A 57671-nucleotide genomic window follows, 5' to 3' on the forward strand; every position below is an offset into this window, starting at 1 on the left:
ACCAGCCTGACTGCAGCCATCACAGGAGCCACACAGGTTACGCTTAGCTGGGTTGATGCCTCCAACAATGAAACCAGCTTTGGCGTGTGGCGTTCAGTAAACGGCGCGGCTGCGACACAGATCGCAACAGTCACCCGTACCGCCACCCAATCCACGGCCACCGGTGGCACGGTGACCTATATCAATACAGGACTCACGGCCGGCACCATCTACTCTTACTATGTAACCGCAATAAACGGGCTGGGTGCATCAGCCGCGTCGAATACGGCTACAGTGAATTTTTCGGGCCCCTCTGCCCCCACGGGACTGACAGCAACACGTTCGCCGGCAACACAGGTTGTTCTGAACTGGACCGACACCTCCGACAACGAGGCCAGCTTCGGTATCCAAAGAGCAACAAATGCAGCCTTTTCAGCGGGACTGACCACCTTTACCGCCGCAGCCAATGCCACGACTTTCACTAACACCGTGCCATCGGCAACCGCCACCTATTACTTCCGGGTGCGGGCGGTCAACCCGGTCGGCAATTCTGCCTGGGTAACGGTGGGTCCAGTCGCACCAGCCCCGCCCGTCACCGTAACTGCAGTGTCACCCGCGATTGACACAACTGCCGGGGGTACCGTGGTGACCCTCACCGGAACTAATTTCGTAACCGGTGCTACGGTCAGCTTTGGCGGAACTGCCGCCACAGCTGTAACCGTGGTCAGCAGCACATCAATAACAGCCACAACGCCAGCCCATGCCATCGGCCTGGTTGCCGTGACCGTCACCAACACCGACACAAGTACCGGTACACTCGCCAATGGATTCACCTACACCGCAACACCGACCGTAACATCGGTTGCTCCGAACAGTGGTTCAACGGCAGGGGGCACAGCTGTGACCATTACCGGCACTAATTTTGTTGCCGGTGCTACGGTCAGCTTTGGCGGAACCGCCGCGACCGCGGTAACAGTAGTCAGCAGCACATCAATAACCGCCACAACTCCGCCCAATGCACTTGGTGCGGTAGCAGTGACCGTGACCAACCCCGGCAATCTAAGCGCAACCCTGGCCAACGGGTTCACCTATGTCACTATAGCCCCCGTCACCTACACCCTTTTCCCGGCCACGGCAGTGCCTGTAGTGGCAGCAGAGCAGGATGCTGCAGCAGTTGAGCTGGGAATGAAATTCACCTCCACTGCAGCGGGACGTGTTACCGGGGTGCGTTTTTACAAGAGCACAGCCAACACCGGCACCCATCTGGGCAGTCTCTGGTCCAGCACAGGTACACTGCTCGCCCAGGTGACTTTTACCGGTGAGTCTCCCTCAGGATGGCAGCAGATGAACTTCACGACACCGGTAGCGATCACACCGAACACCACCTACGTGATCTCCTATCACACCAACACCGGCTTCTATGCCGATGATCTTAACTATTTCACCACGGCCAGAACCAACGGACCATTGACCGCTCCGGCCGAAACGGCAGCCAGTCCGAATGGGGTCTACAGATACAGTGCTACCCCAAGCTTCCCGAATTCGGGCTATCTGAGCAGCAATTATTGGGTTGATGTAGTCCTGACCGTACCCTAGGACCATTACCCGAACGAAAAAAGCGGACGACATTCAATGTCGCCCGCTTTTTCAAAGTATTCCTGAAAAGGGAAGATCAAGGAGGAAAGATGTTATCCGCAAATCTATTCCTGGTTCTTGCAATTTTACAGATGATACTGGTTGGGTGTGTTGGAGATATAGATGTTCCTCAAGAAGAAAAACCAGCAGTGACAAATTTAACAGTTATTGGCCTTGAAAAAGCACAGCCTGTAGAGGTGAGTTATGTTGATATAACTGTAACTGACTCAGTTAGCAAGTACCACTCCTTCCAGTATGCCTTGGATACTGAAAAGACCTACTCTGAAGGTTCCTGGAATATGCCGATAACATTGACCGCCTCCTCTGAAGGGAATCACATCCTGTATTTGAAAGGGGTGTATAGTAATGGGCAGTCCGACGCCGCTATGTCCATAAATTTCACTGTCCGCACCCTGTCTAAAACAGGCAGTGGCAGGTATAGTGGCGATTCTCTGGTGTATTACTCCAATTACAGCAGCATGAAAATCAATTTTGTAACGTACTCAGGAGCAAGGAACAAAGGCAATCTTTCAGGCAAACTCTGGGTTGAAAACGCACGCGAATTCAACATGTCAGGGGTTTCCATTGACAACCAGCAGTGGCCGTCAAGCGTAGAAGCATTGCTGACAGGAACGATTGCTCCTGAATCGATGCGAATATCAGGCGAAGGCTATTACCAATGCCTGAACCTGAAATATCTGGGAACTGACCTGAACAAGGGGAGCACATCAGGGGATATAAGACTGTACCGGGATGACATCAAGAAAACCCTCGTCGCAAGCAGCAACAATATGCACGCTTACAACCAAACCGGGCTGCCAGACCTGCAGTCAGTTCTAACCTTATACACTTTCGACAACCGTTATTTTTACGGCCACATAAGGCTCATCAACCCCTCGTTAAAGAAAGTGCTTTCCTATGACGTCAAGGGTGACGCTGGAGCTAATGGTCTGGTTGGGGATAACAATGGAATCATATTGTCCTTGACCAAACCATTCGGATACATAGCAAAAGCAACGCCTGCCCCTCCACAAGCCGGTACAGGTTTTGTGACAGTTGTATCCGATGCCGGCACATTACGCGTAAACCAGATGAGCCTCAACTTGCCTGGATACGCCATTTATGATTCCATACCTGCGAGTATCAGCATGAGGAAAACTTTTCCGAAGTTATAATTAGAACAAATATATCGTTAGGCAGATGTAATAACCGAAAATGGAGATACAGACAGCAAAAGGGGGCACAGCATAAGCTGTTACCCCTTTTGCTTTTTGAGTCGTAACGATGCCACGAGCAGCAGTTACAGCACATAAATGCATGACAGCATTTGCCGTCGCCGATCCGTCCGCAAGAAGCCAACTAAAATAATTAAAAACAAATAATTATATAAAAACAATAGCTTAGAAACTTGCAATCATTCGATCAGGTGGTTTACTTGAGGCTGGCAGTTAAATTTCGCTTAGCGTGTAGTTGGAAGATATTTGAAAAACTATGCGCGAGAGGAGCAACTACATGAAGAAAATGCTGGTCGGATTTTGCCTGTTACTGTCGATGCCTACCATCGGAACTGCGGCACTTTCACCGGTGGAGGAGCTTGGCAAGAAACTCTTTTTCGACGCGAAGCTCTCCACCCCCGGAGGGCAGTCGTGTGCGGCCTGCCATGCGCCCGAAGTCGGCTGGACCGGTCCTTCATCGAGCATCAATGCAGCCGGTGCCGTTTATCCCGGCGCGGTTCATACCAAATTCGGCAACCGCAAGCCTCCTTCAGCCGCCTATGGCGGCGGAAGCCCTCCCTTTCATTATGATTCGGGCAGTAGGTCGTTCTCTGGAGGGATGTTCTGGGACGGACGTGCAACCGGGGAAGGGACGCAAATGTTGATGCTTGCTCTATTTGGAACCGTTGACGGTGCCCCTCTGGCGGATCAGGCGATGGGCCCATTCCTCAATACACTGGAACAGCACAACCCCAACATGAAAAAGGTGTGCCTGGACGTCCGCAAAGGATATGCACCCCAGTGGAATGCGGCCTTCCCCACCATGCCTATCGACTGCGGAGATGGTTTGGGAACGACGTATCAACTCATTGCCGTGGCGATTGCTGCCTACGAGAAGTCGTCGGAAGTGAATCCCTATACCTCAAAATATGATTACTACCTACGCAACCAGGCACAATTGACCGCCGCAGAGACACGTGGACTGCAACTTTTCGAGGGGAAGGCTAAATGTTCAGCCTGTCATCCGGCACCAGCATTCACAGATTTCACCTACGACAATCTTGGTCTGCCAAAGAATCCACAGAACCCCTTCTACGGCATGCCTCCAAGTATCAACCCGCAACGTGACGCCTGGGTTGACCCCGGCCTCGGCGGTTATCTACAAACCTTGCCGGAAAGCTACTTTACCGGTCTCCAACTGGAAAAAGCGGCTACGGTTGCAGCAAATCTCGGCAAGCACAAGGTTCCGACCCTGCGCAACCTCGACCTGCGACCATCCCCCAGTTTCACGAAAACCTACGGACATAACGGAACGTTCAAGTCGCTGGAACAGATCGTAACATTTTACAACCAGCGCAACGCCATGATCGCCCAGGGCCAGATCGTCCCCGAGGTGCCTGCAAACATTAATGAAACCGAGCTGGGAAATCTGGGGTTGACCGCACAGGAAGAGGCGGACCTGGTGGCGTTTCTACGAACGCTTAATGACGGTTACAAACCATAACCAAAAAACCTAAAACAGCAAAACTGGCACAAGAAAAGCGGACGACCTCTCTATGTCGCCCGCTTTTTCTACTCCCCTTCAAATCCAATATCAGCGCAAATTATCCCAATTTTTGACGAATCGCCTCGACTACACGATAGGCATCATTAATGGCGGTATAGATAAGGTTAGGGTGTTTTTCCTCTGCAATGGATCCTTCATTAATCCTCATGTAAGAAGGAGATATGGCCCCGCCGATGACATAGACTCCCTTGCGGGTCGACTCAAAATCCGAAGTCAACAGCACCAGCCGGTCTCCTTCATTGGCAATCTTGCAGACGCCGGCGGTACAGGCGATGGTCTGGACGCCGAGCTTGTCGAAGATCGGCAACGGTCCCTGTGAACCGATGCATGCAATCACGTTCTGCATGGGAAAACTCATGGCATGGTACAGATCAACCCCATCGGACTGCTGAAAGACATTGATGCGAATGACGAGACGGTCCACCCCCTCCTCATCTACCTCACCGATACGCGGCGTTGCTCCAGGCAGAAGACGTATATTGCCCCCCAGCAGGATTTCCTCGCCCAGACGTTGGGCTGTCTCCTTGTTAACATCAAAGGTTTCTGCCTTGTGCGCCCAGTACACCGGCTGGGTATCGTTCACCTCACGCTTTGCCTTGAGGATGTTGATGATCACATCCGCTGCGGTATTACCCCCTCCGATCACCAGTGTCTTGACACCGATGTATTTGCTGGCGTCCTCGACATTTTTAGCCACCATCTTGGCATCGCCATACACCGACAGTTCCCGGGGAATGTTGCTGCCGAAAGAGAGAATTGCCTTTTTCCCCTTGAAACTTCCTTTCGAAGTAATCACCGAAAGGCCGCCGCGCTCATCCTTTATGTCTTCAAAGACAACATCGGTCTGCACGTTCAGGTTCTCATGCTGGACAAAGTGCTGCACGTATTGCAGGTAACTTTCAACAGTCACCGGCTTGTCGGGCGGTCGCAACTCATCCACCATGAAGGGATCAGGCGCATCCTTTGGTTTGGATGCGTAGACCAGTTTGCCTTCAGGATAGGTATTGGCAATGCCTTGGAAAATGGCTTTGCCCGATTCAAGCACCAGATAAGAAAGGCCATGTTTGTGGCAAAGATAGGCGGCCGAAAGTCCTGCCGGGCCACCTCCTATAATCAGCACATCATACTGTGCGCTCATAGTGTTCCTCTCTTGCAAACGGAATTTAATTCAAGCTGATGTGGTAACTGCGGCAGCGAAGCTGATTGCCGCGCCTCAACCTGGAAGCGCGCTGCAGACCGTGTCGCCATGAATACAGCCTACCTTAATTAGAGGCGACGAGCAACGCCAAATGGGAGAGCAGAGATGGGATGGTACGGTTGATTTTTTCATGGCGTATCACATTTTCGTCTGCTGCAGAGGAAGGTCGTAAACCTCATATACAGCAGGTCAATCATTAGCCAGCGGCCTGCACGAGATGAAGGCGCCTGTTAAATTAGAAATCTTTTCTTTTGATCCAAATGACTATAACTTTGTCTCATAAAAAAAAGGGAGCCCACACACATGAAAAAATCATTGTTCCTTTTATCCGTATTAATAATGGCCTTGGTGCTGAAAGCATGTGGTGGCGGTGGAGGGGGTGGCACGACGGTTACACCGACACCCGCCCCTGCAACTGTTAATCTGGCGGCATTTAAAAATGTTTTTGAGGGCACCGCACCGGCAGGAACACAGTTCAACTTCCCAGCGCTCACGGAAATTAATACCGAAAGTGGGGCTTCCGGCTCATTCACACTAGCGGCGGGCGGTGCAGTTACATTCGAAGCACAGAATGTAACCAATTCCCTCGCAACACTGCAATTGACCGGAGCGACTGCCGTCAGCGACACAACAACCAATTATTTCCAGATGTCAAATGGCACTCCTTACAAATCTGTTTCCTCAACAGGCGGACCATCCTTGCCACCCGCTCTCCCGACAACAGCCAAAGTAGGCGATTCGGCTCCCTCCACCATAGTTACACAAAATGACGGATCGACAGCAACAACATCCTGGTCACTCCATGCTGATCCCGACGGAACTCCAATCCTGCTTATTACCAGGTCTTTTATAACAGGAATAGCAACAACCTTAGAATATGACAGCTACTATCTTGACGCAGCCGGTATTCCAACAAAAATCATGATCAGTGTGACAGCGGGTGGAACCATCCTCACACTCACCGGTAACAGAGTGCCTTCATGACCTCCTCGCCTGCAGACGTGCGCATGTCATCCGCCCATGCAGCCCCCTTCCTTGAATTTTTTCAGATTCAAACACACTGCAATATTGGCCATAACTTCAACAAAGCTAGCTTTCCAAAATTCAGGAGGCCTGATACATCGCATGGGACCTATTCCCGTCTTTCATACATACTGAGGTTCCCAAATCGCCCTCCTGAGATGGCATAACCTCTTGCTGCAATGGCAGCTGAATACGCCTTAGCTACTGAAAATAGAAAATATTGATTTAAAAATAATAGAGGGGACAGTTGTGTGTGGAAAAGCTCTACAAGCGGAATACTCGGTGTGGAGTTACTCGTCATTTTTTTTACTAACTACTATATCTTCAAGTAGCTTCTGGAGCAGGATCTAAAACCGGCGGGGAGGATGTATCTGCAGATAGTTGAAAGGACAGAGGTGCAAACTTATGGCTAACCGTTTCTTACCCACTCAAGAGCATCTTCAAGTGTGCGATACACGGCGTATTCATACGGCAAGGCATTAATATCGGCGATCGCGCTATACATTCTGAACATGCCATAATCGTTGGCATTCGGACATGCATATGCTGTCCGGCCTGTGGTTCTGCCTGCGGGCAGATGTTTAATAACAATAGGCGGCAAGGCTCTGAACTGTTTGGGCGTTACGCCGTCAAGACGACCTTCTGTAAAATCCCAGAAAAGATTTCTAGTCACCAGGGGAAAATAGGTCTGAATTGCTTCTATGATTTCCTCAAATGACAGGTCTCCAAAAACCCGTAATATCACCAGATCATCATGCTGCTCATGGGTAATCCTGGCCATGCACCAACCCTTATCGTTTCTAACCATCTTTTTTAAATGATATATTGTTATAACCGATATGTTCACTGCTAGTCAATACCACTACGTTCATCTGGAACTGCATTGCGCTTTTCACTCATACTTCCAACCAACAACCTTCCACTCTTTTTTCTACTTCAGATAAAAAACATCTGACTTTATCAATAAAAAATGATTCAAGTCCTTGAAAAAAAACCTTTCCACCAAACTTATGTTTGATTTACTCAATATGCAATAAAACATTATGTTTTTATCATTCATATGCTAGTTGACAAGCGGCCACTAAATCAACTATGTGATGACAGAATGAATAAAACTAGAATAAAAAAACGCAGTTATTATTTTTATAAATTAATATTACACAAATTAAGGAGATCTTAGTCAATGGCAACTATTAAATCAAAGATCATCGTCAACATCCTTATCCTACTGCTTACCATCATTGGCATCGTCGGCCTTAATTACAGTTTCCTCCGTACTCTTGCAAATCTGGAAAACCATGAAGGCGCCCAAGCCAAAATTGCGATAGAGACCAAAGAAGCCTCCATGGGGGGCCTTGCTTTGTATCAGATAATAGCCGATGCAGAGATAAATCGTGAATTGGACAAGACAGAAAAAGACTGGGCAGAAAAAAAACGGACTGTATTCAGGGATATCGAGGTGGCGATCAAATCTGCCGACACGCCGGAAGAGAAAAAGATTGCCGAGGAAGTCAAGTCTGCAGCCCAGGGCATTGTCTCGATCTTTGAGGGCAAAATGCTTCCGCTGCTCAAGGCCTCTAACGGAATAACTCCAGAGATACGTGATCTCGACGGCAAGATCGATGCAGAAGTATCCAAGATCGAATCCGGCATGGACAAGATAGTTGCTGCCGTACAAAAGGATATGAAGGAGTCTGATGAGGAATTCGACTCTGACATTAAAAAAGCGATTACCCAGTCTCTGATAATTGGTCTGATCGGTATTCTTCTCCAGGCTGGTCTGGCCGGTTGGCTGCTGAAAACCATCATGAAGCCGCTCGACGCCCTGCGCGCGATGCTGATGGACATTTCCCAGGGAGAAGGCGATCTGACCAAACGCCTGGATGAATCAACCAAAGACGAATTGGCAGATGTCAGCCGCTACTTCAACATATTCATCGACAAGCTCCGAAACATTATCAGCAGCATTTCACAGACATCGAATCAGGTGGCTGCCGCTTCCACGCAACTCCAGGCAACTGCTGAGCATATCGCCACCGGAGCCGAAGAGGTTGCCTCACAGGCCGGTACCGTAGCCACCGCTGGAGAAGAGATGTCAGCCACCTCCGGCGACATTGCGCAAAATTGCCTGCTGGCGGCCGAAGGAGCACAACGCGCTTCACAAACCGCCAGTGACGGTGCCGGCGTTGTAGAAAAAACTGTCATGGTCATGGGAAAAATCGCGGAGCGGGTGCAGGAATCTGCCAAAACAGTAGAAAGCCTCGGAGCCAGAAGTGACCAGATTGGGGCAATCATTGGCACCATTGAAGACATTGCAGACCAGACCAATCTATTGGCATTGAACGCCGCCATCGAAGCCGCTCGCGCAGGTGAACAGGGGCGTGGTTTTGCAGTTGTCGCCGATGAAGTCCGCGCTCTGGCTGAACGCACCACCCGCGCCACCCGTGAAATCAGCGAAATGATCAAAAATATTCAGAAAGAAACCAAGGATGCCGTTGTTGCCATGGAACAAGGTGTTGATCAGGTGAAAACCGGCACAGAAGAAGCTGCCAGATCAGGACAGGCACTTCAGAACATCCTGCAACAGGTCAATGAAGTTGCCATGCAGGTCAATCAAATCGCCACTGCTGCCGAAGAGCAGACCGCCACCACAAGTGAAATATCCAGCAATATGCAGCAGATCACCGAGGTGGTACATCAGACTGCGCAAGGTGCCAACGAATCAGCCACCGCAGCATCGCAACTGAGTGGCAACGCCGAGGAACTGCAGCGCCTTGTACGGCAATTCAAGCTATAGAGAAACCTGGTTAATGGTTATCTTCCGCCATCATAAATCCCTATACAACAGCCCTAACGGACCAGAACATAATCGCGCCCGAAGAGCGAAAAACCGATGTATCCGCGCATTTCCAGACGATCGGGTGATACCATTTTCATCTTGCACTTGTAGGTTTTCCCGGTTTGCGGATCATAGCAGATCCCACCCCCCCACTGATTTTCACCTGCAGGAGTAACCTCGCTCACGACACGCAGTCCAAGAACCGGACGACTTCTCATGGCTGGATCAGGGTTTTTCCTGTCAGTCTTTGCCGTACCTACCGGGCCATCCTTCTCATTCTTGTATTCAGGGTGTTGCAGCCAGACAATTTTGGCGCATATTTTCTCCTCACACTGAAAAAAATCCAACTGGACGTCTCCCTTTTCAGTTTTCCATTTACCGAGAATATCATGCTGCCCAGCGTAAACATCTACCACTACGCACCAGATGATCAGCCCAAGAATCAGCGCTATCCTCATATCCCTTCCCCACCAACCGTTTTTTGATGCACGTAATAGTATAACATCCCTTAAATCAGGTGCTGTCCGGCAGCAGGACAATAGGTGTGCGGCAAGATGATAATGCAGAAAAATAAAAGTGAAGCGCGAAAGATAAGAGCGCATGAGAGCTACAAAACATCTCCCTAAAGAAGTGGAAACTTGCAACGGGTGATGATATTCTTCGTGCCTTTTTACCGCACCCATAAGATCAGCACCTGACTGAGCGCTAACATTGTATAAGACCGGAGGAGCATTATATGAATATGACCAATTTAAAGGACTTTGCCATCATTGTTGGCGGTCTGGTTACGATCTTCGCTTTCGTCAATGGTCTGCTGGAATACCGGCGCCAGGGAGCACAGAAGCGAGTCGAACATTTCACCCTGTTACGCCGTCGTTTGAAAGAAAACCGTACCTTCAAGGAAATCTGTGCCCTGATGCTTGCAAACGATCCGCGACTGGCCGAGATTGATGCCCAGGACAAGCGGGATTTCATCGGCCTTTTGGAAGAGGTGGCCCTGCAGGTCAACTCGGGACTGATCCGGCCGGAACTGGCCCATTACATGTTCGGCTACTACACGGTGAAATGCCTGGAGAACAAGCATTTCTGGGCCAATCTGACCCTGGATGAAAACTACTGGAACCTGTTCCAGGATTTTGCTAAGGAAATGAAGGCAAAAGAACTTTCCCATACTTATAAACGTGAAAAACTGCGTTTTTGAAACGGACTGGCTCTACCCTCTGGTATGGGTATCCGCCTGATTGATTGAAAAAATGGTAAAATTTCTTTTATAATTTTCCACTAAAAATCAAAGGAGGTCTTTAATGAGTGTTCCGGTTAAAAACAATATATCCTGGGTAGGCAAGGTGGATTGGGAGTTGCGCAAGTTCCATGGTGAAGAATATTCCACCCACAAAGGATCATCGTATAATTCTTATCTGGTGCGTGAGGAAAAAATTGCACTCATAGAAACTGTATGGACTCCCTTTGCAGAGGAATTTGTCCAAAACCTGCAAAAAACAATCGATTTGAATAAAATCGATTACATCATTGCAAATCACGGAGAAATCGACCACAGCGGTGCATTACCAGAACTTATGCGCCTTATTCCCGACACTCCCATCTACTGCACTGCCAATGCGGTTAAGTCCCTGAAAGGACAACATCATCAGGAATGGAATTTCAGAGTCGTAAAAAATGGTGATCGACTAAGCCTGGGGACAAAGGAGCTGATCTTTATTGAGGCACCGATGCTGCACTGGCCGGACAGCATGTTCTGTTACCTGACCAACGATAATGTCCTTTTCAGCAGTGATGCATTCGGGCAACACTATGCAACGGAAAAGCTGTTTAACGACCTTGTTGATCAGCCTGAACTGTTTCTGGAATGCATCAAATATTACGCCAACATCCTTACCCCTTTCAGCTCGTTTGTTGACCGGAAAATCAAGGAATTTGTCAGCCTGAACCTGCCACTTGACATGATCTGCACAAGCCATGGAGTTATCTGGCGTGACAATCCTCTGCAGATTGTTACCAAATATCTGGAGTGGTCAGCCAATTATCAGGAAAACCAGATCACCGTTATTTATGATTCCATGTGGGATTCGACGAGGAAAATGGCTGAGACAATTGCCCATGGCATTTCAGAAGAAGATCCCAATGTACTGGTAAAGATTTATAACGCCGGGCGAGCTGACAAAAATGACATCATTACAGAGGTTTTCAAGTCAAAAGCAATAGTGGTCGGCTCGTCAACTATCAACAAAGGTATCCTCACTTCCATTGCCGGTATTCTGGAGGAAATCAGGGGATTGGGATTCAAAAACAAAGCTGCGGCTGCATTCGGTGCCTATGGATGGAGTGGCGAATCCGTAAAGATGATCACGGACAGACTAAAAGAGGGAGGATTTACAATAGCCAATGATGGTTTGAAGCTACTCTGGACCCCGGATGAGGATGGCATTTCAGCTTGTCGCAATTTCGGAAGAGATTTAGTAAAGGCACTTGCCGAGTCATAACCTGCAGATAATGTTCAGCGATGAAAATGATATAAAGTAACAAGAAGGCCACTTCTCTGGAAGTGGCCTTCGTTAATTGTTCACGCAAGGCGAGGTTAGAGCATGAGTGTAGCATGGTCATGGATTACAATCTCAATTCAATTCTTCATATGACAGTTCTGTCAAATATAACGGCACGGCCGGCAGCCCTCCCTCTCACAACTTGTCCCCACATTCATATTCTTAAGCATAAACAACAACTTAAAGCTTGATTACCCCACATTTTCTTTGGCACACCAGTTGCTCTTCTACTGTCAGACCTGTAATGCAAGTCTGATCATTTCATTTTGACAGCAAGAGTTCACTCGTGGATTGACGAAAAACAAACGGTTATCGCATCGCTGGACCAAGCCTGGTGGTCATCGGCGGCCACTTGTAAGGCAATTAACCAGCCGGAGGAAAAGGAGAAAGAGTCATGAAAAAGATGAAAATACTGTTGTTCATAGTCTTGGCCGCATTCCTGTCAGTATCGGTCGGATTTGCCGCTGACAAGAGTTATAAGGTCAAACTTACCGGAAAAGACGAGGTACCCAGTATCAAGACCGACGCAAAGGGCGATTTCAAGTTAAAGCTGAACAAAGAAGGCACTGAACTGAGCTATAAGCTGGAGGTGAAGGACATCCAGAACGCAACAGCGGCACATATTCATCGTGGCATGAAAGGCAAGAGCGGCCCGCCAGTGGCAAATCTGTTCAGCGGGCCAAAAAAGGAAGGTAAATTCAGCGGCGTCTTGTCCGAGGGAATCATTAAATCTGAAAATCTATCGGGCGAGTTAATAGGAAAATCGCTTGCAGATCTGGTACAGCTGATCAAATCTGGTGACGCATATGTCAATGTGCATACCGACGCCAATCCAAATGGAGAGATCCGGGGACAGATCAAATAAATCTCAGATACCCCTGATATAAAAAGCCATTCTTGTAGCGATTCTCAGCAAGAGTGGCTTTTTTATGCTGTCCGAACTGCACCTTGAAAAGACAGGGGCTGTCGGTAACCACAGACGCTACTACAGGAACCGTAGCGGCCGGGACCACGGTTTCACCCCGACCGGCGTCACCAGCATGACCCGTATATATGGGCGCTTGCAACCGGCAGTACCCTTCCCGCAGGCCTCACCGTGAATGCGGCTGGTGTCATTTCAGGGACACCTACCACGGCATGCACGGCCAGCCCCACTTTCACTGTGACGAATGCGGCTGCCGCAACCGCTTCCAAATCACTTTCAATCACCATAAACACTGCCACCATCAATGGAGCGGCCCTCTATGCTACAGACTGCGCCGGTTGCCATGGCCCTCTGGCCACATCCAGCAAAGGGGTAGAACTGCAGCTCAAATTCAGGCAGCAATTAACGGCAACGCCGGAGGTATGAGGTTCCTGAGCGTCCTACATCAGCAGAAGTTCAGGCAATTGCCCACGGCCTTGGTTCCTTAAAATTCAAGGACAGAAGGGATTGAACATTAAGTAAGAAGCATAAAAATAAAAAGGCCACTTCCGAGAAAAGAAGTGGCCTTTTTGTATTTGGCGTCCCCGAGACGATTCGAACGTCCGACCCCTTCCTTAGGAGGGAAGTGCTCTATCCAGCTGAGCTACGGGGACAATATTTTTGGAGCGGATGTTTATAGCAGACTTGCACTGCTGTTTCAACCCATTTTGCCTGGGCTAGAAGGACAGCAGCGAGAAGACCTTGCCTTCGGGCAGTTTTGCACGACCATTGAGGAATTCTAGTTCTGCCATGAAACAGCACTCAACAATTTCGCCTCCCAGATTCTGGACCATATCAACGACAGCGCACATGGTGCCGCCTGTTGCCAGCAGATCATCGGCTATGAGGATCTTTTCGCCTGGCTTGATGGCGTCTGTGTGAATCTCAAGGGTGTCGGTGCCATACTCGAGGTCGTAGGTTTTACTGAAGGTTTCAGAGGGAAGTTTTCCTGGTTTACGCACCATCACAATGCCGGCGCCCAGTTTATAGGCCAAGGCAGAACCGATGATAAAACCGCGAGCTTCCACTCCCACTACTTTGTCGATGTGCTGACCGACGTAGCGGTGCGAAAGCAGGTCAATCGTGCGCTGATAGGACTTTGCATCCTGCAGCAGAGTCGTTATATCTTTGAAAATGATGCCTTTTTTGGGGAAATCGTGAATATCCCTGATGATGTCCTTCAATGCTTGCATGCTGCGTCTCCTTGTTTCATTTCAATGTTCATTACATAACTTGCTGTTCGGCTAGAACTTCATGTTTGCTCTGATTTTTTCCAGGGATTTTGCTTCGATCTGGCGAATACGTTCCCGTGTCACACCGAAACTCTGACCTATTGTGTCCAGTGTCTGGGGGTCCTTGTCATCCAACCCGAAGCGGAGTGAAAGAATTTTTCGTTCGCTGTCGCTCAGCTCATCAAAATGACAGGCGATCTGTTCATACCGGTCAATGTTCTCAAGAAGTTCGGAGGGAGACATTACCGAGGTATCCTCAATAGTGTCAATCAGAAAATAGTCACTGCCGTCTCCAAGAGGCGTCTCCATGGAGCAGGTACGCCGCAGCAGGGTCATGAGCCGCCGAACATAGGCAAGCTTGAAATCCAGTGAATCGGCGACTTCCTGGGCAGAAGGTTCACGCTGCAGCTTTTGGGAAAGCGCGCGGGTAACCCTGGCCATACGGTTGATGTCGTCGGAGACATGCACCGGGAGACGGATTGTGCGGGACTGGTTCACAAGGGCACGGTCAATGGCCTGACGAATCCACCAGGTGGCATAGGTGGAAAAGCGGCACTCCTTGGCCAGACTGAAACGTTCAACTGCTTTGATCAGGCCCAGGTTCCCCTCTTCGATCAGGTCCAGGAACGGCAGCCCTCGGTTTATATAGCGCTTGGCGATTTTGACCACCAGCCGCAGATTTGATTCGATCATTTTATTGCGGGCGGCGTGATCCCCCTTTTCTATCTGGCGGGCCAGCTCCTTTTCCGATTCTGCTGTCAACAGCGGTGTGCGCTGAATATCCCGCAGATAAATCTTAATCGCGTCGTCAAAGCTTTCCAGTACAGCAGCCGGCAGGTCCTCCTCAACCACATCTTCGGCTACGGGCTCTTCATCCGTAAAAACCAATGGTTCTTCAGGCTCTTCAACAAGCAGATCAGTTCCAGCCAGCGGCTCTTCAAGATTGAATCCATGCTCCAGCAGATCATCCTCTTTCATTATCACTGTCTCCTTAGTGGCGTTGCCGATTACCACCCCTGCTTTCCGATCAGAGGTACAAACCGGCACCCGACCGACGCGCTTGCCTCAAGCGTGCCGTCAGTTTTCTTTTCGATTCTAGCAAGGCGCTGCTCTCCCTGATCTCCAACCGGAATTACCAGCCGGCCTCCAACAGCAAGCTGATCAGTAAGAACGGTGGGTACCGAGGGTGCGCCGGCCGTTACAATAATAGCGTCAAAGGGAGCTTCTTCTTCCCAGCCGATGGGACTTCCCTCGCTATCGTTGATGCGAAGCATAACATTGAAAAGAGCCAGCGAGTCCAGACACTTCCGGGCACGAAGAGCGAGCGGCCGGATGCGTTCCGCGGTGTAGACACGATCAGCCAGAGTTGCAAGTATCGCGGTCTGATAGCCTGACCCGGTCCCTATTTCCAGCACCTTTTCCGTACCCTTCAAAGCCAGAAGTTCGGTCATCAGTGCCACCATATAAGGTTGGGAAATAGTCTGCTTTTCACCGATGGGAAGCGGCGAATCCATATAGGCCTGGGCTGCCATTGCTTCCTGAACAAATATGTGACGCGGTATTTTCAGCATGGCTTCAATAACCCTGCGATCACTGATGCCACGGGCCACAATCTGCTCCTGCACCATCTTCTTGCGCGCAAACTCTAAATTCATGTCCTGCTCCATAATAGCGTTAAATTGTAGCTTACAAAAAATGGTTGTCCAGTGAACTGCTTAAAAATTCCAGCCGGAGACTATTTTCATCGAATCATAGTTGGTCAGATCGAGATGCAAAGGGGTTATGGAGACGTGTCCGCGATTGATGGCGTAGAAATCGGTCCCCTCGTAATCATTGAAATCGGGCTCATCGCTGCCGATCCAGTAATAGGTGCGCCCACGGGGATCGGTTTTGTGAATGACAGTTCCAACGAAAGACCTGCGCCCCTGCCGGGTAATCAGGGGTGGATTCATCTTGTCTGCGGAGCAGTTGGGCACATTGACATTCAAGAAAGTATCTGCAGGCAGCCCATTGTCCAGAATCTGGCGTGCAATACGCACCGCAACACCGGCGGCTGCCGAAAAATGTTCACTAGCCTCAAACGTCGCCAGAGAAACGGCCATGGCTGGTATACCCATCAGGTTGGCTTCCATTGCAGCTGCAACGGTACCGGAATAGGTAATGTCATCTCCAAGGTTGGCGCCATGATTGATGCCGGAAACAACCAGATCAGGGCGAAATGGCAGCAACCGGTGAATCCCCATATTGACACAGTCGGTGGGAGTACCATCCACGGCAAAGAAACGATCGCGGATTTCAAAGACCCGCAAAGGTGAATGCAGGGTCAGTGAATGGGCTGCAGCGCTGCGTTCCCGGTCAGGAGCGACAACCGTCACCTCTCCCAGCTCACCCAGAGCCGCAGCCAGCGCCTGTATTCCCGGAGCATGAATTCCATCGTCATTGGTAACCATGATATGCATGGGAGTGTCCTTAGTCGAAATGAGAAGCGGCTTGTTATGGCAGAATTCACCCCATAAATCAAGGCAGCCATAGCCACCCTTTTGTGTTTACAAAAACTCGTTAACTGGTTACATTTAGCCCCCAAACGCGGTTCTAACAACTATATCACCGGTACGAAAGGAACATTCATGAAGGCAGTCTTAATGGAAGGTTTTGGCGGAATCGAAGTACTCAAGGTTGGCGAAGCCGAAAGGCCGGTAGCTGGAGAGGGGCAGGTTCTGGTCAAAGTTTTTGCGACCTCCGTCAATCGTCCCGACCTAGTGCAGCGCGAAGGCAAATATCCACCCCCGCCAGGCGATTCGGAGATCCTTGGCCTGGAAGTGGCCGGCGTGATCGAAGAACTGGGACCTGGGGTCAGCGGGTGGCAGGTGGGTCAACGGGTCATGACTCTGGTAGGTGGCGGAGGGTATGCCGAGTTTGCTGTTGCCTATGCCGGACACCTGATGGCCATTCCTGAATCCATGAGCTTCGAAGAGGCTGCCTGTGTCTGCGAATCTTACATCACCGCTTTTCTGAATGTCTTCATGATCGGCGAATTCAAGGACAAGCAGGCCGCCATTCTGCATGGTGGCGGCGGCGGGGTGAATACAGCCGGAATCCAGCTTTGCAGGGCATTGACACCTGCCAGCAAACTGATCGTCACCGCCTCACCCGAAAAGATGGAGCGGGTAAAGGAAGTTGGTGCCGATTTCCTGATCAATTTCCGCGAAACACCGGATTTCACCGAGACAGTTAAAGAAATAACCGGCAAAAAGGGCGTTGACCTGATCCTGGATCACATCGGGGCCAAATATCTTGCCCCTAACATGAACTCGCTGGCCTACAAGGGCAGACTGGTTATCATCGGTGTTACCAGCGGCATCAAGGCAGAGCTGAACCTGGCTCTGATGATGGTCAAACGCCAGCAGATCATCGGCAGCGTGCTCCGTTCACGTCCCGTACCGGAAAAAAGCGAGATCGTCGCCGAGTTCACCAGGCGAGCCCTGCCCAAATTTGCCGATCGCACCATCGTGCCCATTATCGAGAAAGTGTTCACCATTGACCAGGTGGCGGACGCCCATCGCATGATGGAAGAGGACAAACACTTCGGCAAGATTGTACTGAAGATCCAATAGGCTCGCTCTGCTGTTTTCAGCCATAGCTAAACTCAAAAAGGCCGACCGGAGTTCCCGATCGGCCTTTTTTTCTGATGTCCCACTTGCAGACACAGTTCCAGTTTGAAAACAACTCGCCGTGGCGATGAACTAAACCCAGGTTCCACTACACATTACGGCTTATAGATCTTAAGCAGTGCCTGGGCCATCTCGGCCGGACTCGCTGCCACGCTGATGCCGCATTCCTGCAGTACCGCCACTTTTTCCGCCGCTGTACCCTTGCCGCCGGAGATGATCGCACCGGCATGGCCCATGCGCTTTCCGGGAGGTGCCGTTAATCCGGCAATGTAGGCAGCCACCGGTTTGGTCATATGCTCTTTTACGAAGTAGGCCCCCTCTTCCTCCGAGGTGCCGCCGATCTCGCCGATCATGATCACCGCTTCGGTGTCCGGGTCGGCTTCAAACAGTCGCAGCACATCCAGATGGTTCGTGCCATTGACAGGATCACCACCAATGCCGACACAGGTGGACTGGCCCAGACCGAGGCACGTCAATTGCCAGACCGCTTCATAGGTCAGGGTGCCGGAGCGGGAGACAACGCCGATCTTTCCCGGTTTGTGAATATAGCCGGGCATGATGCCGATCTTGCATTCACCGGGGGTGATCACGCCGGGGCAGTTCGGCCCCACCAGACGGGTTTTCCTGCCCTTCATATATTGTTTGACCTTGACCATATCCAGGACCGGAATACCTTCGGTAATGCAGCAGACCAGCTCAATGCCGGCATCCACCGCTTCCATGATAGAGTCAGCCGCAAAAGGTGGCGGTACGAAGATAACCGAGGCACTGGCCCCGGTTTTCTCAACAGCATCCTTGACCGTATCGAACACCGGAAAGCCGTCAATGACCGAGCCACCTTTCCCCGGGGTGACGCCGCCGACCATCTGGGTGCCATAGTCACGGGCTCCCTGGGCGTGAAACAGGCCAGTGGCCCCGGTGATCCCCTGGGTGATGACTTTGGTGTTTTTATTGATCATGATGCTCATTGGTTGGCTCCTTTGACCGCGGCAACAATTTTCTGGGCGGCATCGGCCATGCCGTCGGCGGCAACGATGTTCAAGCCACTTTCACCCAGGATTTCCTTGCCTCTGGCCACGTTGGTCCCTTCCAGCCGCACTACCAGCGGCACTTGCAGGGAAACCTGCTTGGCAGCCTCCACGACGCCGGTGGCAATAATGTCGCATTTCATGATGCCGCCGAAGATGTTGACCAGGATCCCCTGCACATTCTTGTCGGAGAGGATGATCTTGAAGGCTTCGGTGACCCGCTCAATGGTGGCTCCCCCTCCCACATCCAGGAAGTTGGCCGGATCCCCGCCATAATGCTTGATAATGTCCATGGTGGCCATAGCCAGGCCGGCTCCGTTAACAAGACAGCCAATATTGCCGTTCAGCGAGATATAGGAGAGGTCATGCTGGGAGGCTTCGACTTCATTGGGATCCTCTTCGTCATAGTCGCGCATGTCGCCCAGCTTGGGATGGCGGAAGACGGCATTATCGTCAAAACCGAATTTGGCGTCCAGGGCCAGCAGGTTCTCTTCCGCGGTGATCACCAGCGGATTGATTTCCAACATGGAGCAGTCGCAGGCGATGAAAGTCTTGTAGAGACCCTGCAGCACCGAGACGGCTTTATTGACCAGTTTGCCCCCCAGCCCCAGACTGAAAGCGATTTTGCGGCACTGAAAGGCGGTCAGGCCCACCAGGGGGTCGATGGTTTCGGTAAAGATTTTTTCGGGTGTTTTGGCGGCTACCTCCTCGATGTCCATGCCCCCTTCGGTGGAGGCCATCACAGTGACTTTAGAGGTTCCCCGGTTAACGACAAGACTGACGTACAATTCATTGGCAATGTTGCAGCCGTTTTCAACCAGTACGCGGGTAACAACCTTTCCGATGGAGCCGGTCTGGTGGGTGACCAGGGTCATGCCCAACATTTCGCGGGCAATGTTACGAACCTCGTCGGCAGTGCGGGCAAGCTTAACGCCCCCCCCTTTGCCGCGTCCTCCAGCATGGATCTGAGCCTTGACCACCCAGGGGCCTTCCCCCAGCCGTTTGGCCCACTCGCGGGCGCTGGCACCGTTGTAACAGACGTGCCCGTCGGGAACCGGCACGCCGAACTGTCTCAATATCGCTTTGGCCTGGTATTCATGAATGTTCATGTCATATCCTTCCCAGTGAATTGTCTTACCGGCAGTCCGTATTCACTTATTCTATCACTGTCAGCTCTGCCCGTTCATACTCAGATCCAGAATTTCTGTCAGGTGCATGATTTTGACATCCGGCAGGTGGTCTGCCAGCCCCTTCTTGAGCTGCAACAGGCAGCCGGGATTACTGGTAACCAGAATTTTGGCTCCGGTTGCCTGGATGGTATCCAGCTTTCTTTTCAGGATGAGGTCGGACATTTCCGGGCGCTCGATATTATAGGTACCGGCACTGCCGCAGCAGGCGTCGGCCGCTTCAAGTTCGCGGTATTCCAGGGCAGGAACCAGCTTGAGCAGATCGCGCGGTTCCTTGCGGATGCCCTGGCAATGGGCGATGTGGCAGGGGTCGTGATAGGTGACTTTCAGGGGCAACGGCTTCAGCTTGGCGCGCAATTGATCAGCATGCAGCGCCAGAACCTGCGATATGTCCCGCACCTTGCCGCTGAAAATTTCGGCGGATTTGTAACCATCCAGGTGATGCCCGTATTTCTTCAGCTCAGCTCCGCAGCCGCCGCAGTCAGTGACAATAAAATCCACATCATAGCTGGCGAAAATATCGATGTTGGTCTGGGCGGCCTCCTTCAAACCGGCCATATCGCCCCCCAGCATGTTGGGTGCACCGCAGCAGACCTGGCTTTTGGGTGTTATGACCTTGTAGCCCAGGGAAGAGAGCAGTTTGATCGTGGCGCGGCTGGCATCGGAGAAGATCAGGCTCATCACGCAGCCGAGAAAGAAACCGACCGTCCCGCGTTCCTGACCGACAGCCGGTGTAATCACCTGGATTTCCTGGCGCAGCGGTTTATCAGGCAGGTCCGGCAGAAGCCCTTCCATCCGTTCCAGCTGTTTCGGGAACATCTTGAGAATGCCAAGCTTCCTGACCAGGTTCTGCAGACCGGTCTTCTGGTAGATCCGCATCGGAACCATTGAAGTTTCCAGGCGGTCGGGATGGGGCACCAGCTTGCGCAGAATCAGGTCCTCCATGAAACCGAGCCCGCGGCTCTCCTTGCGTTCGCAGGTGAATTCCGCCACCAGCTCGCCGGCGTTGACCCCGCAGGGACAGGCCGAAGCACAGGCTTGGCAGTCCAGGCAGAGGGAGAGATATTCCAGCAACTGCTCGGACTGATCCAGCTCCCCCTCCTGAACCTTACGCACCAGGGCCACCCGCCCGCGGGGCGAGGCAGTTTCAAGAAAAGTCTCCTTGTAGGTGGGGCAAGCGGGAAGGCACATGCCGCAGCGCATGCAGTTAATCAGTTTTACGTAGTCCATCTCTTTCCCCTTTTGCCACTCCAAAAGGTAGGTGGCCTTTCCTGCCGGCTACGAAGTGTCGGGTTCTGGCAAGGCGGGCAAGGAGACCCGCGGAGGCGTAGCAGCGCTACGCCGCACAAGTGGGCTCCGCAGACCAACGCCGCCAGGTTCCGGCAATCCGTAGCCGTATTAATTAGAAAATTTTCCCCGGATTCAGGATTCCTTTGGGATCGAAGGCGTTTTTGATTCCCCGCATAACTCGTATCCCACTCTCTCCCACCAGCTTGGGCAGGTACTTTTTCTTGGCCAGGCCTACCCCATGCTCTCCGGTTATCGTGCCCCCCATTGAAATGGCGGCGTCGAAGATCTCTTCAAAAGCGGCGTGGGCACGTTTGATTTCGTCCGTGTCACGCTCGTCGGTCAGGCAGGTGGGGTGCAGGTTGCCGTCGCCGGCATGACCGAAAGTACCGATGGTGACATTATGTTTCCTGGCGGAATCCTGGATAACTTTCAGCATGGCGGCAATGCAGCTGCGCGGAACGGTGGCATCCTCCAGGATGGTGGTCGGCTTGAGCCGCGCCAAAGCCGAAAGAGCGGTACGTCGGGCGGCCGCCAGCTTAAGGGCCTCATCGGCATCCTTGGCGGTCTGAAAAAACGAGCAGCGGTGTTTTTTGCAGATTTCCGCCACCGCGGCGGCCTCTTCTGCGATCACCACAGGATGACCGTCCACCTCGATCAGCAGCACGGCGTCCACGTCCAGCGGCAGACCGACATGGGCGTAATCTTCGACACATTTGATGGTGACTTTGTCGAGAAATTCGAGGGTAGCCGGAATGACCTTGGCGGCAATAATCGCCGACACCGCCAGGGCAGCGTCCTGCAGCACCGGGAAATGGGCCAGCATGGTGATTTTCCCTTGGGGTTTCGGGATCAGCTTGACTGTGATACCGGTGAAAAAACCGAGCGTACCTTCGGATGAAACCAACAGAGGATTGAGGCTGTAGCCGGCCACATCCTTGACAACTTTCCCACCGCTGCGAAGCAGTTGACCGTCAGCCAGAACGGCCTCCAGACCCATGACATAATCGGCAGTGACGCCATACTTCAGCCCACGCAGGCCACCGGAGTTCTCGGCCACGTTGCCCCCCATGGTAGAGATGTTCATGCTGCCCGGATCGGGCGGGTAGAACAGCCCGCGGGATTCGACTTCGCGGTGCAGGGCGCTGGTGATCAGTCCCGGCTCCATTGTGGCGGTCAGGTTTTCCTCATCGATTTCAAGCAGCCGGTTCAGACGGCTGGTCTGGACAACAACACCGCCGCCGGACAGCGATCCGCCTGACAGATTGGTGCCGGAACCGCGCGGGGTTACCGTGACGCCGGCTCCGTGGCAGAGGCGCATGATCTGCACGACCTCGCCGGCCGTGCCGGGCAGCAGCACCGCACCGGGCAGGCTCTCGATCTCCGGGGTCGAATCATATCCATACACCGCCAGCGATTCCCGGTCTGTCAAGGTGTACTGCTCACCGACGATATTTTGAAGTTCTTTTATGAATGATGGTTGCATGTGATTACGCTCCCGAAGTTTGACTCTACTTGTAACAATACGAAGATGTCAGCATTGCTTCCCCCCTCCAACCTCCCCCCGCTGGGGGGAGGCTTACCTTCCCTCCCCCAGCGGGGGAGGGTTAGGGAGGGGGATGTTTTTAAGGTATCATCCACTGGAGGAAATAGGCCTGCAAGTACACAATAATACCCACCACGATGGTCAGGAAAATCGAGTGTTTCAGTGTAAAGCGGAAGAGAGTACCTTCCTCGCCGACCATGCCGCAGGCGGCGGTGGCAACTGCAAGCGATTGCGGGGAGATCATCTTGCCCATAACGCCGCCGCTGGTGTTGGCAGCGCCGGTCAGGATGGGATTGAGGCCCAGCTGCTCGGCGGTTGCTTTCTGCAGACCACCGAAAAGAACGTTACTGGAGGTATCGGAACCGGTCAGGAAGACCCCCAGCCAGCCCAGGAACGGAGCGATGAACGGGAACCAGTGACCGGTTTTGGTGAAGATCAGGCCGAGGCAGTTGGTCATGCCGGAGGCGTTCATGACATATGCCAGACCGAGCACGGAAGCCACGGTGACGGCAGGAAAGCGCATGTCATAAAGGGTCTTGCCTGCGATTTTGAAGACATCGCCGAAACCGACGCCGCAGAGCAGCGCAGAAAGGAAGGCGGCAATCAGGATGGCTGTACCGGCAGCTGACATGAAGTTGAAGTTATACTTGGCAGGCAGCTTGATGGGCAGCTGATCGCCAAGGGCTTTGGTGAGCGGCTTGAACTGATCTTTGGCCACAAGCTTGTTCTTTTCCAGATCGTCCTTGACCAGCTTCTGAAGGTCGGCGTTCTTTTTTGCAATGGCGTTGAATCCGGCATAGCGCTCATCCGTCAGAACGGCTCCCTTGCCGATGCCTCCCTGTTCAACCGGCATAAACTTCTCTTCAAGCACTTTCAGTTCATTCAACAGGGTGATTGCTGCGGCCAGTTTCGGCTCGCCAGCAGGTAATGCCGCCAGCAGTTTATCGGCCTCTGCGGTCACCACTGCAATTTTCTTCACCCCGTCTTCCGGCTTGGAGACCTTCTTGACGATCATGTCGTTGAGGCCCTGCACGGTGATGACCACCTTGCTCTTGTCCAACTCAGCCTTGATGGAAGGGATACCCCACAGCAATACCATGATTGTCAGGGCCAGATAAGGGGACCAGGCGCGGAACACCTGGCCAACCGTGTAATGGTGCTGCTCCTTGGAGCCGGTATGGGTTTCATGGTCAAAGACATAATTTTCCTTGGGCTGCCAAACCTGCAGCAGCAGCACCAGGGCGACCATCGATGCCAGAGAGGCGGTGATGTCCGGCAGGTAGGGACCGAGGTAGCTGGCGGTGGCCCATTGTGAAACGGCAAAGGTGACGCCGCAGACAATGATGGCCGGCAGCACTTCAATGGTTTTTTTCCAGCCGACCATGATCATGATCACGTAAAACGGGATAACGACCGAGATAAACGGCAATTGACGGCCAACCATGGTGGAAAGCTTCATCATGCCGTCGTCACCGTAGCCCATTACGCCAGCCAATGCCACGACCGGAATTCCGATGGCGCCAAAGGCAACCGGTGCTGTGTTGGCGATCAGGCAGACCCCGGCGGCATACAGCGGACGGAAGCCGAGACCAACCAGAGTTGCTCCGGCGATAGCTACGGGCGTGCCGAAGCCGGCAGCACCCTCAATGAAAGCGCCGAAACAGAATGCAATCAGCAGAGCCTGGATACGCCTATCCCCGGTGACACCGGCCAGTGATGCCCGGATAATTTCGAACTGACCACCCTTGACAGTGATGTTATAGAGAAAGAGAGTGGTAATAACGATGTAAAAGACCGGGAACAGACCGAAGGCCGCACCCTGCGCAAAGGCCAGTCCTGCCAGCTTGGCCGGCATTCCCCACACTGCGATGGCAATACCGATTGCCGATGCTACTGCCAGGGGGCCTGCCTTGTGAGCCTTCATCTTCAGTACGGCCAGACAGACAAAGATGACGACCAATGGGATGGCGGCAATCAGCGCCGACAAGCCGAGACTGCCTGCTGCGGGGGTGTACGTTTGAATCCAGGGCATGGGTGTAACTCCTTTCGATAGAGGCGTAAATGTTGCTCGGCAGTGGAAGTAAAATCGAGTTTTGTAAAGTTGTATTACCAATTAATTGTTTTTGGTTTTCCTGTCAATCATTTTTTACTAAACGCTGCAACCTCTTGTTGACACGTAACAATCCGATAGATTATCCTGTTTCCAAATTTGGTATTACCAAAAATAATTTTGCTCTGAAAGCCTCTTTCTTTTTTCATGAGCAGAAAGAAATTCGACAGACATAAAACAGCATCCCGCCAGAGGAGGACCAGCATCATGTATCAACATTTCAAAACCAGGGCTGAAGGGGTAGGCGCAAAGGTGCACCGCTGTGCCACCAGCCAGGAAGCGCTTGATTTCGTGCTCTCGTTTTTGGCAGGCGAGGGAGTTGCCGAACAGCCCCAGTGCTCTGCTGTATGGGCTGACTCCCCTTTTCTAGCCGCTGTGGATCGACAGGTACTGAACAAGGTTTCCGGCCTGAAGCTGGAGGTGACCCGAGCAACCGCAGCTGAAGCCAAGTTCGGCATCACCCAGCTGGATTGGGCTCTGGCGGATACCGGCACCCTGGTGCAGGATGCCACGGCTATCGAAGAGCGGCTGGCATCTTCACTCTGCTCCATCCACATCGCACTGGTCCCCACTGCAGGCCTACTGCCCGATTTACCCAGCTTGCTGACTCGGCTGACCCCAGCCGAGAGCAGCTACATCGCCATGATCACCGGCCCCAGCCGTACCGCCGATATAGAACGGGTGCTGACCATCGGGGTACATGGGCCGGAGCGGCTGGTGATAGTTTTTGTCGATGACCTGGGAGGTAAAAGCTGATGGAGAGAGAATTCAAGGAGTCCATACACAAGGCGGTCAACGATGCCAATCTGACCGGCGCACTGGGCACATTTTCGGAAGCCTACAAAGTTAACCGCACCAAAGCTTATGAAGGGATTGATTTTGAGGAACTGCGCAACCGGATTGCCAGCATCAAAGGCCATGCCGCTTCGAATCTGAAAGAACTCTCCGCACAGTTTGCCAGCGCTGCCGAAGCTCGGGGCGCAACGGTTTTCAGAACCAGTGACCCGGCTAAAGTCAGGGAATACATCCTCAAGGTTGCCAAGGATAATGGGGTTAAAAGCGTGGTCAAATCCAAGTCCATGGCCACCGAGGAAATCCACCTCAACCCTTTTCTGGAAGCAGCCGGCATTGAGGTCGGGGAAACGGATCTCGGGGAATGGATCATTCAGCTGGCGGGACAAACCCCCTCACATATGGTCATGCCAGCGATTCACATGACCAGGGATGAAGTTGCCGATCTTTTCAGCAAAGAGGTGGACGAACGTCTGAGCAGCGACATTCCCCGCCTGGTCAAGGTGGCTCGCGACCAGTTGCGCCCCAAATTCCTCAATGCGGACATGGGCATCTCCGGCGGCAACATCGCAGTGGCGGAAACCGGCAGCATCGTGCTGATGACCAACGAGGGCAATGCCCGGCTGGTTACCTCTCTGCCAAGAATTCATGTGGCCCTGGTTGGCATTGAAAAACTGGTGGAAAAGCTTGCCGATATTGCTCCGATCCTGAAGGCGCTCCCTAGAAGTGCCACTGCCCAGCTTCTGACCAGCTATGTGTCGATCATCAGCGGCCCGACTCCCAATCCGGATGGCTCGATAAAGGATTTGCACATCATCCTGATGGATAACCGCAGGACCGAGATGGCCGAGGATCCGATCTTCAAGCAGGCCCTGCAGTGCATCCGCTGCGCTTCCTGCCTCAACGTCTGTCCGGTGTTCCGCCTGGTGGGGGGGCATGTGTTCGGCAAGGTCTATACCGGCGGCATCGGCACCATTCTCACGGCCTGGTTCGATGAGCTGAAGAAATCGGAAGATATTCAGGGGCTGTGCATCCAGTGCGGCAACTGCAAAGAGGTCTGTCCGGGCAAGATCGATATTCCGGAACTGATCATGGAGATCAGGCGACGCCTGGTCAAAGATCAGGGACTGCCGCTGCTGCAGAAAACCATCTACGCCGTGGTCAACAACCGCAAACTCTTCCACGGCATGCTGCGGGCCGCTTCCGTCGTGGCCAAGCCGCTCGCAACAGGCGGCTTCCTGCGCCATCTGCCGCTGTTCCTGGCAGACCTCACCGACGGCCGCAGCCTGCCGGCCATTGCGGAGGAGCCGTTCCGGGACCGTTTCAAGAAGATCACCCAGCCCGAATGCGCCCAGAAAGCGGTTTTCTACGCCGGTTGCCTGATCGACTTCGCCTATCCGGAGATGGGCGAGGCACTGGTCAGGATCCTGAACAAGGCCGGCATCCAGGTGCTGTTTCCGGAAGAGCAGACCTGCTGCGGTGCCCCGGCCCGCTATAACGGCGCCTATGAGGTTGCCGCCCGCAATGCGGCCGATAACATCAAGGCGCTGCTGGAGGTGGAGGCGGATTATGTTGTTTCCGCCTGCCCTACCTGCACCGTGGCCCTAGTCCACGATTTCAGCAGCACCCTGAAAAGCACCGGGCAGCAGGAGTGGCTTACCCAGGCCACAATCCTGGCAAAAAAGACAATGGATTTTTCGTCGCTGCTCAAACAGCTGGTCGATCAGGGGAGGGTATCCTTCAAGGAGGGCCAGGAACTGGGCGCAATTACCTACCATGATTCCTGCCATCTCAAACGGACCTTGCATGCGACCGAGCAGCCCCGTGAACTTCTGACCAAGGCGGGCTACGAGTTGAAGGAGATGTTCGAATGCGACATGTGCTGCGGCATGGGAGGATCGTACTCGCTCAAGCTGCCTGAAATATCAGGTCCGATCCTGCAGAGGAAGATCAGCAATATTCGTAGTGCAGATGCAGAGACAGTGGCCATGGATTGTCCCGGTTGCGTAATGCAGATCCGCGGGGGCTTTGACCAGGATGGGGGGGATGTTCGAGTCAAACATACGGTGGAACTGCTGGCGGAACGGATGAAAGAGTAACATTAGCTGAAAAATGAAAACCCCGTCTGAAAAGACGGGGTTTTCAATCTGCAATACTCTCTGTGTTCTTTTATTCTTCTGACTCCAGATAAACGCTCACCAGAAAATGTTCTGCTCCGGATTCAAACATAAGCGTCAAAGTATCTGGAACAGATCCCACCGTCATGACATATTCCTCCCCTGATATAACCGAGGGAGTCGAGAGCTGGACCTCGTGACCATCATTCACGAAGTGATGTTTGAATGAACCGCCCATCATATTTGCAATTTCGCCAAGTGCATCGTGAACATCGTCACCGCATTCCTCGACATCCATTCCCAGCATTTGAGATGTAAAGGTCATTGCCAGGCTTTGGGGTGCGTTGATGCTTATCATCCCGCTGTAGTTGCCCGCAAATCCAACCATGGCTGTGACGCAATGCTTGAACTTTGTCTCCGTGACGGCAGTCAGTGAGGCAGAGATATCTACTCCAACCATGGTGGAGAATATCTCCCGAACATCCTTGTCAAGATGCTCAATAAGTTGTTCCTCAGTGGTCTCGAGTCTCTTCAGTACTTTCGCGTTAATCATGCTCCCCCCTGACAAGCGTTCAATTTCAAGCAGCCTATTTCACTAACTGATGATAGCTTACCGTTAGAACTACTTTTTAACCGATTAGCCGATCCCGATCTATGTTTTTTTGACTTTTCAGCAAGGCGTACAAGTTGTTTTCAAGTTCCTTGCCAACATGCTTGAACTTTACCCCGATACCCGGCGGACGCTGCTGCCCCCAATTTTGTATCCTCGCGACAACACACACTACATCAAGTCCAAAGTCAGGAAAAGTAATGGTTAGCTCTTCACCGACAGTGAATCGTTCGGGGTTCATGTTAGCCACAAATACGCCAGACCACGAAATGTTGAGCGTGAAACCGCGATCGACTCCGATAAAGGTGGGAATGCAAATGTCCTTGCGCTTACTGGTCCTTAATTTTCTCGGTTTGAAATCAGCACAAGTTCTGGTGAGGAAATCTTTCAGGTTTTTGTCCTGCTTTGCATCGCCCGCCATTGCCATGGGGATCAGCATCGCACCCATGGTCTTCACACGCAGAGTCGGGTAAAACCCGACGAGTGTATAGGCAACGATCTTCTCCTCACCCTTGGACTTGATCATCGTCGCCAGATCAACCAAAATCCCTTTGCACATGTTGCTGAGTGCATAGCTTTCCGCCTCGCAGAAAGTAGAGCACAAAATTGCTCTCCCGCCGTACGGCTCCAGGCTTACAGCAAGTGCGGAACGAGATTTGTCGTCGTATGAAACAACTAAAATCGGATAATCGGGGGGAGTTTCTTCAGAAACGGAATCTGTGAAATCGGGGGGCATAGTACCAATTACTCCGCTCGCTAAGTCTACCTGCTCATACAATTTTATTTTAGCCGCTCGGCGCCTTAACCTTTCGACACAACCGTCATCATCTGCTGGCCGTCTGAGCAAGGTCATCTCCGTTTGCCCATTATTTCATGCACCAGGCGCAGCAGCTCCTGGGGTGCGTGTGGTTTTTGAGAAAAGGTGCAGCCTTGGGGCAGCTTCTGACGATCCAGAATATCGGCGGTGTAACCACTTGTAAAGATCACTTTCAGGCGCGGATTGAGAAGCATCAGTTCATCATACAACTGGCGCCCTGTCATCCCCGGCATGATCACATCAATGATCGCCAGCCTGATGATGTCCTTCTGCTCACGAAAAGATCGAAGAGCGTCTGCCCCCCGGCTGACCGCAATGACCTGATATCCTCCAGCTTCAAGTATTTCGCGATTAACCTGCAGCACCTGATCATTATCCTCCACCAGCAGTATGGCACCCTCGCCTTCAGGAACTTCTTCATGCTGTATTGAACCTACTTCCTCGGACACTCCAACTACCGGCAAATATATTAGAAAGCTGCTCCCCTGACCGATTTCGCTCTCCAGGTCAATCCAGCCGCTATGTTGCTTGATAATGCCATAGGCCATTGAAAGTCCCAACCCGGTCCCTTTACCCACTGCTTTTGTTGTAAAGAATGGTTCAAAGATACGCTCCCGCATACTCTCGGATATTCCGACACCAGTATCGGAAACTTTCAGCAGAGCAAAGAAACCGGAAACAACGCTCCCATCTGCAAGAACATGTTCATCAAAGTGCACCTGCCCGGTCGTGATGGAGACCGTCCCCCCTGTCGGCATTGCATCGCGCGCATTACTGACAAGATTCATGACTACTTGTTCCAATTGGGTGCTGTCAGCAAGAACAGGTATTTTATCAGCAGATAAAGTGGTCGAGAGCACCACATCCTCGCCGATGATCCTCTCCAAAAATTCTCGCATGGCAATAACGATCTCATTAAGGTCCATTTTTCGCGGAGCAATGGACTGTTTGTGGCTGAAAGCCAGCAGACTTCCGGTCAGGCTGGCGGCGCGGTGGGCGGCCTGATCAATCTGATCGATCAGTTTCGTTGCTCGTTCATGATCATCGATCCTGTTTCTCAACAAGGTCGAACAGCTGATGATTACCGTTAGAATATTGTTGAAGTCATGGGCTATACCACCCGCCAGGGTGCCGACTGACTCCATTTTCTGGGAATGCAGCAACTGCGCTTCCATCTTGCGGTGATCGGTCACATCGATCCCCAGGCTGGCACATCCGATCACAGCCCCGGCGGCGTTTTTCAGCACCGTATTGTTCCACACGATAAGGCGTTCGACACCCTTGTTGGTAAGAATTTCATTTTCAAAATGCGTAGCAATATTCCCGCTTGAAAGACCTTGGATGATAACAGCTTTAACCTGCTCATGGCGTGCCGGCGGGATGAACATTTCAAGCCAGCTTCTGCCGATAACTTCCTCGCGTGACCACCCGGTCAACTGAAGGAGAAAATCGTTGCAGAAGGTGATGTTTCCCTGTTCATCCAGCATCACCGCACACATGTGGACCTGCTCCATCAATGTTCTGAAACGGCTTTCCCATTCATGCACCGCTTCTTCCGCAACCATCCGTTCATGAATCATCCGCTGCAAATCAGCATTCAGCTCCCTGAGCGAAGCTACATAGTGCCTGATCAGATAAAAAAGCAGAGCGGCTGTTACCAGAACAAAAAGCCAGCCTTTGACCATTGCCAGGCGAGCCATCTGCTGCCTGTCATGTACCAGTGCCTCCAGCAGATAATCGGAACAGAAAATCCAGAAAGCGCTGACTGCGGCGTATATGGCCACAATCCTACCGGGAATCCATCTAGGGACATGTTGTTCCGGTTGTACTTGATTCATGCCTCGACCCTCAATGAAACGCGGACGTATTGAAATACAATCTCATATATTACAATTATTTTGGAACTTTGACATTGAAAAAGGCCGCCTCTTTAATGAGGCGGCCTCTTACGTACGGCATCCAAAGACGATGCAATACTTCAACTATCCGGATTTATTGATGCAGCCAATCTAAAACATTCCAATCACCACGTTTCTTTGCCGTGGCATGAGTTGGAACAACTGCGTGAGGTCGAGTTCCAACCGATGGTGGTGACTATATTCTTGACACCATTGGCATGGGTCGCGGCATTAAATGCGGTGGTGCTATAGCCGCTGCCATGGCAGGTAGCACACGCGACCTTTTTGCTGACATGTTTAGAGTGATGGCCAGTTGCCGGAGGAATGGCATGGCAGCTTCCGCAAGCAGGCGCTGGAGTCGGAGTCGGCGTCGGTGCCGGAGTGGGGCCCGGAGCTGGAGTCGGAACTACCAGGGCAGTGGCAATGGCATTAACCTGAGCCGAAGAAAGTGTAGAAAGAAAGCCCATGTTCCCCACATTGCCGGTGATAGCAGTCTGAATACGAGCGGCAGTTGCACCGGCCTTGCCAGAAGAGGCCAAGGCGCCGTGGCAGCCGGCACAATTGCTGGTGTACAAAGCAGCACCATCAGGTGCCGGTGCTGGAACCGGAACTGGTGTCGGTACGGGAGTCGGAGTCGGCACTGGAACCGGTGTCGGTGTCGGTGCCGGACCAGGCGTAGGAACGGGCGTAGGCGTGGTCGGTGTCAATGCGGTTACAATTGCCTGTACCTCTGTAACGGTCAGCGAGATAGAGCCCATGGAACCGATATTGCCGGAGATTGCGTTTTGCAGACGGGCAATGGTGATGCCTTTTTTGTTCGAAGAACTCAGCGCACCGTGACAACCTGCACAGTTGGCCGAATAGAGAGCTGCACCGTCCGGAGTCGGGCTGGGAACCGGTGTCGGTGTTGGCACAGGAACCGGCACAGGCGTCGGCGTCGGAACTGGCACTGGCACCGGTGTCGGTACGGGTGCAGGTGTGGGAGCAGGTGTCAGGCCTAGTACTGCCACAATTGCCTCTTTGACAGCAGTCGTCAGGCTGGATAAAAAGCCCATGCCTCCTACATTGCCGTTGATGGCGCTATCAAGACGCGCGGCGGTAATTCCCTTCTTGTTGGATGTTGCCAACGGACTATGACATCCTGCACAACTTGAGGCATACTCATTGGCACCATCAACAACCGGCGTCGGCGTCGGAGTTGGAACCGGAGTCGGGGTTGGCGTTGGGGTTGGGGTCGGAACTGGTGCCGGTACGGGAGCAGGTGTCGAGCCGACCGGATTGAGCACTGCAACTATTGCTTGAAGATCGGCCGGTGCAAAAGAGAGGCTTCCCATACCGCCGACATTTCCACTGATGGCATTCTGCAGACGAACCACCGTGATACCGGTTTTTTTCGAGCTGGCCAGACTGCCATGGCACGCAGCGCAATTGGCTGCATATAGTGCTGCACCATCCGGCGTAGTACCGCCTGTAACAGGAGGTTGTGGAGCAGGTGCAGGCTGTACCGGCGAGCTGTTCAATGCATCCATGATGCTCTGCAGATCAGCCGTACTCATGCCGGAGAGAATGCCCATCCCACCCAGATTGGCTGTAATGGCACCCTCTGCATTTGCCACCACGGCACGCCCCTTGAGGTTGCTGCTGGCAAAACTGCCGTGACAACCGGCACATTTTGATGTGTAGAGCGCATTTCCTGCCGCCGGTGTCACAGGGACCTGAGCAGGAGGATTGAGAGTACCGGAGGTGATGTTCTGCACCGGAGCCGAAAAGATTGGAGTCGTGCCGGCTGCATCGGTAATAGTTACAGCACCATTGGCTACTGTTACGGTGATGGCATCCATCATGGCATCAATACCAGTGCTGTTTGCACTGAACTGACCATGCAGGACATCGAAATTTTTAGCGCCGTACTGGTCCATGAGTGGAGCCAAAACTGTCTGCAGATCACCGAGCGCCTTCGGAATGGCGGATGCCGCCGATACAAGTTCGCTTGAAGTATGATTGTTGTAGAAAGAATCCAGATTCCCGCTGCCGGTAGCCTGTGCCACTACGATCGTGGTCAGCGGCGTGACGTTGGTAATACCGTTGTCATTGGCCAGCGAATACAGATTATGAGGACCGGAAGCGTCGGTGTAGGAAACCTTGATCAGGAAAGGAGGGGTCAATCCGGTAGTGTTGAAGGCATAGGAACCATCGCTGGCAGTTACTACTGAAAGCTGTGCCGGGGTTGGCGAAGAATCTTTGAGAGAAATCAATGTACCATTGATGGGAGCGCCTGATGCCGCCACACCGGTCACCACCTTGGCTGCGGCCGGCCCGGTACCGCTGCTGCTGCCACCACCGCTACAGCCGGCTGATAACCCTAAAGTTAATGCGCTGAGGAATATAAAAACGGATCTTAACGTTGAACTCATGCGTTCTCCTTTGTTCATTGTTACCCCGGAATTTGGACACAAAAAAACCAGGGGCATAGTATCGAATGTTCGATATTTCGGCGACCCGGCTGTCTCGGTGAGACCCGTAGGCTTTCCGTCCCATCCTCGCGGATGGTTTAGTATTGTCGGCTATCTTCTGCCATCAATTTTAAGATACTCTCTCGCTATCGGATCATAACTCTCCTTTCTGCCCCGGCTGGCGTTGCCACACCGGCAGGTTTGTAAATTTCATTAGCAGGCAATGTTAATTTCTTGTCATTACTTTACCATAACAATATTTTTTTTCACTTATAATTCCGTACCAATGAAGTCAACAATAATTAGTTCATAAAAAAAGGTCAACAAAAAAAACTTGTAGAAAAATAGTACAGCGTATACACACCTTTCCATGCCATTCCGACATATCTTCCACGATCTGGCGAAACATTGAGGCACTCTATGCATACTAGTGGCATATACGCAGAAGAAATAACCGGAAAAGCTTACGATCACCGCATCCTGGTGCGCTTTATGCGATATGTGATCCCATACAAAGGCGCAGCAGCAGTCATATTGATCATCCTGCCACTGGTAGCCGCCTGCCGCCTGGCTCAACCCTGGATCATCAAGTTGGCCATAGACAATCATATCGTCAGTGGTCGTATGGCAGGACTTGAATTCATTGCGGCCCTGTTTCTGGGCGTCCTGCTGATGGAATCCCTGCTCTCGTACCTTGAAGTTTACCTGCTCCAGTCCATGGGACAGCAGGTCATGTCCGACATGCGCAAAGAGCTGTATCACCACGTCATGCACCTGCCCACCTCCTGGTTCGACCACACCCCAGTCGGCAGTGTGGTGACACGGCTGACGAGCGATGTCGAGGTGCTGGGGGAGATGTTTGCCGCAGGAATCATCACCATTGTGGGGGATGTACTGCTCCTGATCGGAATCGTGGCGGTCATGCTCTGGATGAACCTGAAACTGTCGCTGGTCACCTTCTCGATCCTGCCGCTCCTGTTGTATGTCGCCTGGGCCTTCCGACGGCGAATGCGGCAGTCCTTCCGCGAAGTGCGCGCCCGTCTTGGGCGCATGAATTCCTCTCTTGCCGAAAGCATCGGCGGCATGACCATCATCCAGGCATTCAATCGTCAGCAGGAAGAGGCTGGCCGCTTCAGCGAACTTAACACTTTATATCGTAATGCAAACAAACCGGTCATCTTCTGGGATGCGGCGCTGTACGCAATTGTCGAGGCACTTTCATCGATGGCCGTTGCACTAATCATCTGGTACGGCGGAGGTGAAATCGTCCAAGGCGCATTGACCTTCGGAGTACTGGTGGCATTTATTCAGTACATCGAGAAATTCTTCACTCCTATCAGGGACCTTTCGGCAAAATTTTCTGTCATGCAAGGGGCTATGGCTGCTTTGGAACGGATATTTTCCCTGCTGGATACGGAACAGGAACAGGGGATCCGGACCATTGAGCGCGATACATTCCCTGCTTCCCAACTCCCTTCCCCGATCATTGAGTTTCGTGACGTCACCTTTGCATACCGCGGCGAGGAAAACGCACTGGAGCATTTCAACTTTTCAGTATACCGCGGGGAGCGGATCGCCCTGGTAGGAGAAAGCGGCGGCGGCAAAACAACCCTGACCAGACTGCTGACTCGACTCTACGAACCTGACCATGGCAATATATTCATCGATGGCCATGACATAGCTTCCATGTCACCAACAGAGCTGCGACAACGCGTTGGCATTGTCCTGCAGGATCCCTGTCTGTTTGCCGGAACCATTGAGTTCAATATCTGTCTGGGTGACGAGCAAGCAAGGCTGAAGATGCGCGATGCAGCGGCGATTGTTGGTGCGGACCGGTTTATCGAGCGATTGCCGCTAGGGTACGATGAACAGGTCAGGGAGCGGGGGAACAACTTTTCGGTGGGCGAAAAACAACTGATCTCTTTTGCACGGGCAGTGGCCTTTGATCCTGAAATTCTGGTGCTTGATGAGGCCACAGCCAGCATTGATCCTGCTTCGGAGCAAATGATCCAGCAGGGGCTTGCCGGGCTAATGGCCGGGCGTACTGCGCTGATCATCGCCCACCGCCTTTCCACAATCCGGGATACCGACCGTATCGTGGTCGTTCATCGCGGCCGCAAGGCGGAAGAGGGAAATCACAGCGAGTTGATGCAGGCCCGGGGAATCTATTTCCGCCTGCACCAGCTCCAGTTTAATGAAAGGTGATGTATACGCGCCGCCCCTTGCATGATAGCAGTGAACCTGATAATTTGCCGGTTCAACCATCCGGAGCCCGGGAAATTGGACGCCTTCACATGCGCCGCCCCGCGGTTAAGAAACACCAGAAGGCTGTTGAAATACTCAGGTTATTCAAAAATAGTCAGATCGTCGCTACCGGAGAACGCCCGTGGAGGTGTTATCCAACACCCCCCGCACACTTTCACTTGTGAAAGTGGACCGCTAAGGCGCCCGAAGGGTGAGGCCGCAGGCCGAAGTCACAAGGTGGCTTTCGAGGATGGCGGCGAGATGGCTGTTTTTCAACAACCTGCTAGGGAGAGTTACGATGATCACCATGCAGGAGCTGCGCGAGCATTACCGATTCACCGATGAAGACGCCTCCTTGCTCCAGTCGTTGCAGCCCCTGGCCGGCCAGAACCAGGAGCGATTCGAGCAGGAATTCTACGATTACCTTTATGGAATACCCGAGATGGTTGCCTTGCTCAACAGCAGCAACCGGCAGCGTCTGCGTGAAATGCACGGCCGCTGGTTCATGTCCCTTTTCAGCGGAAGCTATGACAACCACTATTTGAACCATCTTACCCGCATCGGCCATGCCCATGTCAGGGTTGGACTCAACGTGCATTATGTCAATGCCGCCATGAACCAGATCCGTCACTTCCTGCTCAATCTGATCGACAACAATTATTCAGACCGGGAACAGCGGCGTATTCTTCGTGAAGCAGTGGAAAAAATACTCGACATGAACCTGGATATAATGAGCTATTCCTATCGCGCGGAAGAACTGAAAAAGGTTTTTGTCTCGCGCAAGATAGAATCTTTTCTGATCAAAGCCACCGAGCGCTTCACCTACGGACTCAATCTGGCACTGGTGCTGGCTTTGGCCGGTGTTTCCATCTCAGTTGTCTGTCTTTTTGTCTGGGATATCGCCCACATCTTCAGAGGGGATATGGAAAAAGGCATTCTCTCTGCCCTGGGAGAACTGCTGATCCTCTGGATGATGATTGAACTGATGGATAACGAAATCAAAAATCTCAAGGGGGGCAAATTCAACATTCTTGTCTTCATTGGCGTGATCATCGTGGCAATGATCCGCGAGATCCTGATTACTACTTTGCGCCATGACGCCATGCAGACCCAGGTCTTTCTGGCTCTGACCCTGCTGATCCTTGGAATTGTTTACTTCCTGGTCTCAAAAGCGCAGCAGATTCAGCCCAAGGTATAGCAGATGCCGATCGGAATGCACATACTGGCCGGTTTTTCCCTGGGATTTCGCCATCGCCGCGAACTGGCACGAATTCTTAGCGAAACATCCCCTGATAATTGCATTCACTGCCTGATTCCTGGCGTTCTAAAGAACCAGGGCATTACGGTTTTGGCCCTTGATTTCGACGGCGTGCTTTCGCCTCATGGCGACGCGACTCCACTCTCGGAAGCAAAGACCTGGCTGGCGGAAAGTGTCGCTGTGTTTGGCGAGGAATCTATTTTCATCCTTTCCAATAAACCTACCGACGAGCGGCGGGACTGGTTTGCGGAGCATTTTTCGAAGATCCGTTTTGTGAGCGGAGTACGAAAAAAACCATATCCCGATGGCCTCCAAAAAATAAGTGAACTCGCCGGAGTCCCCTTGTCATCAATCCTGATGGTCGACGATCGCCTGATGACCGGATGTTTGGCCGCCATCAACGCAGGTGCGCGCACCTGCTACATTCGCAGCCCGTATGTCTCGTTGAAGCAGCGCCCCGTGGTGGAGTTATTTTTCATGCTACTGCGAAAAAGTGAGCAACTGGTTATTGGATGTAGATCACTGTAACAGCCTGTCCCCCCACCTCTGTTTTTGCTACCCGAAACTCCTGCACTGAACTCTTGCCAGCGATCACGCTATTCAGCGCCATCATCCCCTCTCCTGAGTAGTTCTAATTCATAGTTACCCCCTCCCCTGATCCTAAATGAGAAGGTGGCCTAAAACCGATTGAGGGGGAAACAGTGCTATCCATTGCAACATTCCCCCTCATCCCAACTCTCCCCCAGAGAGAGGGAATTATTTAGCAGTCTTTGCGGCTGATCAGAACGATTCAGATTCCCTTTTAAGACCATCCCTGACCCTCGCCTTAGATCAGCAGATTGCATTTTTTTTATACCGTGGTTAAAATTTTAATGTTGACAGCGTGCCTCTCCTGCTGTAATTGATAACCGAATTCAATATCACTCAAGAGGTAACAGATGAACAATCCTCTCACGAATACGGAAAAAGATCCCCGGCCCCTCTGGTCAAGCCTTGCCGAGCGCTTTTCCACCGAAAGGGAATGCCTCGCAACATATATCGCACTGGAGACAGCCGAGGTTCTGGCCGAAGCCAAGCCGGCATCGCTGCTCTGCATCACCAACCGTGAACGCGCCTGTGGACGAAATCTCTATACCATCTGGAAAGAGCATGGTCATCAACTGCTCGCAGATACTCCTCTTGAAGCCTGCGAGCTGATTGACCGGGGCTCCTCCATGATGATCCTGTTCAGCCACAGAGTTAATTTCAAAAACCATCTTGCCCGCCGTGACATCACCGCCCTTCTCAAACGGGCGGGCCACGGCAGCGACATCACTCCTGATGACCTCCTCCGGTGTCTTGCAGATCATCTGCAACACGGACATTTTCCGCATGAAATCGGTCTTTTGCTGGGATATCCTCCCAAGGATGTGGCCGCCTTCATGGGCCTGATCAACATTCCCTTTACCTGTCAGGGTCCGTGGAAGATTTACGGCAACCCCGTCGAGAGCTTGCGCCTAGCCGAACGTTTCCGGAACTGCCGCAATCTGATGGCCGAACAGCTTTCATTGTGTGCCTCTGCCGTACAATGCCTGGGTGGTTTCGCCGGCGCAAGGCAAGCCATTCTTGCCACCGCATATTGATAAACACATTCATTATCTTTTGTAAACTACGAACTCCATGCGGTCCTATAGGCCGGCTTTAAATTCAGTACAAAAGGCAGGTTGAATAATGTCGCGCCGCAACAGCATTACCAGCAAGGAACTGCTCCAGGACAATCAAGAGCTGATTATCATCCATGCCGGGAAGGAGTACCGCCTCCGAATCACGAGTAACAACAAATTGATCCTGACCAAATAACATCACTCACAACTCCAAGCCAGCCATGTACCTCTTCGGGGCGCAGCCAGCCAGGACACATAAATCACCCCAAGGAGATTCAAAGGCATGCTTCGTATTTCAAGATTTTTCACAAGCAACAGGACCACTGCAATAACCCTCGCCTGCCTGACCATGACAGCTTTCCCCGCCTTCGCCGGACCGCCTCTGGCAACAGATGATGCCGGAACTGTAGATGTGGGTAAGGTCGAAGTCGAGCTCAATGGTGCCTACACCGCTGACAGAGAAAGGACCCACGGCATCACCACAAAATGCAACACGTCAGATGCCGAGATGAAGGTAACCACCGGATTTTACAAGAACCTGGGGATTTCTGTCGCCATTCCCTACACCATCAGCGACCGGATCAGGGAAGATAATCGCCTGGTTGGCAAAACCGATGGTTTCGGCGACATGACTGTGGAAGTCAAGTATGCCTTTCTTGAGCTTGCAGGCACCACATTTGCCATCAAGCCGGTCATTATCATCCCCACTGGAAAATATAGCGCCGGCCTCTCTGAAGGTCGCTGGCAACTGGGTGGGACCCTGATAGCAACCAAAGAATTTAATGAAGGCAAGTACGCGCTGCATGCAAACCTGGGCTACGAACACCACAGCTATCGCACGGAAGCAATCAGGGCAACTACCCGCGGCGATTTCTGGTCCGGCTCCATAGCAGGTGAAATGGAAGTTGCCAAGGGCATGTTTGCGGTTGCAGATTTCGGCCTCGCGACTACTGCCGATAAAAGCATAAGCGAGCCTTGCGCATATGCCCTTACCGGTGCCCGGTACCAATTGAATGACCATCTGGATGTCAACGCCGGAATCAAGTTTGGATTGACCAGACCTGAGGCCGACGTAACCGCACTCTACGGAGTTGTACTCAAGTTTTAAAGACAAGAAGGAGGAACGGATGATGATGCTTGGATTGGTAAGCGCCGGTGAGCAGTGCGAGATTGTCGAAGTCAGACATTGCGGCGGCTGTGGTGGAGAATGTCACGGTGAACAGTCTCATTCCGATAAACACAAGAAGAATAACACCAGGGCCGAGGAACTGGGACTCAGGGTCGGGAAGCTGGTCAAGATGCTCAAAAACGACGGCAATCTGCTGCTGCTATTGGTGGATAATGCCCGTATTGCAATAGATCGTCGCATGGCAATGAAAATAATGGTCAGGAGTTAGAAATGAATTTATCAATGCTTAAACCTGGAGCGCAGGGGCGCATCATCAAGCTGGATTCGGGTATCGGCCCCCTCAGGCGGCGGCTTATGGATATGGGGATATTACCGGGGGAACTGGTGAAGGTGGAAAAAATTGCACCCATGGGTGATCCGATCGAAGTTACCGTCAAGGATTACAAGCTGTCTCTGCGAAAAGGAGAAGCTAAGGGAATCGAGATCGAGGTGATTCCATGAGCGGGTTGAAATCTCTTGTTGTTGCAGTAGCAGGCAATCCGAACGCAGGCAAGTCCACTCTGATTAATGCTATTGCAGGAAGCCGCCTGCATGTCGGTAACTGGCCGGGGGTCACAGTCGAAAAGAAAGAGGCCCGCTTCGAATTTGAAGGACGGCCCATCCAGCTGATTGACCTTCCGGGATGCTATTCTCTCTCCCCCTATACACAGGAAGAAATCATCAGTCGGGACTATCTGGTAACCGAAAAACCGGATCTGATCATAAATGTGGTTGATGCAACCAATCTCGAGCGCAATCTGTATCTGACGATTCAGCTCCTTGAGCTTGGCATCCCAATGATAATGGCTCTCAATATCCATGACGAAGCTGAGGCCAAGGGATATGCGATAAACTGCAAACAGATCGAGGGTACTCTGGGAATCAAGGTCATCCCAACCTCAGCCACCCGCAGAACCGGACTGGACCAGCTGCTGAACACCGTTGTTTCCGAGACGGGCAACGACAGCAGTAACCTTCCCAGAACACTGAACTATGGTGAAGATATAGAGACAGCCCTATCCGGCCTGGCTGATCATCTGCACCGTGAACATCCGGCACTGCTGGAACGCTACCCCCGACGCTGGCTGCTGCTCAAACTCCTGGAGGGTGACAGCATCGTACAGCAATCAGCCAACATTGCCCCCGCAACCCTGCCGCCCCAGATCTTCGATCACCTGAATCGGGCCCATGGCAATGACATGGAAGGATTGCTGGCTGATACCCGTTATGCACTGTCGGCTGGACTCTGTCGGGAAGTATTGAAAAAGCCAGAGCTGCGTTCGATTGAAATAACCGAGAAGATAGACCGGATCGTACTGAACCGCTTCCTCGGCATCCCTATCTTTCTTGCCGCCATGTGGCTGCTGTTCAAACTTACCTTCAATCTCTCGGCTCCTTTCGGAGAATGGATCAAGGCCATGACCGAAGGCCCTTTCAAACGCTGGGCCGCTGCGATACTGGGCGGAATTGGCGCCCCGGACTGGACCGTTTCCCTGGTCAATGACGGGGTCATCGCCGGAGTCGGCTTTGTGCTCGTCTTTGTACCGGTGATCTTTGCCATGATGTTTTTTATCACTTTCCTGGAGGGCAGCGGGTATATGGCCAGGGCAGCCTTCGTCATGGACAGGGCTATGCATGCCATCGGTCTGCATGGTAAATCCTTCATCCCGATGCTGCTGGGATTCGGATGCAACGTGCCGGGCATTTATGCGACCCGGACCCTGGAAAACCCAAAGGACAAAGTCCTCACCGCGCTGTTGATCCCGCTCATGTCATGCGGAGCACGTCTTCCGGTATATGTTGTGTTCGTCGGTGTCTTTTTCCCTGGCCACTCCGGCACCGTCATCTGGACTCTGTATGTCATGGGTATCCTGCTGGCGATCCTGATGGGGTTCATCTTCAAGAAAACCCTTTTTCGCGGTGAAGCTCCCATGTTCATCATGGAGCTGCCTCCTTACCGGATGCCTTCATTCTCCAGCCTCTGTCTGCACACCTGGGAAAAGGGCAAGCACTTCCTGTTCAAGGCGGGCACCTATATCTTTGCAGTATCCATCCTGGTTTGGTTCATGCTCAATCTCCCCTGGGGTGTTGAGCACAAGAAGGATTCCTATCTGGGGCAGGCTGGACAGGTCATGGCTCCTGCGCTGGCACCGCTCGGGTTTGGTACCTGGGAAGCCGCCTCATCCCTGATCACCGGCGTTATCGCCAAAGAGATCGTAGTCGGCACCATGGGAGAAATCTATGCTCCCAAGCACGAAGACAAGAAGGAAGCACCGACGCTGGGAGAGGACCTGAAAGAGATTGTGATTTCATTCGGAACAGCAGCTAAAACAGCAGTCACAACACTGTTGTATCTCCCGGGAAAAGAGGAGAAAGAGGAAGATCAATCGGCGCTTAATAAAGCAATCATGGCAGGATTCACCCCCCTTTCATCGTTTGCCTTCATGGCCTTTGTACTGCTCTATATGCCATGTATGATCGTGCTGGCCGCCATGCGCCAGGAATTCGGCACATGGAAATGGGTGGGGGTTGGTTTCGTCTATCAGACAATACTGGCCTGGACTGTGGCAATGATCATCTACCAGGGAGGATTGTTCCTGGGATTGGGAGCTTGAAATGGGAGTTTTTGATATTGTCCTGATGATCGTGATTCTGGGAGGAGCCTTCTGGCTCCTCTATAGCTCGCTCTGGAAAAAGAAAGGTTGTTCGGGGGAATGCAGCGGCGGCTGTAGTTCAAAAAGACATTAAGACCGGCACGTGGTGCCGAGAAATCCGGCTGGGCAGACAGCGGTACCGCTATTTGCCCAGCGCAGCCTCCAACCGCTCGCAAAGTGTCTTCAGCACCTTAATCCTGGCATAATTCTTATCATTGGCTTCAACCAGGGTCCAGGGCGCTATTTCGGTACTGGTGCGGTCGATCATGTCACACGCCGCCAGTTCGTACTCTTCCCATTTTTCACGGTTCCGCCAGTCATCTTCTGTTATCTTGAAGCGCTTGAAACCTATCTTCTCCCGCTCCTTGAAACGCCTCAGCTGTTCTTCCCGATCGATTGAAAGCCAGAATTTGACCATCACAGTCCGCTTGCGAACCATCTGCTCTTCAAACTCATTGATCTCGCCATAGGCCCGCATCCAATCTGCATGATCGCAATAGCCTTCCACACGCTCCACCAGCACACGTCCATACCAGGAACGGTCAAAAATGGCGAAACGGCTCTTGCGGGGAACGTTGCGCCAAAAGCGCCATAAATAAGGCTGGGCCTGTTCCTCTTCGGTGGGTGCGGCAATGGGTATGACTCGGTATTGCCGCGCATCCAGCGCCTGGGTGATACGGCGAATACTACCCCCTTTGCCGGCAGCATCATTGCCTTCGAAGACCACAACCACCGAAAGCTTTTTAAAATCAGGATTCCTGGTCAGTACATTGAGCTTGCCCTGGTACTTTTCCAGCTCTTCTTCGTATTCGGATTTTTTAAGTTTTTGGGAAAGGTCGAGCGTCCTGAGAATCAGCAGGTTATCGATGGCAGGCATGATGGGTGGAATCGGCTCGATGTGACAAGGTTGCTCAGATATGTCGAGGCGCTGGCGCAAGGCTGCCAGAAGGGTCTTGCCAATGGTGAGGTAGCGGTAGCGCGGATCGGTCCCCTCGACAATGGTCCAGGGCGATTCGGGCGTACTGGTCGTGCGCAGCATCCTTTCGGACACCTGCCGGAATGTGTCATAAAGCTTATAATGTTCCCAATCCGTGTCGGTAACCCGCCAGCGGGTTGATGGATCTTTTTCCAGTGTCTTCAGTCTTTTTTTCTGCTCATCTTTGGAAAGATGAAGCCAAAATTTGAGCACCAGCGCCCCTTCGTCACAGAGCATCTTCTCGAAACGCAGAATACGCTCCAATTGCTGGTCCAGCTCGGCATTCTTGATGTCGCCATAAACGTTGTCGATAAGCGGACGGGAATACCAGGTACCGATGAAGATGCCGATTTTTCCTTTGGGAGGCAGCACCCGCCAATAACGGTACATACGTGGACGCTCTCGCTCTTCATCGGTCAGGTCCCGCAAGGCATGAGTCTCAATGTGGCGCGGATCCATCCATTCATTGAGGATATTGACCGTCTCCCCCTTGCCGGCACAATCCACACCAGCCACCAGAATAATGACAGGACATTTTTTTGTGGTAAGCAGGTCCAGCTGGGCATCCAGCAGCCCCTCCCGCAATGCTGAAATTTCCTTTTTCCAGACTGCCTTGCTGACCTTATGACCCAGCTCCGCTGATTCGAACATGTAGACCCTCCTGTTTCTACTTCATTCAACATCAAACTGAACTTTACCAAAATTAGAGCATCCTATAGCACATTTCCAATGTTCAACCAATGGCTACAGTAAATGAGGTCCATGATCAGTGGGATATGAGGGAATGACTACCTGGAGATTTCCACACTTTTTTTGCTAGAAAAAAAAAAGTGAATCGTGTACAAATAAAGGGTTACTAAAAAAACAGGAGGTTGCAGGTGAAAAAATTAGCAATAATCGTTCTCTCTATCGCAGCGCTCGCCATGGCAGGCTGTAAGGACAAACCAAAAACTGAAGCCCCCCAGCAGCCGGCAGCGGCACCCAAAGGTCAAATGCCACCTGGACACCCGACACCTGGTGCAACCGGTGGTGGCGATCCCCACGCAGGCATGAAAGCACAGGAAATTCCTGCCGGCGTCGGCAAGAAGGCCAAGGTTACTCAGACCATGAATTCCGGCGGCTATACCTATGTTGAAGCTGCTGACGACAAGGGTCAGAAAACCTGGTTGGCTCTTCCTGAAATCAAGGTAGCTATCGGCGATTCAATTGAATACCCCGATACTCCCCCGATTACCGGATTCCAGAGCAAAACACTGAACAGAACATTTGAAAAAATCTCCTTCATTCCAGGCATCAGAATCATCAAGTAACATAGATAGCATATCAACACACAGCGGGGCCGATTACTGGCCCCGCTTTTTTTTGTCCTGTAGTGCCTTCAGGGAAGGCTGGTGATTCGGTACTAATGCCAAAACCTTCTGATAACAGCTCCGGGATCTGCTCCTGTCGCCTTGTTCACCGTATAACTCTCCCAACAGGAACCATCCCCAGGGATTATCAGGCTCCCGCTCGACAATCTCCCTGAACTCCTTTTCCGCGGCCGAGTTGTTCCCCTGCAAGCGGGAGAACTCACCCGCCATCACATTCGTCACCGGGCAGAAACCGATCCGCCTTTTGATCTCTGCATAATCCCGTGCATCACTTTTCCCATGCCCCATGGACTTCAACAGACGCCGTGAAGCTGTCCCTCGATGTGCCACGGCATAGAGAGCCGGCTCCCCGCTCACTTCAAAAAGATCCGGGGCGACACGTCCCTCTGCAACCGCATTGTCGAACAGCCGGGTGCCCGGAAAGTAAGCCAGCGGAGAGACATAACCATCATCAGGCCTGATCCGGCGCATCAGCCTGATAGTTAAGGATATATCCTCCTCGGTTTCCCCAGGGACATCGCTGATCAGGTAAACCGACAGATTGATCCCGGCGTGTTTGACCAGTCTCGCGGCGTGCTCAACCTGTGCCGGTGTAATGGTTTTATCAAGCATCTGCAAGATTCGGGACGAGCCTGATTCCACTCCCAGCTGGACGCACTCGCATCCGGCACGTTTCATCCAGACAAGAATTTCCTCATCAAGCGCCGTGACCCGTGACTGGCAATTCCAGATGACATGTGCCCTGCGCTCGATCAGCAGCCGACAGATCTCAATAGTTCTACGCCGGTCTGCGGTGAAAGTGTCATCCCGTATGGAGAAGTAGATCAGGCCAAAGGTATCCTTCAGAAAGAGGATCTCATCCACCACATTCTGAGGTGATCTGAAACGAATTTTTCGGTTCCAGAAGCCGGGAGAACTACAAAAAGAACAGGCTGAGGGGCATCCCCGGGCACTGATGACAAACTCAGCCTGCAAATTCTGATCAATGCCGAGTGAATGTTCATGCAGATAAAATGCGGGAAAAGGAAGCTGGTCGAGATCACGTAACGGAGGACGGGACGGGGTAATGACGACACTGCCTGCGCTGAGATAAGCCAATCCCTTTACATCGAGCCAATCGGAATGCCCGGCAACCCGTTCCGCCAGCTCCAGAAGGGTTTCTTCTCCCTCTCCCAGTATAACGGCATCAACAACTGGCTCCTTGATGAGCAGTTCATTGCAGCGAAATGTAGCATGGGCCCCGCCCATTACAATCAGGCACTTTTGCTGCGCCCTGCGTGCAAGCCTCGCCAGAGCAGATGAAGCGACCCGGTTATGGGTCCATTGGGAGATGGCAACGATTTCAGGCTGAAATTTTCTGATTTCTCGCGAAATGGCAGCATCATTCCATCCTGAGAAATTGGCCAGGATTGCGTCAAAACCTGCCTTCCTCAGCGTGGCATGCAGATAGCCAAGCCCGGCAGGCACCAGATTGATATAAGGGTCATCCCGATGGGATTCCCCGGATATATAGGCTAGAAGAATTTTCATGATAAAGGACAAAAAAAGTCCGGGTCTTTGGGGACCCGGACTGTAAAAAATATCAACAGGAACAGCATTGTAATAAAAGCGTCAGTTATTAAGCGCCAAACCAAGAGTATCATTGGCCTGGGCATCGTTTTCATTCTCTTCCTCAACCCCTGTGAATAGCTCATTGAAATCGAAGTTTTCGGAGGAAACATTGCCAATGCGCCGTGCGCCAAGGAAGCGGGCAAGATAATAGGGAGTATCCATCGTGGAAATCACTACTCGACGGTCACGGGAAGATGCATGAATCATCTTGCGGTTGCCGAGGTAGATGCCGACATGCGAGGGAAACTGCGCATAGGTTTGAAAAAACACCAAGTCGCCCTTTTGCAGATCGCCACGCATTACTTCACTGCCTACGTTGAACTGCTCTCTTGCAGTGCGGGGAAGACTAACCTTCTGCTCACGGAAAACCTGCTGGGTAAAGCTGGAACAATCAAGCGCTGTGCGGCTGTTTCCACCGAAACGGTAACGGGCTCCCAGAAAACTGTAAGCACTTTTCTTCAGTTTACTCACGCCGGCGACGTTACTTTCAAGGTTTTTGGCCAGATCAACGGGGCGATCAGCATCAAGGTCGGTCAACTCAGAGAGGGTGTTGGAGAATTCCTGCTCGTTCAGGAGATCGCGGTTGACCAGCTGAAGCCTGTTCTCTGCAACAGTAGTACGCGGAACCTCATCAGCGACAGGCATTACCTTGTTCAGGGCCAGTACCTGGCCGGTTTTGATCTTATTACCCTTCAGAGCATTAAGGCGGCGAAGTTCAGCCATCTTAACACCGGTTTTTTTAGCAATTTTAGGGAGAGTGTCACCCTTGGCCACCTTGTACGAGCGCGCCTTTTCGACCGCTTTAGCTTGCTTACCATGTTCGTTCCCATGCGAAGGAATAATCAGGCGGGCACCTTTTGCCACCCTGGTACCGGTCAGATTGTTAACATTTTTGAGTTCGCTTACGGAAACGTGGTACTTGCGGGCAATGCTATGAAGTGACTCACTTTTGCGGGCTACATGGGTCTTGGAAGCCTGGGCTAGTTGAGGAAAGGCTAGAATGATGATGCATAGCATATGCAGATAGATGATACGCGCCATTTGTCCCCCTTTTGTTTTAAAATAACCAGCTGAAGCACGGCATTTGTATAACAATTTTTCCTTCAAGTCAACCTTTAACTGCCTTTTATCACCCTCATTTTAATGTTCCACCAGCATAAGCCTTTGTAATATAATTATTTTTTGCCGCGAGACATTAGTCTCACAATGACCGGTTCTTCTCGCAACACAGTAACCCGCTTTTCGGGAGGCAGGAGGTTTGCACGGTACTCTTTGCCCTTTACCAGGCGAGTTCCATCGATCTCTTCGGTCGCAACGAAATCAATGTGTGCAACCTGGAGAGCAGGCCCTTCCACCACCACCGTTGCCGGGTCTACCGCGACGATCACGTTTTTCATCCCTTTAGGGGTTCCACGCACTACAATTTTAACCGGCACTGTTTTACGTTTCTTGCGTTCCGCGACGACCTTGATGGCCGCGGGGGTAACGCTGCTCATTTCCATTCCGGAAGGCAGCGTAAAGTCGGAAGCTTTGATCCTGATGGTGTTATGACCTTCATGAATTTCCGATAGGTCCACATCCGCCGCAATGTCAATTCTGGAAGGCAAAGGAGCTAGACTTGACAAGGATTTTAGCTGAACGTCGACCTCCTCTGGGAGCCCTTTCACAAGCACCATGTCATCAGGAAGACCATGCAGTCTGAGTGGAGCCATCACCGTGGTTATCTGCCCCTGGCGTGAGGTTATCAGCACCCAGAAGACACTCACGATGAGTAGAATGGCAGCTTTTGGAAGCAGATTGCTGAAAAACATGCGCGGCAGGCTGTTTCGCGTGGTTTCCCGGACAGGATTGATCATCTCGTCAAGGGCCGCAATCAGTTCAGCAGGAGTGGCCATGCGGCGCAACTCTCCCCCCACGGCCAGTGACACCTCTCCGCGCTCCTCGGATACAACGACGACCACAGCGTCACTGCGTTCGGAAAGCCCCAGTGCGGCCCGATGACGAGTACCGAAATGCTGAGGGACCTCCGAATTGACAGAGAGCGGCAGATGACAGGATGCAGCGGCAATACGTCCATCTTTGATAAGGACGGCACCATCGTGCAGAGGGGTACCATCTATGAAGATCGTTTGAAGTATTTGAGGGTTAACTTCGCAATCAAGTTTGACACCATTCAGCATCTGGTCGGCCAGTGATTCACTGCGTTGGAAGACTACTATTGCACCGGTGCGACTTCCCGCCAGATTGAAGATTGTTTCAGCGGTTTCCTGAAAATGACTCCCCTGCTCATTTCTTCGAGCATCGAACAAGTGCCGCAACAGACTGAAACGGTATAAGGCCTGTCGTATCTCGGCCTGAAATACGACAATAATAAGGACAATCAGCACGGTTCCCAATTCTTGAAGGATCCAGCTGGTCATGTACAACCCCAGAAAGCGGGTGGCAAAATAGATGAGCGTCACCACTCCCAACCCGAGCAGCACCTGCATCGCACGCGTCCTGCTGAACCAGGAATAAAGCTGGTACAAAAGAAATGTCATAATCAGGATATCAGCTACATCCTGAAGGCGGATATACGACGGCACAACCTGCTCCTTTGCTTCTGCGCACCGGGTCGGGAGCACTCCCGATCCGATTTTTACTGGTCTTGTTGACTCAAAATATGCTACATGTCAAAGGCTTGATTTATAGCATCAAATTTAATCAAAAGGTAGCACTTCCATGTTCAGACTTTCCGAGAAGGGCGAAAATATCCAGCAGATGTTCGGCACTATCGCCCCGCGTTACGATTTCCTCAACCGCCTGCTCAGCTTTGGCATAGACCGCCGCTGGCGCACTAAAGCGGTACAGCTGCTCAAATATCGGGAGGGGTCGAAGATACTGGATGTTGCCACCGGCACCGGTGATGTTGCACTGGAGATAGCGCGTACCACTCCGCTGTCAGTGCAGATTTCAGGGGCTGATTTTTGTCCGGAGATGGTTGAGCTGGGTCAGGCCAAGGTGGCGGCCTCTCCTTACGCCGATCGAATTACGTTGCATGTGGCTCCCTGCGAGGACCTTCCCTTTCCTGACAACACCTTCGACTCGATTACAATCGCCTTTGGAATACGAAATGTGGTGGACAGAAGACTGGGCCTAGCGGAAATGTGGCGGGTGCTGCGTCCTGGCGGAAGAATGATAATCCTTGAGTTTTCCACCCCCCGTTCGCAGTTGTTCAGACAGCTCTACTATTTTTATTTCCGCAGGCTGCTGCCGATGATAGGGGGGCTCTTTTCACGTTACAATGCTTACAAATATCTGCCTGACTCGGTGCTCGAGTTTCCTTCGGTTAGCGAGTTCGCAGCCATGATGACTGCAACCGGATTCCGCAACATCCAGATCCACGAACTCACTTTCGGCATCGCCACCATCCATGCCGGAGAAAAGGAATAGAAGCGGTGTAGCCACCACAAAGGCAAAAGCGTGATACTCTGCATACAAAAAAGACCTGCCGACAATACCGGCAGGTCTTTTTTGCGTTTGAAAGATAAATTCACGCCTTGAACTTGTTCTCCGTACCCGCAAGCAGTCGCCGGATGTTTTCCAGATGCCGGACTATCACGATCAGCCCAATCAGGAACGTGACCAATGTCAATGTACGTCCGCCGGACAGCAGCGCCACGGCCAGGGGCATGACCGCCGCCGCACAGACAGAACCCAGGGAAACATAGCGCCATTTCAGCATCAGCAGCACAAACAGAATCAGGGCCACGAGCACTGCCAGCGGAGAAAGAGCAAGAAATACTCCCAAGGCGGTAGCAACACCCTTGCCCCCCTTGAATTTGAGGAAGATTGAAAAAACATGCCCGCAAAAAGCTGCCAGACCGATCCAGGCAATCTGTTCACCCGAAAGACCGAACTGGCGCGCAAGCAGCACCGGGGCAATACCCTTGAGACAATCTCCCACCAAAGTCATTACCCCCACCTTACGCCCGACAGTGCGGTAGAGGTTGGTTGCACCGATATTACCGCTTCCCTGCCGACGTACATCAATGCCATAGAGTTTACCCAGCAGCAGTCCGGTAGGTACAGAACCAAGCAGGTAGGCAGCCGCTATCCAGATAAAAAAATGTGATTCTTGGTATGTCATAGCCATCTCATAAGCCTGCGATTATTTTCCAGACACCAGCCTCACGGCTTAAAATAATGGTTTCCTCGCCATCCAGTACCATTTCGCGCCCCCCAACAGTCACTTTCATGCGGTAGGTCCCCTTGACTTCAGCCCGGTTCCCGCTGACAGACACTGTGCGATGGCCTGCCTGATAGGCAACTGTGCGGCTTTTGAAGCCTGCCGCAACACCTGCAGTCAGAGCAGCAATGTCTTTGCCTTTATCACGATAAGCTGGTGAGACCACACTGAGATACAGAGGAAGGTCACGCCCGTTCAGGGCCTGGCTGCGCACCTGCAGCACCTGCAATATGTCTTCCTTTCCCGCGTTTGATGTTCCGCAGCCCGGCACGCAAACAAGACAGCAGAGCAGCAGGAGCAGGGTAAAGCGCATGATCAGAAGAAGGAGTCCATTTTCTTGTTGGCAGCATCAATATGGGGACTTGCGGGAAACTCCTTGAACAGGCGCGCATACACCTCTCGTCCCTTGTTTTTTTGCCCCGACGCCAGATACGACCACCCCAGATAATAGAGCACCTCGTCGCGACGCGGCAAATCGGGGAACATTTTGAGCGCTTCTTCAAAGCGCCCGATAGCCGCAGGAAATTTTCCCTGATTCAGGTAAAACTTGCCGACGTAAATCTCATATTGCAGCTGTTTGTCGCGGCAGTCGCCAGCCTTTTCCCGGACCTGCTGAAGAAACTCCCCTGAGGGATACTGGCTGAGATAGGCTTCAAAAACCGCCAGGGCATTTTTCACAGGAGTTTGATCGGTATCAATGCGGCTTACCTGATAATAATGGCTCAGGGCCTGATGGTACAGCGCATATTCAGCTTTCTCGTGGCGCGGATGAAGCTTGCGGAAGTCCTCATAGGCAGCTGCAGCCTCTATGTAATCCTTATTCAGGAAGTAGGCATCAGCAATGCCGAGTTCAGCACGGGTGGTCAGCTCGGGAGACTGATAGCTTTCCCTGACCTTCTTCCACTGGGCAATGGCATCCTCATATTTACCGCTCTGGTAGAACTCCTCACCGTCCTTGTACAGCACATCGGTTGGTTTGTTCATCTGGGGGGTGGCACATCCCTGCAACAGGAGCAGTGCCAGCAATGACACCAGGATCGATTTATCGGGTGTTTTCATATGTTCCCTCTCCTGATTCTAGAGAATATCCTTGCCGCTCTCATCTGCCAGGAGGCGTGCCAGTATGTCATGGTTCAGCCAGAACACCGCAGCATCAGAACTCCATGAAGCCTGCACCATCAATCTGCCTGTTGTCAGAAAAACAATTCTTGAGAGCTCTGCACAGATCAGATTCTTCTGATCGGCATGCATCCCCATCAGCTCAGCCGAGGCGGTCAGCATCAGTTCGGCCTGTTCACGGCTGTTATGCTGGGGCCATGAAGGAAAATCAGCAGGCCCGGGAAGAAGTGGCGAAGAGAGGTATGTTTTCGCCCGTTCCAATAACTGTTGAACAGTAACCCCTTCCTTCAGCATAGCCTGGCAACGTTCCTGAAGCTGCGCCAGGGCCGCCTCCCCCGCTTCGCGCCCGATGGCTTCGAGCAAGAGGTACAGGGCGATCTCAACTCCCAGGAAAAGGGCACTGGAATTTGTCTGGATTTCTGGACAGTTGAAAACAGTAGCGTTGATGCCATTGCTGCGGGCTTCGGTCGCAATATCCTCGAGGCGCATCTTGGCCCACCCCTGGACATACGGGGTGTAGGATTGCCAGTTATATTCCTCACCCATGAGGATTCCGGTACCGTGATAGCCATAGGCTGTGTAGTTGACTTTTTTTCCAAAGGATTCCGAACGCTGACGGAGAGGCTCGGTCTCCTCCAGCAGGTAGCGGAATGTGTCAGCTGTTACCTCATTAAAGCTGGCGTCACACAGACGGCCCAAATCACTCGCCCAGAAATCGGCCGAGGGAAGGTATTTTTCACCGGTGCCCTTGAAGACCCGGTTAAGGAGCGGCATGAATACTCGTGCCCGCGGAATTCCGCCGGCCATGGCATGGGCCAGAATGATGTTGGCCTCCTGCGGAATCAGGCGCAGAAGTTCCTGGCATACCTGGCCCATGGCGGAGCGAAAACGCCTGGTTCCTGCAGCCCGGGCCTGTTCGACAAAAGAATCCGCAAAGCTGATCGTGTTCCAGTCATCCGGCCGCGCCTTCTTGAGCTGCTCGGCGATAGATGGCTGTTCACCCACCGCTTCCATGTCAAAACCGGCTTCCAGGGGTATGTTAATTACCTCCCCCCCCAGTAGTTCCCCGGCAGCGGCCAGTTCCTCACTGCTGAGCGGACGTAGTGTCCCGTCAGCATCGCGCCTGCCCACAGTTGTGCCGATAACGGTCATGCCGAGGCGTTTTGCCTCGTCAACCAGGCCATTTGCATAGCCTCGCCCGAAAAGTTCCCCTACCAGCACCAGCACATCACCCGGGCCGTACCCTGCTCTTTCCGGCAACTGTTTCAATGGCTTATATTCTGTCATGTTTTATCTTCCTTTCTGTTAAACAACCTTGATTTCATATCATGAACCACACGCTAAAGTGAACAGAAAAAGCACGGGCCGGATAGGTGACATGGCCGCAAAAACATGATATCTTCGGGCAGAAATAGCATTGTGTATGGGTGAGGTTTTCTACAATGTCCAGAGATAAAACGCCGGTTACTCCTGCAGTGAGAATACTGCGTGCCCATAAAATCAACTTCAGCGACCACCCCTATGCTTACGAAGAAAAAGGGGGCACAGCCGTATCTGCCAGGGAACTGGGGGTCGATGAACATAAGGTGATCAAGACACTGGTAATGGAAGATGACGGCAAGAATCCGCTGGTCATCCTGATGCACGGCGACATGCAGGTTTCCACCAAAGAGCTGGCACGGGCCATGGGAGTCAAACAGGTTTCACCCTGCACACCCGGGACAGCCCAGAAACATACCGGATATCTCGTGGGGGGAACCTCCCCTTTTGGTACACGCCGTGAGATGCCGGTGTACCTTGAAAAAACAATAGCAGACCTGGACAGGATCTACATCAACGGAGGCAAGCGGGGCTATCTTGTAGGCATGGCTCCTGCCGAACTTATCCGGGTGCTGCAACCAACCACGGTTGCTGTAGGGATTCAATAACCAAAGGGAGATTACATGGTCCGCAAGGCACAGATACAAGACGTTAAGGAAATTCAGAGATTGCTGATGACTTTTGCATCGCGAGGCGACATGCTCTCCCGGTCCCTTTCCGAAATTTACGAGTCATTACGCGATTTTTATGTCTATGAAGAAGGGAGCAGACTCCTGGGGACGGCTGCACTGCACATCGTCTGGGAGGATCTGGCCGAGGTGCGTTCTGTCGCCGTAGCTGAAGAGGTCGGCCGCAAGGGTGTCGGAAGCCAGCTGGTACAGGCATGCATCGCCGAGGCACGCGAAGTGGGCCTTAAACGGATTTTCTGCCTGACTTACAAGCCTGACTTCTTTGCCAAACATGGATTTTACCTGGTGGACAAATCGGAACTGCCCCACAAGGTCTGGGGTGACTGCATCAAGTGCGTCAAGTTTCCGGACTGCGATGAGAATGCGATGATATTAAATCTGTGATTTTTCTTCTGCAGCTGGGGGATTCATTGAGCCGCAACGATACCCATCCATATCCACCGTTACAAATGCAAAACCTGCCTTGTGGAAAAAAGCGGTCATTTCCTCGCGCATACCGGCCTCCACCAGACGGGAAAGCTCATCGCCCGTCACCTCTATGCGCGCCGTTTCACCATGTGCCCGTACCCTGAAAAGACCGAAGCCTTTTTCCCGCAGATAATTCTCACACTGCTCCACCATGTTCAGTCGCTGCGGGGTAATCTCCTCACCATGGGGAAACCGGGTTAAAAGACAGGCCAGAGCCGGCTTTTCCCACGTATCCAGCCCGAGATCCCGGCTGTTGGCTCTAATTTCAGCCTTGGTGAGACCTGCTTCCAGCAGCGGACTGCGTACACCAAGCTCCTCCAGAGCTTTGCGGCCCGGGCGGTAATCACCCAGATCATCCACATTGCTGCCGTCGGCAAGCACGGCAAACCCGTTCTGGCGGGCCATCTCCAGACAGAGGCCGAATACCTCTTTCTTGCAGATATAGCAGCGGTCAGGGGGATTGTTGTCTAGCCCCTCGATCTTCAGATCATGGGTATGAAGGATAAAATGCCGCACCCCCATCAATTGTGCCAGCCGGCGGGCCTCATCTATCTCATGGCGACTGTGAAAAGGAGCGTCAATGGTAATTGCCGCGGCACGGTCCCCCAGTTCTTCATGAGCCACTTTCAGCAGCAGGGTGGAATCAACCCCGCCTGAAAAAGCCACAAGAATTGAACCCATCTCCCGCACAATTTTCCTTAGGCTACCCTGCTTTTCTTCCTGAACTCCCATAAAAGCTCCTTAAACAGAAAACGCCCCTATAGTGGGGCGCTTATGTGTCAAATAATCCTTCATGCTCGAAGTCGTGTCAGATGTAGTACATGAAACGGTGATCATGCTCTTTTTTTATGCCCATGGCATGTCCGCGTTCGCAAAGAGTCTGCAGCGTCATACCCCCGAAAAGAGTATTAAGCATCGTGCTGGCTTCTTCCCAGACGGTCTGCGTAACACAGTTTCCTTCGAAAGGACACTCTGTGACGCGCTTCGGCTTCTTGGACGTTTCTCCCGCACAATCCACCAGCAGTACGTCCTGTTCGGTGGCGTTCAGAATTTCCAGCACGGTGATCTCATCCGGTTTTCTGGCCAGACAGTACCCTCCCTGGGGTCCGCGTTTGCTTTTCAGGATGCCGGCTCGCTTGAGACTCTGAAAAATCTGTTCCAGGTAGCGGGGAGAAATCTGCTGTCGTCGTGAGATATCCTGAATCTGGGCGGGCACACTGCCACAGTTGTAAGCGATGTCAAACAGGGCACGTAGCCCGTAACGGCTTTTGGTCGAAAGACGCACTGTTCCTCCGGAAAATGTTCATTAACGCTTGCCCTTCGAGCTCGGTGGGCAATTGTTGATAGTGTCATTCTACAAATTACACTTTTTTTGTCAACAAAATAGACTTAAAACCCCACACATTCCACACAACAATCCGAAATAATCAAGTTGTCTTGTTAGATTGAATCTGGCAAGGCACGGGCAACCGTCACCACCAGAATCCTCTCGGCCCCGGCCTTTTTCAAAACCGCGGCGCATTCATTCACCGTACTCCCTGTCGTCATTACATCATCCAGCAGAATAACACGTTTGCCGGCCACACGGGCGACATCATGGACAGCAAAGGCACCTTTGACATTATCGCGCCTGTCGACTGCCGGGAGGTTGATCTGGGGCTCTGTCCAGCGAACCCTTCGCAAGGTCCGCCGCTCCATAGGCAGACGCCATTTCCGGGCAAGCAGTTCCCCCAACAGCACAGCCTGATTGAATCCGCGACTGCGAAGGCGCCTTACATGCAGAGGGACGGGGATGATCAGGTCCCAATCATGCCCGGCGACCACATCGTTCAGGTGCTGGATTATCAGCAGCGCCAGGGGACGGCGCAGGTGAACCTTGTGAGTGTATTTGAAATCATGGATCAGCTTGCACACCGGCCCGGCATAGGCAATTGCCGCCCGCGCTGCATCATAAGCGGGGGGATGCCTGATGCAGTCTCCACAGAGATGGTCGTCGCCGGCACCGAGAAAGGGAATGCCGCAGACACTGCAGAACGGGCGCCCCAGAGGCATCATTTGGGCACGGCATGCAGGGCAGATATGAAGTTCATCAGCATCAGGTATGAATGAATGGCAGACGTGACACAGGGGCGGGAAAAACATATCCAGAAAGGCGTGCAGTAAGGGCTTAAACACCTTTTCTTTCACGCCCTCTGGAGATGTCAGCACATCAGAATCCCATATCCGCATTCACCACCAGCACATGCAGGTCGGTGAATCGCGGCTTGCGGTCGATAACTGTTGTAACCCGGCAGAGACGCTGGGGAGAATTGCAGTTGGTGCAAAATCCGGTATGGGCACACGGGGTATTGAAGTTGAGCCGTTTGGCATTGGGTGGGGTGGCCCGGTTTTTTACCCGCTGGATGGCATCATGCACCGTGCCTTCAACCAGCTTGTTGCGTCCGACCACCACGATCACCGAACGGGGACCGAAGAACATGGCAGCAGCACGGTTGCCGGTTGCATCGATATTGACCAGTTCTCCCCCCAGTGTCAGCGCATTGCATCCGCACAGGAAAAGATCACAGGTAAGCTGGCGACGCATGACCTCGATCCGCTCTTCAGCTGCCAGATCCTTCGCTGAATGGTTCAGGAGCTCCTTGCCGCTATCCCGCAACTGCGCTTCGATTCCCAGGCCCGCAACCGACATGGAACCACCGAACCCGATACTGCGGGCGCCCGCCGCTGCTGAACTGATATAGTCGAAAGCATCCTGGGGAGAAGGACAGTACACGGCGGTGAAACCATTGATACCCAAGGATTCAACTGCCTTGAGACATTTTTGTTCATGGGTCCAGTCGACCAGGTTCTCAGTTAATGACATCTCTGAAATCTCCCTATTTCACGACTGAAACCGATTTGATCACAACCGGGGTCACAGGAAAATTCTGGAAAACCATATTGACGTTCTGTGTCTTGACCGAGACGATTTTATCAACAACATCCATTCCCTCTATCACCTTGCCGAAGACCGCATAGCCGGCTCCATCGGGGTTTGGACGATTGAGCATTTCATTGTTGACCACGTTGATGAAAAATTGGGCCGTAGCACTATCAGGTGCCGAGGTACGCGCCATGGCAATAGTGCCGCGGTCATTCTTCAAGCCGTTGGCTGCTTCGTTTTTAATGGGACCATTGGTCGGCTTTTGTTTCCGA

At 52.4% G+C, this 57671-nt stretch carries 56 protein-coding genes, 1 tRNA gene and 1 riboswitch (2 of these 58 cut by a window edge); of the genes, 27 read left to right on the top strand and 30 right to left on the bottom strand.

Features of this window, described 5'->3' with window-relative positions; translation table 11 throughout:
* From KJB30_RS12410 to KJB30_RS12420, 3 genes are all read left to right on the top strand, one after another.
* Positions 1 to 1575, top strand: the final stretch of a protein-coding gene (locus KJB30_RS12410; RefSeq protein WP_214299742.1) for a DUF4082 domain-containing protein. It extends 3465 nt beyond the left edge of the window; only the last 1575 of its 5040 coding nucleotides appear in the window; the start codon falls outside the window, past its left edge; the stop codon is at positions 1573 to 1575.
* A gap of 89 nt (positions 1576 to 1664) precedes the next feature.
* Positions 1665 to 2789, top strand: coding sequence for a hypothetical protein (locus KJB30_RS12415; RefSeq protein WP_214299743.1), 1125 nt, complete (start codon positions 1665 to 1667; stop codon positions 2787 to 2789).
* 337 nt (positions 2790 to 3126) lie between these two features.
* A complete protein-coding gene (locus KJB30_RS12420; RefSeq protein WP_214299745.1) occupies positions 3127 to 4332 on the top strand; it encodes a cytochrome-c peroxidase in 1206 nt (401 codons plus the stop codon).
* Between the two features lie 100 nt (positions 4333 to 4432).
* On the opposite strand, the gene KJB30_RS12425 is transcribed toward KJB30_RS12420, so the two are convergent.
* Positions 4433 to 5533 (bottom strand): NAD(P)-binding domain-containing protein, encoded by a 1101-nt coding sequence (locus tag KJB30_RS12425; protein ID WP_214299747.1) that lies wholly within the window; start codon positions 5531 to 5533, stop codon positions 4433 to 4435.
* Between the two features lie 363 nt (positions 5534 to 5896).
* Here KJB30_RS12425 and KJB30_RS12430 point away from each other — a divergent pair, with 363 nt between their 5' ends.
* Positions 5897 to 6577 (top strand): hypothetical protein, encoded by a 681-nt coding sequence (locus KJB30_RS12430; RefSeq protein ID WP_214299749.1) that lies wholly within the window; start codon positions 5897 to 5899, stop codon positions 6575 to 6577.
* A 448-nt stretch (positions 6578 to 7025) separates the two neighbouring features.
* Here KJB30_RS12430 and KJB30_RS12435 read toward each other — a convergent pair whose 3' ends face one another.
* Complete coding sequence (locus KJB30_RS12435) at positions 7026 to 7397, bottom strand: hypothetical protein (RefSeq protein WP_214299751.1); 372 nt, start codon at positions 7395 to 7397, stop codon at positions 7026 to 7028.
* A gap of 402 nt (positions 7398 to 7799) precedes the next feature.
* On the opposite strand from KJB30_RS12435, the gene KJB30_RS12440 reads away from it, so the two are divergent.
* A complete protein-coding gene (locus KJB30_RS12440; RefSeq protein WP_214299753.1) occupies positions 7800 to 9413 on the top strand; it encodes a methyl-accepting chemotaxis protein in 1614 nt (537 codons plus the stop codon).
* A gap of 53 nt (positions 9414 to 9466) precedes the next feature.
* On the opposite strand, the gene KJB30_RS12445 is transcribed toward KJB30_RS12440, so the two are convergent.
* A complete protein-coding gene (locus KJB30_RS12445; RefSeq protein WP_214299755.1) occupies positions 9467 to 9913 on the bottom strand; it encodes a DUF2147 domain-containing protein in 447 nt (148 codons plus the stop codon).
* Between the two features lie 278 nt (positions 9914 to 10191).
* On the opposite strand from KJB30_RS12445, the gene KJB30_RS12450 reads away from it, so the two are divergent.
* From KJB30_RS12450 to KJB30_RS12470, 5 genes are all read left to right on the top strand, one after another.
* Positions 10192 to 10656 (top strand): hypothetical protein, encoded by a 465-nt coding sequence (locus KJB30_RS12450; protein WP_214299756.1) that lies wholly within the window; start codon positions 10192 to 10194, stop codon positions 10654 to 10656.
* Positions 10657 to 10759: 103 nt separating this feature from the next.
* A complete protein-coding gene (locus KJB30_RS12455; protein ID WP_214299758.1) occupies positions 10760 to 11956 on the top strand; it encodes an anaerobic nitric oxide reductase flavorubredoxin in 1197 nt (398 codons plus the stop codon).
* A 454-nt stretch (positions 11957 to 12410) separates the two neighbouring features.
* Positions 12411 to 12881: a CHRD domain-containing protein gene (locus KJB30_RS12460; RefSeq protein WP_214299760.1), complete on the top strand. Its 471-nt coding sequence runs from the start codon at positions 12411 to 12413 to the stop codon at positions 12879 to 12881.
* A gap of 64 nt (positions 12882 to 12945) precedes the next feature.
* The gene (locus KJB30_RS12465) at positions 12946 to 13116 is read left to right on the top strand and encodes a hypothetical protein (protein WP_214299762.1); all 171 of its coding nucleotides are present in this window, start codon (positions 12946 to 12948) and stop codon (positions 13114 to 13116) included.
* Positions 13113 to 13367 carry a cytochrome c gene (locus tag KJB30_RS12470; RefSeq protein ID WP_214299764.1) on the top strand — a complete coding sequence of 85 codons (255 nt, stop codon included), beginning with the start codon at positions 13113 to 13115 and terminating at the stop codon, positions 13365 to 13367. The genes KJB30_RS12465 and KJB30_RS12470 overlap by 4 nt, the downstream gene beginning before the upstream one ends.
* Before the next feature lie 150 nt (positions 13368 to 13517).
* Here the strand turns inward: KJB30_RS12470 and KJB30_RS12475 are convergent.
* The 5 genes from KJB30_RS12475 to surE form a co-directional block, all read right to left on the bottom strand.
* Positions 13518 to 13594: transfer RNA gene (locus KJB30_RS12475), tRNA-Arg, on the bottom strand.
* 63 nt (positions 13595 to 13657) lie between these two features.
* A complete protein-coding gene (locus KJB30_RS12480) occupies positions 13658 to 14173 on the bottom strand; it encodes an adenine phosphoribosyltransferase (RefSeq protein ID WP_214299765.1) in 516 nt (171 codons plus the stop codon).
* A 51-nt stretch (positions 14174 to 14224) separates the two neighbouring features.
* Positions 14225 to 15190 carry a sigma-70 family RNA polymerase sigma factor gene (locus tag KJB30_RS12485; protein WP_214299767.1) on the bottom strand — a complete coding sequence of 322 codons (966 nt, stop codon included), beginning with the start codon at positions 15188 to 15190 and terminating at the stop codon, positions 14225 to 14227.
* Positions 15191 to 15219: 29 nt separating this feature from the next.
* Positions 15220 to 15867 (bottom strand): protein-L-isoaspartate(D-aspartate) O-methyltransferase, encoded by a 648-nt coding sequence (locus KJB30_RS12490; protein WP_214299769.1) that lies wholly within the window; start codon positions 15865 to 15867, stop codon positions 15220 to 15222.
* Between the two features lie 60 nt (positions 15868 to 15927).
* Complete coding sequence (surE, locus tag KJB30_RS12495; protein WP_214299771.1) at positions 15928 to 16671, bottom strand: 5'/3'-nucleotidase SurE; 744 nt, start codon at positions 16669 to 16671, stop codon at positions 15928 to 15930.
* A 168-nt stretch (positions 16672 to 16839) separates the two neighbouring features.
* On the opposite strand from surE, the gene KJB30_RS12500 reads away from it, so the two are divergent.
* Positions 16840 to 17826, top strand: coding sequence for an NAD(P)H-quinone oxidoreductase (locus KJB30_RS12500; RefSeq protein WP_214299773.1), 987 nt, complete (start codon positions 16840 to 16842; stop codon positions 17824 to 17826).
* Between the two features lie 152 nt (positions 17827 to 17978).
* Here KJB30_RS12500 and sucD read toward each other — a convergent pair whose 3' ends face one another.
* The 5 genes from sucD to KJB30_RS12525 all read right to left on the bottom strand — a co-directional run bounded on the left by sucD (position 17979) and on the right by KJB30_RS12525 (position 24963).
* Entirely contained in the window at positions 17979 to 18851 is an 873-nt protein-coding gene (gene sucD, locus KJB30_RS12505) for a succinate--CoA ligase subunit alpha (protein ID WP_214299775.1), read from the bottom strand.
* The gene (sucC, locus tag KJB30_RS12510; RefSeq protein WP_214299776.1) at positions 18848 to 20020 is read right to left on the bottom strand and encodes an ADP-forming succinate--CoA ligase subunit beta; all 1173 of its coding nucleotides are present in this window, start codon (positions 20018 to 20020) and stop codon (positions 18848 to 18850) included. The genes sucD and sucC overlap by 4 nt, the downstream gene beginning before the upstream one ends.
* A gap of 60 nt (positions 20021 to 20080) precedes the next feature.
* Positions 20081 to 21328 (bottom strand): (Fe-S)-binding protein, encoded by a 1248-nt coding sequence (locus KJB30_RS12515; protein WP_214299778.1) that lies wholly within the window; start codon positions 21326 to 21328, stop codon positions 20081 to 20083.
* A gap of 172 nt (positions 21329 to 21500) precedes the next feature.
* Positions 21501 to 22871: an FAD-binding oxidoreductase gene (locus KJB30_RS12520; RefSeq protein WP_214299780.1), complete on the bottom strand. Its 1371-nt coding sequence runs from the start codon at positions 22869 to 22871 to the stop codon at positions 21501 to 21503.
* 139 nt (positions 22872 to 23010) lie between these two features.
* On the bottom strand, positions 23011 to 24963 hold the full coding sequence (locus tag KJB30_RS12525) for an L-lactate permease (RefSeq protein ID WP_214299782.1): 1953 nt from the start codon (positions 24961 to 24963) through the stop codon (positions 23011 to 23013).
* A gap of 285 nt (positions 24964 to 25248) precedes the next feature.
* Here KJB30_RS12525 and KJB30_RS12530 point away from each other — a divergent pair, with 285 nt between their 5' ends.
* Positions 25249 to 25797 carry a lactate utilization protein gene (locus tag KJB30_RS12530; RefSeq protein ID WP_214299784.1) on the top strand — a complete coding sequence of 183 codons (549 nt, stop codon included), beginning with the start codon at positions 25249 to 25251 and terminating at the stop codon, positions 25795 to 25797.
* On the top strand, positions 25797 to 27932 hold the full coding sequence (ldhH, locus tag KJB30_RS12535; protein WP_214299786.1) for an L-lactate dehydrogenase (quinone) large subunit LdhH: 2136 nt from the start codon (positions 25797 to 25799) through the stop codon (positions 27930 to 27932). The genes KJB30_RS12530 and ldhH overlap by 1 nt, the downstream gene beginning before the upstream one ends.
* 70 nt (positions 27933 to 28002) lie before the next feature.
* On the opposite strand, the gene KJB30_RS12540 is transcribed toward ldhH, so the two are convergent.
* The 4 genes from KJB30_RS12540 to KJB30_RS18040 form a co-directional block, all read right to left on the bottom strand.
* Entirely contained in the window at positions 28003 to 28503 is a 501-nt protein-coding gene (locus tag KJB30_RS12540; protein WP_214299788.1) for a chemotaxis protein CheX, read from the bottom strand.
* A gap of 76 nt (positions 28504 to 28579) precedes the next feature.
* Complete coding sequence (locus KJB30_RS12545; protein WP_214299790.1) at positions 28580 to 29296, bottom strand: PilZ domain-containing protein; 717 nt, start codon at positions 29294 to 29296, stop codon at positions 28580 to 28582.
* A gap of 113 nt (positions 29297 to 29409) precedes the next feature.
* A complete protein-coding gene (locus tag KJB30_RS12550; RefSeq protein WP_214299792.1) occupies positions 29410 to 31215 on the bottom strand; it encodes a hybrid sensor histidine kinase/response regulator in 1806 nt (601 codons plus the stop codon).
* 185 nt (positions 31216 to 31400) lie between these two features.
* Positions 31401 to 33689 (bottom strand): c-type cytochrome, encoded by a 2289-nt coding sequence (locus tag KJB30_RS18040; RefSeq protein ID WP_246545666.1) that lies wholly within the window; start codon positions 33687 to 33689, stop codon positions 31401 to 31403.
* Between the two features lie 76 nt (positions 33690 to 33765).
* Positions 33766 to 33841: riboswitch (cyclic di-GMP riboswitch) on the bottom strand.
* Positions 33842 to 34148: 307 nt separating this feature from the next.
* Between KJB30_RS18040 and KJB30_RS12560 the strand changes: the two genes are divergently transcribed.
* The 10 genes from KJB30_RS12560 (at position 34149) to KJB30_RS12605 (ending at position 42789) form a co-directional block, all read left to right on the top strand.
* Positions 34149 to 35933, top strand: a complete 1785-nt coding sequence (locus KJB30_RS12560) for an ABC transporter ATP-binding protein (protein WP_214299793.1) — start codon at positions 34149 to 34151, stop codon at positions 35931 to 35933.
* A gap of 337 nt (positions 35934 to 36270) precedes the next feature.
* Entirely contained in the window at positions 36271 to 37170 is a 900-nt protein-coding gene (locus KJB30_RS12565) for a protoglobin domain-containing protein (protein WP_214299795.1), read from the top strand.
* 3 nt (positions 37171 to 37173) lie between these two features.
* Positions 37174 to 37758, top strand: a complete 585-nt coding sequence (locus tag KJB30_RS12570; protein ID WP_214299797.1) for a YqeG family HAD IIIA-type phosphatase — start codon at positions 37174 to 37176, stop codon at positions 37756 to 37758.
* Positions 37759 to 38168: 410 nt separating this feature from the next.
* Complete coding sequence (locus KJB30_RS12575) at positions 38169 to 38852, top strand: DUF3793 family protein (protein WP_214299799.1); 684 nt, start codon at positions 38169 to 38171, stop codon at positions 38850 to 38852.
* An 88-nt stretch (positions 38853 to 38940) separates the two neighbouring features.
* Positions 38941 to 39069: a hemin uptake protein HemP gene (gene hemP / locus KJB30_RS12580; protein ID WP_214299801.1), complete on the top strand. Its 129-nt coding sequence runs from the start codon at positions 38941 to 38943 to the stop codon at positions 39067 to 39069.
* An 87-nt stretch (positions 39070 to 39156) separates the two neighbouring features.
* Positions 39157 to 39981, top strand: a complete 825-nt coding sequence (locus KJB30_RS12585; protein WP_214299803.1) for a transporter — start codon at positions 39157 to 39159, stop codon at positions 39979 to 39981.
* A gap of 19 nt (positions 39982 to 40000) precedes the next feature.
* Positions 40001 to 40270, top strand: coding sequence for a FeoA family protein (locus KJB30_RS12590; RefSeq protein ID WP_214299805.1), 270 nt, complete (start codon positions 40001 to 40003; stop codon positions 40268 to 40270).
* Positions 40271 to 40272: 2 nt separating this feature from the next.
* Positions 40273 to 40503: a FeoA family protein gene (locus KJB30_RS12595; protein WP_214299807.1), complete on the top strand. Its 231-nt coding sequence runs from the start codon at positions 40273 to 40275 to the stop codon at positions 40501 to 40503.
* Positions 40500 to 42656, top strand: coding sequence for a ferrous iron transport protein B (gene feoB / locus KJB30_RS12600; RefSeq protein ID WP_214299809.1), 2157 nt, complete (start codon positions 40500 to 40502; stop codon positions 42654 to 42656). The genes KJB30_RS12595 and feoB overlap by 4 nt, the downstream gene beginning before the upstream one ends.
* A gap of 25 nt (positions 42657 to 42681) precedes the next feature.
* Positions 42682 to 42789: a FeoB-associated Cys-rich membrane protein gene (locus KJB30_RS12605; protein WP_246545671.1), complete on the top strand. Its 108-nt coding sequence runs from the start codon at positions 42682 to 42684 to the stop codon at positions 42787 to 42789.
* A gap of 48 nt (positions 42790 to 42837) precedes the next feature.
* Here the strand turns inward: KJB30_RS12605 and pap are convergent, their stop codons facing one another.
* Positions 42838 to 44322 carry a polyphosphate:AMP phosphotransferase gene (gene pap / locus KJB30_RS12610; RefSeq protein ID WP_214299812.1) on the bottom strand — a complete coding sequence of 495 codons (1485 nt, stop codon included), beginning with the start codon at positions 44320 to 44322 and terminating at the stop codon, positions 42838 to 42840.
* Between the two features lie 227 nt (positions 44323 to 44549).
* Between pap and KJB30_RS12615 the strand changes: the two genes are divergently transcribed.
* Positions 44550 to 44981 (top strand): YajG family lipoprotein, encoded by a 432-nt coding sequence (locus tag KJB30_RS12615; RefSeq protein ID WP_214299814.1) that lies wholly within the window; start codon positions 44550 to 44552, stop codon positions 44979 to 44981.
* A gap of 33 nt (positions 44982 to 45014) precedes the next feature.
* Here the strand turns inward: KJB30_RS12615 and KJB30_RS12620 are convergent, their stop codons facing one another.
* From KJB30_RS12620 to cdaA, 3 genes are all read right to left on the bottom strand, one after another.
* Complete coding sequence (locus KJB30_RS12620; RefSeq protein ID WP_214299815.1) at positions 45015 to 46571, bottom strand: B12-binding domain-containing radical SAM protein; 1557 nt, start codon at positions 46569 to 46571, stop codon at positions 45015 to 45017.
* An 81-nt stretch (positions 46572 to 46652) separates the two neighbouring features.
* Positions 46653 to 47693 (bottom strand): C40 family peptidase, encoded by a 1041-nt coding sequence (locus KJB30_RS12625; RefSeq protein WP_214299817.1) that lies wholly within the window; start codon positions 47691 to 47693, stop codon positions 46653 to 46655.
* A gap of 134 nt (positions 47694 to 47827) precedes the next feature.
* The gene (gene cdaA / locus KJB30_RS12630; RefSeq protein WP_367618974.1) at positions 47828 to 49237 is read right to left on the bottom strand and encodes a diadenylate cyclase CdaA; all 1410 of its coding nucleotides are present in this window, start codon (positions 49235 to 49237) and stop codon (positions 47828 to 47830) included.
* A gap of 136 nt (positions 49238 to 49373) precedes the next feature.
* On the opposite strand from cdaA, the gene ubiE reads away from it, so the two are divergent.
* Positions 49374 to 50084 carry a bifunctional demethylmenaquinone methyltransferase/2-methoxy-6-polyprenyl-1,4-benzoquinol methylase UbiE gene (gene ubiE / locus KJB30_RS12635; RefSeq protein WP_214299819.1) on the top strand — a complete coding sequence of 237 codons (711 nt, stop codon included), beginning with the start codon at positions 49374 to 49376 and terminating at the stop codon, positions 50082 to 50084.
* A gap of 100 nt (positions 50085 to 50184) precedes the next feature.
* On the opposite strand, the gene plsY is transcribed toward ubiE, so the two are convergent.
* The 4 genes from plsY to KJB30_RS12655 all read right to left on the bottom strand — a co-directional run bounded on the left by plsY (position 50185) and on the right by KJB30_RS12655 (position 53286).
* Positions 50185 to 50781 (bottom strand): glycerol-3-phosphate 1-O-acyltransferase PlsY, encoded by a 597-nt coding sequence (gene plsY / locus KJB30_RS12640; protein WP_214299825.1) that lies wholly within the window; start codon positions 50779 to 50781, stop codon positions 50185 to 50187.
* Positions 50782 to 50788: 7 nt separating this feature from the next.
* Positions 50789 to 51103 carry a DUF4440 domain-containing protein gene (locus KJB30_RS12645; protein WP_367618976.1) on the bottom strand — a complete coding sequence of 105 codons (315 nt, stop codon included), beginning with the start codon at positions 51101 to 51103 and terminating at the stop codon, positions 50789 to 50791.
* Between the two features lie 92 nt (positions 51104 to 51195).
* Complete coding sequence (locus KJB30_RS12650; protein WP_214299828.1) at positions 51196 to 51939, bottom strand: outer membrane protein assembly factor BamD; 744 nt, start codon at positions 51937 to 51939, stop codon at positions 51196 to 51198.
* Positions 51940 to 51957: 18 nt separating this feature from the next.
* A complete protein-coding gene (locus KJB30_RS12655) occupies positions 51958 to 53286 on the bottom strand; it encodes an enoyl ACP reductase FabMG family protein (RefSeq protein ID WP_214299830.1) in 1329 nt (442 codons plus the stop codon).
* Between the two features lie 155 nt (positions 53287 to 53441).
* Here KJB30_RS12655 and ybaK point away from each other — a divergent pair, with 155 nt between their 5' ends.
* Entirely contained in the window at positions 53442 to 53927 is a 486-nt protein-coding gene (ybaK, locus tag KJB30_RS12660; protein WP_214299832.1) for a Cys-tRNA(Pro) deacylase, read from the top strand.
* A gap of 15 nt (positions 53928 to 53942) precedes the next feature.
* Positions 53943 to 54392, top strand: coding sequence for an N-acetyltransferase (locus KJB30_RS12665; protein WP_214299834.1), 450 nt, complete (start codon positions 53943 to 53945; stop codon positions 54390 to 54392).
* Here KJB30_RS12665 and larE read toward each other — a convergent pair.
* From larE to KJB30_RS12690, 5 genes are all read right to left on the bottom strand, one after another.
* Entirely contained in the window at positions 54381 to 55208 is an 828-nt protein-coding gene (larE, locus tag KJB30_RS12670) for an ATP-dependent sacrificial sulfur transferase LarE (RefSeq protein WP_214299836.1), read from the bottom strand. The genes KJB30_RS12665 and larE overlap by 12 nt on opposite strands.
* A gap of 76 nt (positions 55209 to 55284) precedes the next feature.
* Entirely contained in the window at positions 55285 to 55761 is a 477-nt protein-coding gene (locus tag KJB30_RS12675) for an RrF2 family transcriptional regulator (protein WP_214299838.1), read from the bottom strand.
* A gap of 155 nt (positions 55762 to 55916) precedes the next feature.
* Positions 55917 to 56705, bottom strand: a complete 789-nt coding sequence (locus KJB30_RS12680; protein ID WP_214299840.1) for a ComF family protein — start codon at positions 56703 to 56705, stop codon at positions 55917 to 55919.
* On the bottom strand, positions 56686 to 57339 hold the full coding sequence (locus KJB30_RS12685) for a lactate utilization protein (protein ID WP_214299842.1): 654 nt from the start codon (positions 57337 to 57339) through the stop codon (positions 56686 to 56688). Before KJB30_RS12685 ends, KJB30_RS12680 begins: the two co-directional genes overlap by 20 nt.
* A gap of 13 nt (positions 57340 to 57352) precedes the next feature.
* On the bottom strand, positions 57353 to 57671 hold the 3' portion of the coding sequence (locus KJB30_RS12690; RefSeq protein WP_214299844.1) for a peptidylprolyl isomerase. It continues 254 nt past the right edge of the window; the window shows 319 of its 573 coding nt (coding positions 255-573); its start codon lies off the right edge, out of view; it ends in the stop codon at positions 57353 to 57355.

This window comes from Pelotalea chapellei, assembly GCF_018531195.1.
In the GTDB taxonomy this organism is placed as follows: domain Bacteria; phylum Desulfobacterota; class Desulfuromonadia; order Geobacterales; family Pseudopelobacteraceae; genus Pelotalea; species Pelotalea chapellei.

Excerpts from the sequence above, each read along its gene's own strand:
- KJB30_RS12415 (WP_214299743.1), top strand. The coding sequence starts at position 1,665 with ATGTTATCCGCAAATCTATTCCTGGTTCTTGCAATTTTACAGATGATA.
- KJB30_RS12420 (WP_214299745.1), top strand. The coding sequence starts at position 3,127 with ATGAAGAAAATGCTGGTCGGATTTTGCCTGTTACTGTCGATGCCTACC.
- KJB30_RS12425 (WP_214299747.1), bottom strand. The coding sequence starts at position 5,533 with ATGAGCGCACAGTATGATGTGCTGATTATAGGAGGTGGCCCGGCAGGA.
- KJB30_RS12430 (WP_214299749.1), top strand. The coding sequence starts at position 5,897 with ATGAAAAAATCATTGTTCCTTTTATCCGTATTAATAATGGCCTTGGTG.
- KJB30_RS12435 (WP_214299751.1), bottom strand. The coding sequence starts at position 7,397 with ATGGCCAGGATTACCCATGAGCAGCATGATGATCTGGTGATATTACGG.
- KJB30_RS12440 (WP_214299753.1), top strand. The coding sequence starts at position 7,800 with ATGGCAACTATTAAATCAAAGATCATCGTCAACATCCTTATCCTACTG.
- KJB30_RS12445 (WP_214299755.1), bottom strand. The coding sequence starts at position 9,913 with ATGAGGATAGCGCTGATTCTTGGGCTGATCATCTGGTGCGTAGTGGTA.
- KJB30_RS12450 (WP_214299756.1), top strand. The coding sequence starts at position 10,192 with ATGAATATGACCAATTTAAAGGACTTTGCCATCATTGTTGGCGGTCTG.
- KJB30_RS12455 (WP_214299758.1), top strand. The coding sequence starts at position 10,760 with ATGAGTGTTCCGGTTAAAAACAATATATCCTGGGTAGGCAAGGTGGAT.
- KJB30_RS12460 (WP_214299760.1), top strand. The coding sequence starts at position 12,411 with ATGAAAAAGATGAAAATACTGTTGTTCATAGTCTTGGCCGCATTCCTG.
- KJB30_RS12465 (WP_214299762.1), top strand. The coding sequence starts at position 12,946 with ATGCTGTCCGAACTGCACCTTGAAAAGACAGGGGCTGTCGGTAACCAC.
- KJB30_RS12480 (WP_214299765.1), bottom strand. The coding sequence starts at position 14,173 with ATGCAAGCATTGAAGGACATCATCAGGGATATTCACGATTTCCCCAAA.
- KJB30_RS12485 (WP_214299767.1), bottom strand. The coding sequence starts at position 15,190 with ATGAAAGAGGATGATCTGCTGGAGCATGGATTCAATCTTGAAGAGCCG.
- KJB30_RS12490 (WP_214299769.1), bottom strand. The coding sequence starts at position 15,867 with ATGAATTTAGAGTTTGCGCGCAAGAAGATGGTGCAGGAGCAGATTGTG.
- surE (WP_214299771.1), bottom strand. The coding sequence starts at position 16,671 with ATGCATATCATGGTTACCAATGACGATGGAATTCATGCTCCGGGAATA.
- KJB30_RS12500 (WP_214299773.1), top strand. The coding sequence starts at position 16,840 with ATGAAGGCAGTCTTAATGGAAGGTTTTGGCGGAATCGAAGTACTCAAG.
- sucD (WP_214299775.1), bottom strand. The coding sequence starts at position 18,851 with ATGAGCATCATGATCAATAAAAACACCAAAGTCATCACCCAGGGGATC.
- sucC (WP_214299776.1), bottom strand. The coding sequence starts at position 20,020 with ATGAACATTCATGAATACCAGGCCAAAGCGATATTGAGACAGTTCGGC.
- KJB30_RS12515 (WP_214299778.1), bottom strand. The coding sequence starts at position 21,328 with ATGGACTACGTAAAACTGATTAACTGCATGCGCTGCGGCATGTGCCTT.
- KJB30_RS12520 (WP_214299780.1), bottom strand. The coding sequence starts at position 22,871 with ATGCAACCATCATTCATAAAAGAACTTCAAAATATCGTCGGTGAGCAG.
- KJB30_RS12525 (WP_214299782.1), bottom strand. The coding sequence starts at position 24,963 with ATGCCCTGGATTCAAACGTACACCCCCGCAGCAGGCAGTCTCGGCTTG.
- KJB30_RS12530 (WP_214299784.1), top strand. The coding sequence starts at position 25,249 with ATGTATCAACATTTCAAAACCAGGGCTGAAGGGGTAGGCGCAAAGGTG.
- ldhH (WP_214299786.1), top strand. The coding sequence starts at position 25,797 with ATGGAGAGAGAATTCAAGGAGTCCATACACAAGGCGGTCAACGATGCC.
- KJB30_RS12540 (WP_214299788.1), bottom strand. The coding sequence starts at position 28,503 with ATGATTAACGCGAAAGTACTGAAGAGACTCGAGACCACTGAGGAACAA.
- KJB30_RS12545 (WP_214299790.1), bottom strand. The coding sequence starts at position 29,296 with ATGCCCCCCGATTTCACAGATTCCGTTTCTGAAGAAACTCCCCCCGAT.
- KJB30_RS12550 (WP_214299792.1), bottom strand. The coding sequence starts at position 31,215 with ATGAATCAAGTACAACCGGAACAACATGTCCCTAGATGGATTCCCGGT.
- KJB30_RS18040 (WP_246545666.1), bottom strand. The coding sequence starts at position 33,689 with ATGAGTTCAACGTTAAGATCCGTTTTTATATTCCTCAGCGCATTAACT.
- KJB30_RS12560 (WP_214299793.1), top strand. The coding sequence starts at position 34,149 with ATGCATACTAGTGGCATATACGCAGAAGAAATAACCGGAAAAGCTTAC.
- KJB30_RS12565 (WP_214299795.1), top strand. The coding sequence starts at position 36,271 with ATGATCACCATGCAGGAGCTGCGCGAGCATTACCGATTCACCGATGAA.
- KJB30_RS12570 (WP_214299797.1), top strand. The coding sequence starts at position 37,174 with ATGCCGATCGGAATGCACATACTGGCCGGTTTTTCCCTGGGATTTCGC.
- KJB30_RS12575 (WP_214299799.1), top strand. The coding sequence starts at position 38,169 with ATGAACAATCCTCTCACGAATACGGAAAAAGATCCCCGGCCCCTCTGG.
- hemP (WP_214299801.1), top strand. The coding sequence starts at position 38,941 with ATGTCGCGCCGCAACAGCATTACCAGCAAGGAACTGCTCCAGGACAAT.
- KJB30_RS12585 (WP_214299803.1), top strand. The coding sequence starts at position 39,157 with ATGCTTCGTATTTCAAGATTTTTCACAAGCAACAGGACCACTGCAATA.
- KJB30_RS12590 (WP_214299805.1), top strand. The coding sequence starts at position 40,001 with ATGATGATGCTTGGATTGGTAAGCGCCGGTGAGCAGTGCGAGATTGTC.
- KJB30_RS12595 (WP_214299807.1), top strand. The coding sequence starts at position 40,273 with ATGAATTTATCAATGCTTAAACCTGGAGCGCAGGGGCGCATCATCAAG.
- feoB (WP_214299809.1), top strand. The coding sequence starts at position 40,500 with ATGAGCGGGTTGAAATCTCTTGTTGTTGCAGTAGCAGGCAATCCGAAC.
- KJB30_RS12605 (WP_246545671.1), top strand. The coding sequence starts at position 42,682 with ATGATCGTGATTCTGGGAGGAGCCTTCTGGCTCCTCTATAGCTCGCTC.
- pap (WP_214299812.1), bottom strand. The coding sequence starts at position 44,322 with ATGTTCGAATCAGCGGAGCTGGGTCATAAGGTCAGCAAGGCAGTCTGG.
- KJB30_RS12620 (WP_214299815.1), bottom strand. The coding sequence starts at position 46,571 with ATGAAAATTCTTCTAGCCTATATATCCGGGGAATCCCATCGGGATGAC.
- KJB30_RS12625 (WP_214299817.1), bottom strand. The coding sequence starts at position 47,693 with ATGGCGCGTATCATCTATCTGCATATGCTATGCATCATCATTCTAGCC.
- ubiE (WP_214299819.1), top strand. The coding sequence starts at position 49,374 with ATGTTCAGACTTTCCGAGAAGGGCGAAAATATCCAGCAGATGTTCGGC.
- plsY (WP_214299825.1), bottom strand. The coding sequence starts at position 50,781 with ATGACATACCAAGAATCACATTTTTTTATCTGGATAGCGGCTGCCTAC.
- KJB30_RS12650 (WP_214299828.1), bottom strand. The coding sequence starts at position 51,939 with ATGAAAACACCCGATAAATCGATCCTGGTGTCATTGCTGGCACTGCTC.
- KJB30_RS12655 (WP_214299830.1), bottom strand. The coding sequence starts at position 53,286 with ATGACAGAATATAAGCCATTGAAACAGTTGCCGGAAAGAGCAGGGTAC.
- ybaK (WP_214299832.1), top strand. The coding sequence starts at position 53,442 with ATGTCCAGAGATAAAACGCCGGTTACTCCTGCAGTGAGAATACTGCGT.
- KJB30_RS12665 (WP_214299834.1), top strand. The coding sequence starts at position 53,943 with ATGGTCCGCAAGGCACAGATACAAGACGTTAAGGAAATTCAGAGATTG.
- larE (WP_214299836.1), bottom strand. The coding sequence starts at position 55,208 with ATGGGAGTTCAGGAAGAAAAGCAGGGTAGCCTAAGGAAAATTGTGCGG.
- KJB30_RS12680 (WP_214299840.1), bottom strand. The coding sequence starts at position 56,705 with ATGCGGATATGGGATTCTGATGTGCTGACATCTCCAGAGGGCGTGAAA.
- KJB30_RS12685 (WP_214299842.1), bottom strand. The coding sequence starts at position 57,339 with ATGTCATTAACTGAGAACCTGGTCGACTGGACCCATGAACAAAAATGT.